Origin of the sequence: Shimia fortis, from assembly GCF_040225985.1 — a bacterium.
Lineage (GTDB): Bacteria > Pseudomonadota > Alphaproteobacteria > Rhodobacterales > Rhodobacteraceae > Shimia.
Map to the genome: position 1 here is coordinate 111,606 of NZ_JBBPEU010000004.1, position 56,481 is coordinate 168,086.

At 60.6% G+C, this 56,481-nt stretch carries 57 protein-coding genes (2 of these 57 running past the window's edge); 29 read left to right on the forward strand and 28 right to left on the reverse strand.

Going from position 1 to position 56,481, the window contains the following annotated elements; genetic code table 11:
• Together lysA and WNE31_RS08500 are read left to right on the forward strand one after the other, a co-directional pair.
• Positions 1-689: the 3' portion of a diaminopimelate decarboxylase gene (gene lysA, locus WNE31_RS08495; protein ID WP_349979305.1), read on the forward strand. 577 nt of this gene lie to the left of the window's left edge; only the last 689 of its 1,266 coding nucleotides appear in the window; its start codon lies off the left edge, out of view; the stop codon is at positions 687-689.
• Between the two features lie 33 nt (positions 690-722).
• Positions 723-3,293 (forward strand): TIGR02302 family protein, encoded by a 2,571-nt coding sequence (locus WNE31_RS08500; protein ID WP_349979306.1) that lies wholly within the window; start codon positions 723-725, stop codon positions 3,291-3,293.
• Between the two features lie 19 nt (positions 3,294-3,312).
• Here WNE31_RS08500 and WNE31_RS08505 read toward each other — a convergent pair whose 3' ends face one another.
• Entirely contained in the window at positions 3,313-4,584 is a 1,272-nt protein-coding gene (locus WNE31_RS08505; protein WP_349979307.1) for a zinc-ribbon domain-containing protein, read from the reverse strand.
• A 150-nt stretch (positions 4,585-4,734) separates the two neighbouring features.
• On the opposite strand from WNE31_RS08505, the gene WNE31_RS08510 reads away from it, so the two are divergent.
• Genes WNE31_RS08510 through WNE31_RS08525 form a run of 4 tightly spaced genes read left to right on the forward strand, consistent with a single transcriptional unit; the run spans position 4,735 to position 7,646 of the window.
• Positions 4,735-5,412, forward strand: coding sequence for a cell division ATP-binding protein FtsE (locus WNE31_RS08510; protein WP_349979308.1), 678 nt, complete (start codon positions 4,735-4,737; stop codon positions 5,410-5,412).
• Positions 5,409-6,314: a cell division protein FtsX gene (locus WNE31_RS08515; protein WP_349979309.1), complete on the forward strand. Its 906-nt coding sequence runs from the start codon at positions 5,409-5,411 to the stop codon at positions 6,312-6,314. Before WNE31_RS08510 ends, WNE31_RS08515 begins: the two co-directional genes overlap by 4 nt.
• Positions 6,314-7,054 (forward strand): lysophospholipid acyltransferase family protein, encoded by a 741-nt coding sequence (locus WNE31_RS08520; RefSeq protein ID WP_349979310.1) that lies wholly within the window; start codon positions 6,314-6,316, stop codon positions 7,052-7,054. The genes WNE31_RS08515 and WNE31_RS08520 overlap by 1 nt, the downstream gene beginning before the upstream one ends.
• Positions 7,041-7,646, forward strand: a complete 606-nt coding sequence (locus WNE31_RS08525; protein WP_349979311.1) for a pyridoxamine 5'-phosphate oxidase family protein — start codon at positions 7,041-7,043, stop codon at positions 7,644-7,646. Before WNE31_RS08520 ends, WNE31_RS08525 begins: the two co-directional genes overlap by 14 nt.
• A gap of 75 nt (positions 7,647-7,721) precedes the next feature.
• Here the strand turns inward: WNE31_RS08525 and lpdA are convergent, their stop codons facing one another.
• The 8 genes from lpdA to mdh form a co-directional block, all read right to left on the reverse strand.
• Positions 7,722-9,116, reverse strand: coding sequence for a dihydrolipoyl dehydrogenase (gene lpdA / locus WNE31_RS08530; RefSeq protein WP_349979312.1), 1,395 nt, complete (start codon positions 9,114-9,116; stop codon positions 7,722-7,724).
• Positions 9,117-9,185: 69 nt separating this feature from the next.
• Positions 9,186-9,455: a hypothetical protein gene (locus WNE31_RS08535; protein WP_349979313.1), complete on the reverse strand. Its 270-nt coding sequence runs from the start codon at positions 9,453-9,455 to the stop codon at positions 9,186-9,188.
• 181 nt (positions 9,456-9,636) lie between these two features.
• Complete coding sequence (gene odhB / locus WNE31_RS08540; RefSeq protein ID WP_349979314.1) at positions 9,637-11,130, reverse strand: 2-oxoglutarate dehydrogenase complex dihydrolipoyllysine-residue succinyltransferase; 1,494 nt, start codon at positions 11,128-11,130, stop codon at positions 9,637-9,639.
• Between the two features lie 3 nt (positions 11,131-11,133).
• Complete coding sequence (locus WNE31_RS08545; protein WP_349979315.1) at positions 11,134-14,094, reverse strand: 2-oxoglutarate dehydrogenase E1 component; 2,961 nt, start codon at positions 14,092-14,094, stop codon at positions 11,134-11,136.
• Positions 14,091-14,801, reverse strand: a complete 711-nt coding sequence (locus WNE31_RS08550) for a sulfotransferase family 2 domain-containing protein (protein ID WP_349979316.1) — start codon at positions 14,799-14,801, stop codon at positions 14,091-14,093. Before WNE31_RS08550 ends, WNE31_RS08545 begins: the two co-directional genes overlap by 4 nt.
• A gap of 178 nt (positions 14,802-14,979) precedes the next feature.
• Positions 14,980-15,861, reverse strand: a complete 882-nt coding sequence (gene sucD, locus WNE31_RS08555) for a succinate--CoA ligase subunit alpha (RefSeq protein WP_349979317.1) — start codon at positions 15,859-15,861, stop codon at positions 14,980-14,982.
• Between the two features lie 4 nt (positions 15,862-15,865).
• Positions 15,866-17,059, reverse strand: coding sequence for an ADP-forming succinate--CoA ligase subunit beta (gene sucC, locus WNE31_RS08560; protein ID WP_349979318.1), 1,194 nt, complete (start codon positions 17,057-17,059; stop codon positions 15,866-15,868).
• 312 nt (positions 17,060-17,371) lie between these two features.
• Positions 17,372-18,334, reverse strand: a complete 963-nt coding sequence (mdh, locus tag WNE31_RS08565) for a malate dehydrogenase (RefSeq protein WP_349979319.1) — start codon at positions 18,332-18,334, stop codon at positions 17,372-17,374.
• 207 nt (positions 18,335-18,541) lie between these two features.
• Between mdh and WNE31_RS08570 the strand changes: the two genes are divergently transcribed.
• Positions 18,542-18,751: a hypothetical protein gene (locus WNE31_RS08570; protein WP_349979320.1), complete on the forward strand. Its 210-nt coding sequence runs from the start codon at positions 18,542-18,544 to the stop codon at positions 18,749-18,751.
• A gap of 45 nt (positions 18,752-18,796) precedes the next feature.
• The gene (locus tag WNE31_RS08575) at positions 18,797-19,537 is read left to right on the forward strand and encodes a sulfite exporter TauE/SafE family protein (protein WP_349979321.1); all 741 of its coding nucleotides are present in this window, start codon (positions 18,797-18,799) and stop codon (positions 19,535-19,537) included.
• 8 nt (positions 19,538-19,545) lie between these two features.
• Here WNE31_RS08575 and WNE31_RS08580 read toward each other — a convergent pair whose 3' ends face one another.
• The gene (locus WNE31_RS08580) at positions 19,546-19,857 is read right to left on the reverse strand and encodes a hypothetical protein (RefSeq protein WP_349979322.1); all 312 of its coding nucleotides are present in this window, start codon (positions 19,855-19,857) and stop codon (positions 19,546-19,548) included.
• A 183-nt stretch (positions 19,858-20,040) separates the two neighbouring features.
• Here WNE31_RS08580 and WNE31_RS08585 point away from each other — a divergent pair, with 183 nt between their 5' ends.
• From WNE31_RS08585 to WNE31_RS08650, 14 genes are all read left to right on the forward strand, one after another.
• Positions 20,041-20,895, forward strand: a complete 855-nt coding sequence (locus WNE31_RS08585; RefSeq protein ID WP_349979323.1) for an HpcH/HpaI aldolase/citrate lyase family protein — start codon at positions 20,041-20,043, stop codon at positions 20,893-20,895.
• 33 nt (positions 20,896-20,928) lie between these two features.
• Positions 20,929-21,477, forward strand: coding sequence for an NnrU family protein (locus WNE31_RS08590; RefSeq protein ID WP_349979324.1), 549 nt, complete (start codon positions 20,929-20,931; stop codon positions 21,475-21,477).
• A gap of 4 nt (positions 21,478-21,481) precedes the next feature.
• Positions 21,482-21,685 (forward strand): DUF1737 domain-containing protein, encoded by a 204-nt coding sequence (locus WNE31_RS08595; RefSeq protein ID WP_349979325.1) that lies wholly within the window; start codon positions 21,482-21,484, stop codon positions 21,683-21,685.
• A complete protein-coding gene (locus WNE31_RS08600; protein ID WP_349979326.1) occupies positions 21,685-22,716 on the forward strand; it encodes a MaoC family dehydratase in 1,032 nt (343 codons plus the stop codon). Before WNE31_RS08595 ends, WNE31_RS08600 begins: the two co-directional genes overlap by 1 nt.
• A 351-nt stretch (positions 22,717-23,067) precedes the next feature.
• Positions 23,068-23,451 carry a succinate dehydrogenase, cytochrome b556 subunit gene (sdhC, locus tag WNE31_RS08605; RefSeq protein WP_349979327.1) on the forward strand — a complete coding sequence of 128 codons (384 nt, stop codon included), beginning with the start codon at positions 23,068-23,070 and terminating at the stop codon, positions 23,449-23,451.
• A gap of 14 nt (positions 23,452-23,465) precedes the next feature.
• On the forward strand, positions 23,466-23,837 hold the full coding sequence (gene sdhD, locus WNE31_RS08610; RefSeq protein ID WP_349979328.1) for a succinate dehydrogenase, hydrophobic membrane anchor protein: 372 nt from the start codon (positions 23,466-23,468) through the stop codon (positions 23,835-23,837).
• Positions 23,838-23,852: 15 nt separating this feature from the next.
• The gene (sdhA, locus tag WNE31_RS08615; protein ID WP_349979329.1) at positions 23,853-25,658 is read left to right on the forward strand and encodes a succinate dehydrogenase flavoprotein subunit; all 1,806 of its coding nucleotides are present in this window, start codon (positions 23,853-23,855) and stop codon (positions 25,656-25,658) included.
• Between the two features lie 46 nt (positions 25,659-25,704).
• The gene (locus tag WNE31_RS08620) at positions 25,705-26,973 is read left to right on the forward strand and encodes a glycosyltransferase 61 family protein (protein ID WP_349979330.1); all 1,269 of its coding nucleotides are present in this window, start codon (positions 25,705-25,707) and stop codon (positions 26,971-26,973) included.
• Positions 26,973-27,200, forward strand: coding sequence for a hypothetical protein (locus WNE31_RS08625; protein WP_349979331.1), 228 nt, complete (start codon positions 26,973-26,975; stop codon positions 27,198-27,200). The genes WNE31_RS08620 and WNE31_RS08625 overlap by 1 nt, the downstream gene beginning before the upstream one ends.
• Before the next feature lie 11 nt (positions 27,201-27,211).
• On the forward strand, positions 27,212-27,991 hold the full coding sequence (locus tag WNE31_RS08630) for a succinate dehydrogenase iron-sulfur subunit (RefSeq protein WP_349979332.1): 780 nt from the start codon (positions 27,212-27,214) through the stop codon (positions 27,989-27,991).
• A gap of 29 nt (positions 27,992-28,020) precedes the next feature.
• Positions 28,021-29,826 (forward strand): calcium-binding protein, encoded by a 1,806-nt coding sequence (locus tag WNE31_RS08635; RefSeq protein WP_349979333.1) that lies wholly within the window; start codon positions 28,021-28,023, stop codon positions 29,824-29,826.
• Positions 29,827-29,979: 153 nt separating this feature from the next.
• On the forward strand, positions 29,980-30,135 hold the full coding sequence (locus WNE31_RS08640; protein ID WP_349979334.1) for a hypothetical protein: 156 nt from the start codon (positions 29,980-29,982) through the stop codon (positions 30,133-30,135).
• 116 nt (positions 30,136-30,251) lie between these two features.
• Entirely contained in the window at positions 30,252-30,686 is a 435-nt protein-coding gene (locus WNE31_RS08645) for a DUF4399 domain-containing protein (protein WP_349979335.1), read from the forward strand.
• Between the two features lie 39 nt (positions 30,687-30,725).
• On the forward strand, positions 30,726-31,580 hold the full coding sequence (locus WNE31_RS08650) for an urea carboxylase-associated family protein (RefSeq protein ID WP_349979336.1): 855 nt from the start codon (positions 30,726-30,728) through the stop codon (positions 31,578-31,580).
• Between the two features lie 88 nt (positions 31,581-31,668).
• Here the strand turns inward: WNE31_RS08650 and WNE31_RS08655 are convergent, their stop codons facing one another.
• Positions 31,669-32,991, reverse strand: coding sequence for a serine hydroxymethyltransferase (locus tag WNE31_RS08655; RefSeq protein ID WP_349979337.1), 1,323 nt, complete (start codon positions 32,989-32,991; stop codon positions 31,669-31,671).
• A 99-nt stretch (positions 32,992-33,090) separates the two neighbouring features.
• Here WNE31_RS08655 and WNE31_RS08660 point away from each other — a divergent pair, with 99 nt between their 5' ends.
• On the forward strand, positions 33,091-33,960 hold the full coding sequence (locus WNE31_RS08660) for a LysR substrate-binding domain-containing protein (RefSeq protein ID WP_349979338.1): 870 nt from the start codon (positions 33,091-33,093) through the stop codon (positions 33,958-33,960).
• Here the strand turns inward: WNE31_RS08660 and deoD are convergent.
• The 3 genes from deoD to WNE31_RS08675 all read right to left on the reverse strand — a co-directional run bounded on the left by deoD (position 33,940) and on the right by WNE31_RS08675 (position 37,467).
• Positions 33,940-34,644, reverse strand: coding sequence for a purine-nucleoside phosphorylase (gene deoD / locus WNE31_RS08665; protein WP_349979339.1), 705 nt, complete (start codon positions 34,642-34,644; stop codon positions 33,940-33,942). The genes WNE31_RS08660 and deoD overlap by 21 nt on opposite strands.
• 146 nt (positions 34,645-34,790) lie before the next feature.
• The gene (locus tag WNE31_RS08670; protein WP_349979340.1) at positions 34,791-36,758 is read right to left on the reverse strand and encodes a protein meaA; all 1,968 of its coding nucleotides are present in this window, start codon (positions 36,756-36,758) and stop codon (positions 34,791-34,793) included.
• Between the two features lie 94 nt (positions 36,759-36,852).
• Positions 36,853-37,467 (reverse strand): GNAT family N-acetyltransferase, encoded by a 615-nt coding sequence (locus WNE31_RS08675; RefSeq protein ID WP_349979341.1) that lies wholly within the window; start codon positions 37,465-37,467, stop codon positions 36,853-36,855.
• A 45-nt stretch (positions 37,468-37,512) separates the two neighbouring features.
• On the opposite strand from WNE31_RS08675, the gene WNE31_RS08680 reads away from it, so the two are divergent.
• The 6 genes from WNE31_RS08680 to WNE31_RS08705 all read left to right on the forward strand — a co-directional run bounded on the left by WNE31_RS08680 (position 37,513) and on the right by WNE31_RS08705 (position 44,483).
• A complete protein-coding gene (locus tag WNE31_RS08680) occupies positions 37,513-38,871 on the forward strand; it encodes a 1-acyl-sn-glycerol-3-phosphate acyltransferase (protein WP_349979342.1) in 1,359 nt (452 codons plus the stop codon).
• 167 nt (positions 38,872-39,038) lie between these two features.
• Positions 39,039-40,328: a crotonyl-CoA carboxylase/reductase gene (gene ccrA, locus WNE31_RS08685; RefSeq protein WP_349979343.1), complete on the forward strand. Its 1,290-nt coding sequence runs from the start codon at positions 39,039-39,041 to the stop codon at positions 40,326-40,328.
• Between the two features lie 393 nt (positions 40,329-40,721).
• The gene (locus tag WNE31_RS08690; protein WP_463407426.1) at positions 40,722-41,441 is read left to right on the forward strand and encodes a helix-turn-helix transcriptional regulator; all 720 of its coding nucleotides are present in this window, start codon (positions 40,722-40,724) and stop codon (positions 41,439-41,441) included.
• Between the two features lie 91 nt (positions 41,442-41,532).
• Entirely contained in the window at positions 41,533-42,171 is a 639-nt protein-coding gene (locus WNE31_RS08695) for an acyl-homoserine-lactone synthase (protein WP_349979344.1), read from the forward strand.
• A 54-nt stretch (positions 42,172-42,225) separates the two neighbouring features.
• Positions 42,226-43,752 carry an ATP-dependent DNA helicase gene (locus WNE31_RS08700; RefSeq protein ID WP_349979345.1) on the forward strand — a complete coding sequence of 509 codons (1,527 nt, stop codon included), beginning with the start codon at positions 42,226-42,228 and terminating at the stop codon, positions 43,750-43,752.
• Positions 43,749-44,483, forward strand: a complete 735-nt coding sequence (locus WNE31_RS08705; protein WP_349979346.1) for an SDR family oxidoreductase — start codon at positions 43,749-43,751, stop codon at positions 44,481-44,483. Before WNE31_RS08700 ends, WNE31_RS08705 begins: the two co-directional genes overlap by 4 nt.
• A gap of 12 nt (positions 44,484-44,495) precedes the next feature.
• On the opposite strand, the gene WNE31_RS08710 is transcribed toward WNE31_RS08705, so the two are convergent.
• From WNE31_RS08710 to trpS, 14 genes are all read right to left on the reverse strand, one after another.
• Positions 44,496-45,263 (reverse strand): TIGR02186 family protein, encoded by a 768-nt coding sequence (locus tag WNE31_RS08710; protein ID WP_349979347.1) that lies wholly within the window; start codon positions 45,261-45,263, stop codon positions 44,496-44,498.
• Positions 45,263-46,180, reverse strand: a complete 918-nt coding sequence (locus WNE31_RS08715; RefSeq protein ID WP_349979348.1) for a sulfite exporter TauE/SafE family protein — start codon at positions 46,178-46,180, stop codon at positions 45,263-45,265. Before WNE31_RS08715 ends, WNE31_RS08710 begins: the two co-directional genes overlap by 1 nt.
• A gap of 177 nt (positions 46,181-46,357) precedes the next feature.
• On the reverse strand, positions 46,358-47,323 hold the full coding sequence (locus tag WNE31_RS08720; RefSeq protein WP_349979349.1) for an ABC transporter permease: 966 nt from the start codon (positions 47,321-47,323) through the stop codon (positions 46,358-46,360).
• Positions 47,323-48,417: an ABC transporter permease gene (locus tag WNE31_RS08725; RefSeq protein WP_349979350.1), complete on the reverse strand. Its 1,095-nt coding sequence runs from the start codon at positions 48,415-48,417 to the stop codon at positions 47,323-47,325. The genes WNE31_RS08720 and WNE31_RS08725 overlap by 1 nt, the downstream gene beginning before the upstream one ends.
• Positions 48,410-50,011, reverse strand: a complete 1,602-nt coding sequence (locus WNE31_RS08730; protein WP_349979351.1) for an ABC transporter ATP-binding protein — start codon at positions 50,009-50,011, stop codon at positions 48,410-48,412. The genes WNE31_RS08725 and WNE31_RS08730 overlap by 8 nt, the downstream gene beginning before the upstream one ends.
• Positions 50,012-50,142: 131 nt before the next feature.
• Positions 50,143-51,132, reverse strand: coding sequence for a BMP family lipoprotein (locus WNE31_RS08735; protein ID WP_349979352.1), 990 nt, complete (start codon positions 51,130-51,132; stop codon positions 50,143-50,145).
• 166 nt (positions 51,133-51,298) lie between these two features.
• Positions 51,299-51,712, reverse strand: coding sequence for a GNAT family N-acetyltransferase (locus WNE31_RS08740; RefSeq protein WP_349979353.1), 414 nt, complete (start codon positions 51,710-51,712; stop codon positions 51,299-51,301).
• Positions 51,709-52,281 carry a tRNA (adenosine(37)-N6)-threonylcarbamoyltransferase complex dimerization subunit type 1 TsaB gene (gene tsaB, locus WNE31_RS08745; RefSeq protein WP_349979354.1) on the reverse strand — a complete coding sequence of 191 codons (573 nt, stop codon included), beginning with the start codon at positions 52,279-52,281 and terminating at the stop codon, positions 51,709-51,711. Before tsaB ends, WNE31_RS08740 begins: the two co-directional genes overlap by 4 nt.
• The gene (locus WNE31_RS08750) at positions 52,278-52,736 is read right to left on the reverse strand and encodes a GFA family protein (protein WP_349979355.1); all 459 of its coding nucleotides are present in this window, start codon (positions 52,734-52,736) and stop codon (positions 52,278-52,280) included. Before WNE31_RS08750 ends, tsaB begins: the two co-directional genes overlap by 4 nt.
• Complete coding sequence (locus WNE31_RS08755) at positions 52,726-53,289, reverse strand: NifU family protein (protein ID WP_349979463.1); 564 nt, start codon at positions 53,287-53,289, stop codon at positions 52,726-52,728. Before WNE31_RS08755 ends, WNE31_RS08750 begins: the two co-directional genes overlap by 11 nt.
• Before the next feature lie 73 nt (positions 53,290-53,362).
• A complete protein-coding gene (locus tag WNE31_RS08760; RefSeq protein ID WP_349979356.1) occupies positions 53,363-53,959 on the reverse strand; it encodes a 2-hydroxychromene-2-carboxylate isomerase in 597 nt (198 codons plus the stop codon).
• Between the two features lie 3 nt (positions 53,960-53,962).
• On the reverse strand, positions 53,963-54,418 hold the full coding sequence (locus WNE31_RS08765) for a universal stress protein (RefSeq protein WP_349979357.1): 456 nt from the start codon (positions 54,416-54,418) through the stop codon (positions 53,963-53,965).
• Positions 54,419-54,487: 69 nt separating this feature from the next.
• The gene (locus WNE31_RS08770) at positions 54,488-55,354 is read right to left on the reverse strand and encodes a branched-chain amino acid aminotransferase (RefSeq protein WP_349979358.1); all 867 of its coding nucleotides are present in this window, start codon (positions 55,352-55,354) and stop codon (positions 54,488-54,490) included.
• Positions 55,355-55,593: 239 nt separating this feature from the next.
• Positions 55,594-56,481, reverse strand: the 3' portion of a protein-coding gene (trpS, locus tag WNE31_RS08775; protein ID WP_349979359.1) for a tryptophan--tRNA ligase. The gene runs 150 nt beyond the window's last position; only the last 888 of its 1,038 coding nucleotides appear in the window; its start codon lies beyond the right edge, outside the window; its stop codon occupies positions 55,594-55,596.

Here is a 56,481-nt window from a genome sequence, read left to right on the forward strand (position 1 = left end):
TGATCGGGATAGACGTGCATATCGGCAGCCAGTTGACTGAGCTTGAACCGTTCCGTCTGGCCTATGAAAAGGTCGCTGCCCTGACCGAAGAGTTGCGCGCCGACGGGCACGAGATTTCGCGGCTTGATCTGGGGGGCGGTCTTGGCATCCCCTACACGCGCTCGAACGAGGCCCCGCCGTTGCCGATGGAATATGGCCAATTGATCAAGGACACGCTGGGTCATCTGGGCTGCGAGATCGAGATCGAACCCGGTCGCCTGATCGCCGGGAATGCGGGTATCATGGTCAGCAAGGTGATCTATGTGAAACAGGGCGAAGACCGCGAATTCATGATCGTGGACGGTGCGATGAATGACCTGATCCGTCCCGCCATGTACGAGGCGCATCACGACATTGTCGCGGTAGTCGAACCCGAGGCCGGTGTCGAAAAAGCCCGCTATGATATCGTAGGACCAGTCTGTGAAACCGGTGACACATTTGCCAAATCCCGCGATATGGAACCCGTGAAAGCGGGCGATTTGATCGCATTCCGCAGTGCCGGGGCCTATGGCGCGGTGATGGCCAGCGAATACAATTCGCGCCCTCTGATCCCAGAGGTTCTGGTGAAAGGGGATCAATTCGCGGTTATCCGCCGACGTCCGACCTTGGACGAAATGATAAACCGAGATACCATTCCTGAATGGCTGTAGGGCAATCCCGCCCTGCGCCCTTGGGATATGGGCATGGGTACACCGACGACCGATCCTGATCGCGTGCTGAAACGTCTGGCCCTCGTGCTGGCCCTGACGCGGCTTGGTATGGTGGCCGAGTCGCTGGGTCGGAGCTTCTGGCCCCTGTGGTCGCTGGCTTTTTCCGTGCTGGCCGCGGTGATGCTGGGCGTTCACGAAACGCTGGGGCTCGAGGTGATCTGGACCCTCGCCGTGGTGTTGGGGGCGGGCGCGCTGGCGCTTCTGGTGCGTGGAATCCGGCGATTCCACATGCCGACCGCGCAAGAGGCGTTTGACCGGCTCGATACAACCCTGCCCGGGCGGCCCTTGCACGCGCTGCGCGACCAATCGGTCGTGGGGGCGACGGATGCGGGTACTCAGGCCCTGTGGCAAGCCCATCAGGCGCGTATGGCCGAAACCGCAGGCACAGCACGCCCCGTTCAGCCGGATTTGCGGCTGCAACGGCTGGATCCTTTCGGCCTGCGCCACATTGCGCTGCTGGCCTTGGCGGTTAGCCTTTTGTTCGGATCTGCCGCGCGTGTGGCCAGCCTTGGAGAATTACAAACCAGCGGGGCAGGCGCGGTCGCTGGTCCGAGCTGGGAAGGCTGGATCGAACCGCCCGCCTATACCGGAAAACCCGCGCTTTATCTTGCCGACCAGCCGGAAGGACCGTTGATGCTGCCGCAAGGAAGCCGTGTTCTGGTCCGTCTTTACGGAGAGGTCGGCGCGCTGACCCTGTCGGAAACGGTCTCTGGCCGAACCGAGGATGTGCCAAGTGCCGCCGCGCCCGAACAGGATTTTTCTGTCACGCAGTCGGGTGCCTTGTCGATTGAGGGACCGAACGGGCGTAGTTGGGATGTGGCGATGATTCCCGACAAGGCCCCGCAGGTGATCCTGACCGGCGTGCCCGAAGTGTCGGGGCGGGGAGAGATGTCTTTGCCGTTTTCGGCGTCAGATGATTACGAAGTCGTCCAGGGCAGCGCGACCATCTCGCTGGACCTTGACGCGTTGCCACGCCGCTATGGCCTGAAACTGGCGCCCGAGATGACCGACCCGCTGACCGTGGCCCTGCCGATGCCGATCACCGGAGATCGCGACAGTTTCGAAGAGGTTCTCATCGAAGATTTCTCGGACCATGTCTGGGCGCATCTGCCGGTGCGGATTGCGCTGAATGTCGAGGATGCCAAGGGCCTGTCGGGGCAATCGGCGGTGCTTGAAACCGCGCTGCCGGCCCGTCGGTTTTTCGATCCGCTGGCCGCCGCCGTGATCGAGATGCGGCGCGACCTGTTGTGGAATCGCGACAATGCAGGGCGGGTGGCCCAGTTGATGCGGGCGGTATCGCACCGCCCGGAAGAAGGTATTTTTGACAGCGAAACCAGTTATCTACGGTTCCGCATGATCCTGCGGCGGCTGGAAAACATGGCGCCTTACGGGCTGACCGATGTGCAACGGGACGAATTGGCCGAGGCTCTCTGGGATCTGGCGATGATGCTGGAAGAGGGCGACCTGGGCGATGCACTGGAGCGGATGGAGCGGGCGCGGGACCGGCTGGCCGAGGCGATGAAAAATGGGGCCAGCGACGAGGAAATCGCTCGTCTTATGCAGGAGTTGCGCGAGGCCACCCAAGATTACCTGCGCGAACTGGCGCGGCGCAACATGGAAGACGGTGATCCCTCGGAAGGTCAGCAGCAGCTGTCCGACAACATGATGCAGATGAACCAGGACGATCTGCAGCGCATGATGGACCGGATTCAGGAGTTAATGGAACAGGGCCGCATGGCGGAGGCGATGCAGGCCTTGGAAGAATTCCAACGGATGATGGAAAACATGCGCGTCACGCAGGGCGGCGGCGGAGAGGGCGAACAGTCGCCCGGCCAGCAGGCGATGGAAGGTCTGGCCGAAACGCTGCGCGATCAGCAGGGTCTGTCGGACGAGGCGTTCCGCGAATTGCAGGAACAGTTTAACCCGGATGCGAATACCGGCCAGTCGCAGGGAAATCAGGGCTATAGCGGTGGCGACGGGCGCGGTCAGGCCCATGACGGCACCGGTCAGGGCTCGGGGCAAGAGGGTCAGGATGGCCAGAGCGGCCAGACCCCCGGTGAAGGCACGCTGGCGGACCGGCAACAGGCGCTGCGCCAACAGCTTGAGAACCTGCAGGGCCAGATGCCCGGGCGCGGCACCCCCGAAGGTGACGCAGCTGCCGAGGCGTTGGGGGATGCCGGCGAGGCGATGGACCGCGCCGAGGACGCCCTGCGCGGGAACGATCTGCCGGGGGCGATTGACGAACAGGCACAGGCGATGGAAGCCCTTCGCGAAGGGATGCGCAATCTGGGCGAGGCCATGGCCGAGCAACAGCAGGGTCAGGGCCAGCAGGGCAATGAACAGGCGCGTGGCAATTCTGCCGATCCCCTGGGCCGGTCGCGCGGATCACGCGGACCTGCGGGCACGGAAGAGGGGCTGTTGCAGGGCGAGGATGTCTATCGCGAGGCGCGCGAACTTCTGGACGAAATACGCCGCCGCGCCGGAGAGGCGGACCGCCCCGAGCTTGAACGCAACTATCTGAAAAGGTTGCTGGACCGGTTCTAGACCCAGTTGCGGCAGAGGCTTAGTTGCCGTCTGGTGAACTGTTGCTTTGCAGGGCCAGCATCATTTCGGTGATCCGCGTATCCAGCCAGACACGGGCGTCGTTCACGCCGTCCATGTAGGATTCGACATAGGGCGCCGCCTGCGGGACGCTGGCGGTGATCTGCTGGTTATAAAGATAGACAAGGATCCCTGCCACCGCGAGCAACAGCATCAGGCTGAACCCCAACCGGAAGCCGCTGCGGCGTTTGCGTTCGGCATAGGCGCCGGGTTCTTCGCTATCGCGATAATCATGCCTGTCCGAGGCGCGCAAGGACGAGTTTATTTCTTCGATATCAGGCAACAGGTCACGCCGTGACGTGTGCAGGTCGACGGTAGGGTCGGGGGCGGGTTCAACGGGATCCGGGTTTTCTTCGGCCGACAACCCACGAATGCGGCGCATCCGTGCGCGGGCTTCCTGCGCGCGCCGTGCATTGTCATCCATGGGTGGCGCGGTGTCGGGCGCATTCAGGCCAAGATCAGGCTGGGTTTCGATCCCCTGTTCGCGCTCCCGTGCACGTACCTGTGCTTCGTGTTCGGCCTCTTGGCGCAGGATTTCCGTGACCGCCGGATCAAGCGTCTTGCGGCGCGGCTCGGGAATGTCCTCTTCCGGTATATCCAGATCATCGTCGACGAGACCGGGTTCGGGCGCGACATCTACGTCTTCTTGATCGGCCGCCTCCGTCTCGTCCAAGTCGCGATCTTCGTCTTGGTCGTCCGCCGTTTCCGGAGCCGTGTCTGTAGGCGTATCCTCTTCAGACATGGCGATGGCCTGACCAATCGCCGCGTCCAGTTCCAGATCGTCGGGGATGTTCTCGTCGTCTTCCTCCTCGAACCGTTCGAGGGTTTCAGGTGCGCCATCCTCGGGGTCGGGCAGGGCGTCCTGATCGGTCCATGCCGTGTCGATCGTGTCGTCCTCGGGGGCGGCGCGGTCCTCTTCCGCGTCTTCTGAGATGTCGGTGACAGAGCCCGAGAAACCAATAGAGGGTGGCTGAACCTCCTCTTCGTCATCCGACCCGGGCACTTCCGGCGCGATTTCGGTGTCGGGGTGATCCGCCTCGTCGGGGTCCTCGGGGCTCCAGCCCTCGTCCGGGAGCGCGCCGCCAAGGTCTTCGGTCAGGGCGGTGTCGACTTCGGGGGGCGGTTGAAACCAGGTGTGGCCGCAATTGGAACACTGCACGTCCCGCCCGGCCTGCGGAATGACGTCGTCCGGCACCTCGTATTGCGCGCCGCAATTTGGGCAACTTAGCCGCATGTTTTCCCCTCGGTGTCCCTGACCCTGCTTATTTCAGGTTAGCATATGGTGTAACATTCGACCTTGAAAGTGCAAAGCCTTGCCACAGCGGATTGAATCCCGCCCGATGCTCGGGCACAACAGGGCAAACCGGCAGAGAGGGCACAGGTTTTGATCGAATTGGACAATACGGCCTATAGCTATGGCGGTGGCGAATTGCTGAGCAATATCTCGTTGAAGCTCGCCCCGGGATCGTTCCATTTCCTGACCGGCCCGTCCGGATCGGGCAAGACCACCTTTCTGAAATTGTGCTATGGCGCGCTTGTGCCAACCTCGGGTCATGTGCGGCTGTTCGATCAGGACGTGCGCGAGATGGATCGCGATGATCACGCCATGGCCCGTCGCCGGATCGGGGTGGTGCATCAGGATTGCCAGTTTCTGGACCATCTGCCGATTGCCGACAACGTGGCGCTGCCCCTGATGGTGTCGGGGCGCGAGACCCTGGAAAACCATTCCAACCTCAAAGAACTGATGCATTGGGTGGGGTTGGGCAACCGCGCCAGCGCCCTGCCGCCAGAATTGTCCGGTGGGGAACGCCAGCGAGCGGCCCTCGCGCGGGCGGTCATCATGTCGCCGGACGTGGTGCTGGCCGATGAACCCACGGGCAATGTCGACTGGGAAATGTCGCAGCGTCTTTTGCAGTTGCTGATCGAGTTGAACAAGATGGGCAAGACGATCATGATCGCGACCCATGATCTGAACCTGATCCGGGCGGCCAAGTCCAAGGTGCAGGCGCGCGTGCTGCGGATCGCCAACCGCAAGCTTCAATTGGCGGGGGCGGACCTATGAGAGTGATCCCGCGTTTCCTGAATGACCTGATCGTGGGCGATGTTCAGGCCGACCGCGTGGTTCCGCCCTCGGGATTTACCGCGCGGCTGACCACCTTTGCGGCGGGGGCGATGGCGTTTCTCGCGGTGTTTGCGCTGGCGCTGTCGCTGGCCTCGGGGCGTCTGGCGACACGCTGGGGCGATGAGCTGGCACACAGTTCGACCCTGCGGATTTCTGCGCCCGAAGGTCAGATGGCAGACCAGACTGCCGCGGCGCTGCGGCTCTTGCTGACCACACCGGGTATCGAGGCCGCGCGCGCCCTCAGTGACGAAGAACAGCGCGCGTTGCTGGAACCGTGGTTCGGGCCGGACCTGCCGGTCGAGGATCTGCCGGTTCCGCAGTTGATCGAAATTCAGGAAACCCAAGAAGGCTATGATGCCGCCGGGTTGCGTCTGCGGCTACAAGCCGAGGTGCCGGGCGCAGTTCTGGATGATCACAACCGCTGGCGGCGTCCGCTGGAGCAGGCGGCGGGGCGATTGCGGCTGCTGGGCTGGGTGTCGATCCTGCTGATTGCCGCGACCACTGCGACGATTATCACGCTTGCGGCGAACGCGGCGCTGGCGGCCAATGCGCAGGTGATCGCGGTACTGCGCCTTGTCGGCGCACGCGACAGCTATATCGCGCAGGCCTTCGTGCGCCGTTTTACCCTGCGGGCGCTGCTTGGGGCGGCCGTGGGCGTGGTTGTGGGGTTGGGGGCGGTGCTGCTCTTGCCCGCAGCGCAGGCCGAGGGCGGCTTTCTGACGGGTCTCGGATTTCAGGGGGGCGGCTGGCTGTGGCCGGTGCTGATCCCGCCGCTTGCCGGACTTGTCGCCTATTTCGCCACCGGCCATGCCGCGCGGCGCACTTTGTCGGAGCTTGACTGATGCGAAACGTGATTCAGTGGATCCTGTCGATCATTTACGTCGTGCAGAATGCCGTGATGATGCTGGCGATGGGAATTCTGTTCTTTCCCTGGGCGTTGGTGTCGCCCAAAGGGGCGATGACCGCCTGCAACACCTATGCAACCTGGGCGATCTGGACCGCGCGCTGGATCGTCGGTATCCGGTCCGAAGTGCGTGGTACAGTGCCCTCGGGCGCGGTTCTGGTGCCGGCCAAGCACCAGTCTTTCCTGGATATCATGATGATCTTCAAGGCGGTGCCGCAGCCCCGTTTCATCATGAAATACGAATTGCTGTTTACCCCGATCATCGGTGTCTATGCATGGCGTCTGGGCTGTGTGCCGGTGCGCCGGGGCAAACGCGGTGCCGCGATCAAGTCGATGCTGGCCGATGTCGAAAGCGGGCGCGTCCCGCCGGGACAGCTGGTTATCTATCCGCAGGGCACCCGGGTGCCGGTGGGCGACTACCGCCCCTACAAGGTGGGTCCCTACGTGCTTTACAAGGAAACGGGCCAGAAAGCGGTGCCCGTTGCCACCAATGCCGGCATGTTCTGGCCCAAGGGCACCATGTTGCGCACGCCGGGTCTGGCCGTGGTCGAGTTTCTGGATCCAATCGAGCAGGGCGCCGATCAGAAGACCTTTATGGCGGAACTTGAACGCGTGATCGAGGACCGTTCGAATGCCTTGATGCGCGAAGCGGGGTTTGATCCGGATGCAGTGGGTTGAGGATATTGCCGAGCTCGAGTCGCTTTATGGCGCCCCGGGTTCGCCTTCATTGCGCAAGGTGGCGCAGAAGCTGACGCCGCTTTATCGCGCGTGGATCATGCGGTCGCGATTCTGCATCGTGTCGACGGTGGGGCCCGAAGGTACCGATGGCAGCCCGCGCGGGGATGATGGCCCCGTGGTTGTTGAGCTGGACGATCAGACGCTGGCCATGCCGGACTGGCGCGGCAACAACCGGATGGACACGCTGCGCAATATCGTGGCGGACGGTCGGATTTCCCTGCTGTTCATGGTGCCGGGATCAAACACGGTGGTGCGTGTGAATGGATTTGCGCGCGTGACGGTGGATGATGACATGCGTCAGCGTTTCGAGGTGCTGGGCAAACACCCGCGATCTGTCATCGTGATCCGGATTGGCGAGATTTACACCCAATGCGCCCGCGCACCGATGCGGGCAGGGCTTTGGACGTCCGGTGATCAAAGCGCAGGCTTGCCCACGGCGGGTGAGGTTCTGGCCGAGCAGACACAGGGTGAAGAAGGCGGCCAACCTTATGATGATGCGTGGCTTGCGCGTGCGCGGCAGACGATGTGGTGAGGAAAATCCTCTGGATGACTTGGCACAAAAAAGGGCGGCTCCGGGGCCGCCCTCTTGTTTTGTCATGTCGGGCGATCAGGCGTGGATCGGGCCGTCGCCGCAGGCCAGAGCCGCCTCGCGCACTGCTTCCGAATAGGTCGGGTGGGCGTGGCAGGTCAGGGCGATATCCTGCGCCGAGGCGCCGAATTCCATCGCAACACAAATCTCGTGGATCATGTCACCCGCCGATGGGCCGATGATCGCGGCACCCAGCACGCGGTCGGTTTCGGCGTCCACGATGATCTTGGCAAAGCCATCGGCCTGATGCACGGCCTTGGCGCGGGCGTTGCCCATGAACGAGAACTTGCCGACCTTGAATTTGCGGCCTTCGGCCTTGAGCGCGGCCTCGGTGGCGCCGACGGTGGCGACTTCGGGGGCGGTGTAGACTACGCCCGGGATCACACCATAGTTCACGTGGCCATGGTTGCCTGCCAGCACGTCTGCGACCGCCATACCTTCGTCTTCGGCCTTGTGCGCCAGCATCGGGCCTTCGATCACGTCGCCAATGGCGTAGATGCCGGGCACGTTGGTGGCCCAGTGCGCATCGACCGCAACCTGACCGCGTTCGGTCATTTTCACGCCCAGCTTGTCAAGGCCCAGACCCTCGGCATAGGGCTTGCGGCCCGTGGCCACCAGAACGACATCTGCGTCGATGGTTGCGTCGTCGCCGCCTTTCTTGGGTTGATAGGTGACCTTGGCTTTGGTCTTGGACGCTTCGACACCCTGAACGGCGGCGCCCATGATGAATTTCAGACCCTGCTTTTCAAGGATTTTCTTGAAGGTCCGCTGCACGTCGGCATCCATGCCGGGGCAGACCGCATCCATGTATTCCACCACGGTGACCTCGGTGCCAAGACGCGCATAGACCGAGCCCAGTTCGAGGCCGATCACGCCTGCACCGATGACGACCATCTTCTTCGGCACCTTCGGCAGTTCCAGCGCACCGGTCGAGTCCACGACGATGCCCTTGCCATTGTCGACTTCGACACCGGGCAGCGACGACGGGACCGAGCCCGACGCGATCACGATGTTCTTGGTGTCATAGGTGGTGTCGCCCACCTTGACCTTGCCCGCGGCCTCGATCGAGCCATAGCCCTTGAGCCAGTCGATCTTGTTCTTCTTGAACAGGAATTCGATGCCGCCGGTGTTCTGGCCGATAACGTCATCCTTGTAGGATTTCATCTGTTTCCAGTCGACCGAAGGCGATTTGCCCTTGAGGCCCATCGAGGCAAAGTTGTGCTCGGCCTCGTGCAGGAGATGCGAAGCGTGCAACAGTGCCTTGGAGGGGATACAGCCCACGTTCAGACAGGTGCCACCCAAGGTTTCGCGGCCCTCGACCACGGCGGTTTTGAGGCCCAGCTGGGCGCAGCGGATGGCGGAGACATAGCCGCCGGGGCCTGCACCGATGATGATGACGTCATATTGAGACATGGGGTGTTTCCTCCTTCGGCCCCATGGAACGGTCACGGGGCTGTGGTCCTTTGATTTGTGGGTCTGCCGTCAGGCAGGGGTCAGCATTTTGACCGTGACATGGGTGATCCCGTCGCGCTCCATATGCATGGCCAGTTCCTCGGACCCGAAAAAGGCGCGTGCCTTTTCAAGATCGGCCACGGCGAACAGGGCGACAGCATGGTTTTCCTTGTCCGGATCGCTCCAGACATTCAGATCGACGATGCCGGATGCCTTGCGGTTCTTGGCGTCTGCTTTAAATACGCTCAGCCATACGTCAAAATCCGCAACGTCGGCCTGCCAGAGAATGTGGGTTGCCATTTTTTCAGCTTCCTAAGTTTCAAGTGAGACGAGACTGCGCCGTTTTGCAACAAAGCGCCTTGATCCCTCTCAAGTCTGGCAATCGGAACAAGAAAATTCGCGAGGGGTGGTGTGGAGATGCACGGCAGAATACCCGCCGTGCAAGGTTTTCGTCGGCTGGGGCAGTGACGCCCCGCCGGAATTACAGGTCCATCAGCAGGCGACGGGGATCTTCCAGCGCCTCTTTCACGCGGACGAGGAAGGTCACGGCGCCTTTGCCGTCTACGATGCGGTGGTCATAGGACAGGGCCAGGTACATCATCGGGCGGATCTTGATTTCGCCGTTGATGACCATCGGGCGGTCCTGGATCTTGTGCATGCCGAGGATGCCCGACTGCGGGGGGTTCAGGATCGGCGAGGACATCAGCGAACCGTAGACACCACCGTTCGAGATGGTGAAAGTGCCGCCCTGCATTTCTGCCATGGACAGTTTGCCATCACGGGCGCGGCGGCCTTTTTCAGCAATCGCGCCTTCGATTTCCGCGAACGACATCTTGTCGGCGTCACGGATGACCGGCACAACCAGACCCTGCGGGGTGCCGGCGGCGATGCCCATGTGGACATAGTTCTTGTACACGATGTCGGTGCCGTCGATTTCCGCGTTCACTTCGGGCACTTCTTTCAGGGCATGACAGCACGCCTTGGTGAAGAAGGACATAAAGCCCAGACGGACGCCGTGTTTCTTTTCGAACTGGTCCTTGTAGGTTTTGCGCAGCGCCATGCACTCGGTCATGTCCACCTCGTTATAGGTGGTCAAGATCGCGGCGGTGTTTTGCGCGTCTTTCAGGCGCTTGGCGATGGTCTGGCGCAGGCGGGTCATTTTCACGCGCTCTTCGCGCACGGCGTCTTCGGCGACCGATGGGGTGCGCGGTGCGGCGGCCGGGGCCGGAGCAGGCGTGGCAGCGGGGGCCAGAGCGGCCTTGAGCACGTCTTCCTTCATGATGCGACCATCGCGGCCCGAGCCCTGCACATTGGCCGCGTCGATGCCTTTTTCCGCCATCAGTTTGTTGGCCGACGGGGCGTTTTCAACGTCTTTGCCACCAGCGGCAGGCGCGGCAGCCGGGGCTGCGGCGGGCGCTGCGGCAACCGCACCCGAGGACGAGATCACGGCCAGCTTGGCGGTGGCGTCCACTGTGTCGCCTTCATTGGCGACGATTTCGGCCAGAACACCAGCGGCGGGCGCGGGCACTTCGACCGAAACCTTGTCGGTTTCCAGTTCGCAGAGCATTTCGTCCTGCGCAACGGTATCACCCACGGCTTTGAACCAGGTCGAAACCGTGGCTTCCGAGACCGATTCACCCAGGCTGGGCACCATCACGTCGATGCTGTCACCGCCTTCTGCGGGGGCTGCAGCAGGTGCGGCTTCGGCGGCAGGGGCTGCCGGGGCAGCCTCGGCACCGTCACCGGCCACGATGGTGGCCAGCAGGGCATCTACACCCACGGTGTCGCCTTCTGCGGCGACGATTTCGCCCATGACGCCAGCGGCCGGGGCCGGTACTTCGACGGTCACCTTGTCGGTTTCCAGCTCGCACAGCATTTCGTCTGCGGCAACGGCATCGCCGGGTTTCTTGAACCAGGTCGCTACGGTGGCTTCGGTGACGCTCTCACCAAGGGTCGGGACGCGAACTTCGGTCATGGCTTAGTTTCCTTCCATGGTCAGCGCGGCATTCACCAGCGCCTCTTGTTGTGCTTTGTGTTGGCTTGCCAGACCGGTTGCAGGCGAGGCCGAAGCGGGGCGGCCTGCGTAAACCGGACGGGTGTGTTTGGCTTTGATGCGGGTCAGGGCCCACTCGATATTGGGTTCGATGAACGACCATGCGCCCTGGTTCTTGGGCTCTTCCTGGCACCAGACCATCTCGGCCCCTTTGAAGCGATCCAGCTCTTTGATGAGCGAATGCGCCGGGAACGGATAGTATTGCTCGACGCGCAGAAGATAGATGTCGTCGATCCCGCGCTTGTCGCGTTCTTCCAGCAGGTCGAAATAGACCTTGCCGGAACACATGACGACGCGCTTGATGTCCTTGTCCGCCTTCAGCTTGGTGTCGGAATGGCCCTTCTCGGCGTCATCCCACAGCACGCGGTGGAACGAAGACCCGTTGGTAAAGTCCTCGGCATCCGAAATGCAGAGCTTGTGACGCAGCAGCGATTTCGGCGTCATCAGGATCAGCGGCTTACGGAAGCTGCGATGGATCTGGCGGCGCAGGATGTGGAAATAGTTCGCCGGGGTCGAGCAGTTCGCCACGATCCAGTTGTCCCCACCGCACATCTGCAAGAAGCGTTCCAGGCGGGCCGACGAGTGTTCGGGGCCCTGGCCCTCGAAACCGTGCGGCAGCAGAACCACGAGGCCCGACATCCGCAGCCATTTCGATTCACCTGAGCTGATGAACTGGTCGAACATGATCTGCGCGCCGTTGGCAAAATCGCCGAACTGGGCTTCCCACAGGGTCAGCGCGTTCGGTTCGGCCAGCGAGTAGCCATATTCAAAGCCCAGTACCGCGTATTCCGACAGGGCCGAGTCGATGACTTCGTACTGGGCCTGACCGGCGCGGATGTTGTTCAGCGGGTAATAGCGTTCTTCGGTGTTCTGGTTCACGATGCCAGAATGACGCTGCGAGAAGGTGCCGCGCGTGGCGTCCTGACCGGCAAGACGGACCGGATAGCCTTCGCTTAGCAGCGATCCAAAGGCCAGCGCCTCGGCGGTGGCCCAGTCAAAGCCCTTACCGCTTTCGAACATCTTGGTCTTGGCATCCAGAAGGCGCCCCACGGTTTTGTGGATCGGGAACCCTTCGGGCACGGTGCAAAGCGATTTGCCGACTTCTTTCAGGGTCTCGTCCTTGATCGAGGTCTGGCCACGCTGATAGTCGCCGTCTTCACGATCCAGACCCGACCAGCGCCCGTCCAGCCAGTCGGCCTTGTTGGGTTTGTATTCCTTGCCAGCTTCGAACTCGTCGTTCAGTTGGGCCTGGAACGCGGCCTTCATGTCTTCGATTTCGCCTTCGGGGATCAGGCCGTCCTTGACCAGACGCTCGGTATAAAGCGACAGCGTGGTCTTGTGTCCTTTGATCTTCTTGTACATCACCGGGTTGGTGAACATCGGCTCGTCGCCTTCGTTGTGACCGAAGCGGCGATAGCAGAAGATATCCAGAACCACGTCCTTGTGGAACTTCTGGCGGAACTCAGTGGCCACCTTGGCGGCGTGCACCACGGCCTCGGGGTCGTCCCCGTTCACGTGGAAGATCGGCGCCTCGACGACCAGCGCGTTGTCCGTCGGATAGGGGGACGAGCGCGAGAAATGCGGCGCGGTGGTAAAGCCGATCTGGTTGTTCACGACGATATGCATGGTGCCGCCGGTTTTGTGACCGCGCAGACCCGACAGGGCGAAACACTCGGCCACGACACCCTGACCGGCAAAGGCCGCGTCGCCGTGCAGCAGCACTGGCAGAACCTGATGGCGGTCATGGTCGTTCAGCTGATCCTGCTTGGCGCGGACCTTGCCCAGAACAACCGGGTTCACAGCCTCGAGGTGCGAGGGGTTCGCGGTCAGCGACAGGTGCACGGTGTTGCCGTCAAATTCGCGGTCCGACGACGCGCCGAGGTGATATTTCACGTCGCCCGATCCGTCCACGTCCTCGGGCTTGAACGAGCCGCCCTGGAATTCGTTGAAGATCGCGCGATAGGGCTTCTGCATCACGTTGGCCAGAACCGACAGGCGGCCACGGTGGGGCATGCCGATAACGATTTCCTTAAGGCCAAGGTTGCCGCCGCGCTTGATGATCTGCTCCATCGCAGGGATGAGGCTTTCGCCGCCGTCCAGACCAAACCGCTTGGTGCCCATGTATTTGACGTGCAGGAACTTTTCGAAACCTTCGGCCTCGACCAGCTTGTTCAGGATTGCCTTGCGGCCTTCGCGGGTGAACTGGATTTCCTTGCCAAAGCCCTCGATCCGCTCTTTCAGCCAGCTGGCTTCTTCGGGGTTCGAGATGTGCATGTATTGCAGCGCGAAGGTGCCGCAATAGGTGCGCTTTACGATATCGACGATCTGGCGCATGGTGGCGATGTCGAGGCCCAGAACCTTGTCGATGAAAATCGGACGGTCCATGTCGGCATCGGTAAAGCCATAGGATTTCGGGTCCAGCTCGGGGTGCGGAGTTTGGTCACGCATCCCCAGCGGATCAAGATCGGCCACCAGGTGCCCACGAATACGATAGGCCCGGATCAGCATCAGCGCGCGGATCGAGTCCAGCACGGCCTGGCGGACCTGCGCGTCGGTGACTTCCACACCTTTTTCTGCGGCTTTCGCCTTGATCTTGTCGCCTGCGGCCTTGGCTTCAACGGGTTCGGCCCATTCGCCGGTCAGCGCGCCGGTCAGGTCGTCATTGGGTTGCGGCGGCCAGTCGGCGCGCAGCCACGAGGGGCCTTGTGCTTCGGCTTTGACATCCAGTTCGGCATCGCCCAGCTGGCGGAAGAAATCCTGCCACGCTTCGTCAACCGCATTGGGGTCGGATGCATAGCGGGCGTACATCTGTTCGAGATATTCCGCATTGTGCCCCTGCATGAAGGACGAGGCGTGGAAAATGTCGTTCGGAGATTGGTCGTTCATTGGACAGACTCTTCGGTTGGAAGCGGGGCTGAGGTTGCAGCGCCAGAGCCATCTGCACCGGAAGACCGGAGCGGATAGCCGAAACGTGTGTAATCCTCGGCATAGGTTTCCTCGATCAGCGCGAGGAATTCGGGAGACAGGCCATCGGCGGGGTCACGGCGTTTGCCAGTGCTGCCTTTGGCCCGTGCGTTGTGTGTCTTGACCGTGCGGGGGCCGTTCGGGGCGCCTTCGATCGCGTCAAGATAGTCGACGACACCGTCCAGACCGTCCTCAAGCCGGAACACGCGGGCGTCGGGCGGGACAATATGTGTCTGGGGAACCAGGTGGTTGTCGTCGAAAAAGGCGTTCTGCTTGATCCCGGCAAGGCGCAGTTTGAACCAGTCTTCAAAGGTTCGGTCCTCGGGGATGCTTTTCAGGGCCTCTTTCTGGAAATGATAGGCGCTTTTCAGGCGGGCGAGGGGGTCGCGGACGACCGCAAAGGAACTCTCGATCCAGTCGCGCGGGAAAAGCTGATAGAGATTGCGCCAGCGGATGTGCTGGGGCGAGGTGCGGGTCCAGCGCTGGTTTTCGGGCACGGCGGTGAACTGGCCGTTGAAAAACGCGAGGGGACCAAAGCGGGCCACGAGGTAGTGGTCGACAGACGAACCACCGGCCTTTGGCACGTGTGCGTAATAGTGAATCCTGTCGTTGACCCTAAACAGCGGCATGTCGCGATCCTTTCACGGATTGCCCGTGACATGCAGGGCCGGCGCCGGTCTGGCGCAGAACAGGGGGGTGGTCCACCGAACGCAGAGCGCGGGCATGTGCCGCGCACACGGGAGAGCAAGACGCCCCCGTATGCGCAGGCGCTGCCGACCATGCATATGCCCGGTGAACCATCATATCTTAGCCGATTGCCTTAAGCACGGCTTCGCCCAGACCTGCGGGGCTGTCGGCGACAACGATACCGGCCTCTTTCATGGCTTCGATCTTGTCTTCCGCGCCGCCTTTACCACCGGCAACGATGGCACCGGCGTGACCCATGCGACGGCCCGGAGGCGCCGTACGGCCCGCGATGAAGCCAGCGGTCGGCTTCCAGCGGCCTTTCTTGCGTTCGTTGGCCAGGAATTCAGCGGCTTCTTCTTCCGCCGAGCCGCCGATCTCACCGATCATGATGATCGACTGGGTTTCGTCGTCCGACAGGAACATGTCCAGCACGTCGATATGCTCGGTGCCCTTGATGGGGTCACCACCAATACCAACAGCAGTCGATTGGCCAAGGCCGATGTCAGCAGTCTGTTTCACGGCTTCATAGGTAAGCGTACCCGAGCGCGATACAACACCCACCGAGCCACGCTTGTGAATGTGGCCGGGCATGATGCCGATCTTGCAGGCGTCAGGGGTGATGACACCGGGGCAGTTCGGGCCGATCAGACGCGAGGAAGAGTTTTCCAGCGCGCGCTGTACTTTCATCATGTCGAGGACCGGGATGCCTTCGGTGATGCAGACGATCAGCTCCATTTCCGCGTCGATCGCTTCGAGGATCGAGTCGGCCGCGAAGGGCGGGGGAACATAGATAACGCTGGCGTTGGCTTCGGTTTTCGCCTTGGCGTCGTGGACCGAGTCAAATACCGGCAGGCCAAGATGTTCCATGCCACCTTTGCCGGGGGTCACGCCGCCGACCATTTTGGTGCCATAAGCGATGGCCTGTTCCGAGTGGAAAGTACCCTGCGAGCCGGTGAAGCCTTGGCAGATTACTTTGGTGTTTTCATCAACGAGAATTGCCATGGTCTTAACCTTTCACCGCTTTCACGATTTTTTCTGCGCCGTCCGACAGGTTGTCGGCTGCGATCACGTCCAAACCAGAGTTGTTGATGATCTCTTTACCGGCTTCCACGTTGGTACCTTCGAGACGGACAACCAGCGGAACCTGCAGGCCGACTTCTTTCACGGCTGCCACAACGCCTTCTGCGATGACGTCACAGCGCATGATGCCGCCGAAGATATTGACCAGGATGCCTTTGACGTTGGGGTCAGAGGTGATGATCTTGAACGCTTCGGTCACTTTCTCTTTGGTCGCACCACCGCCCACGTCGAGGAAGTTGGCAGGTTCTGCACCGTAGAGTTTGATGATGTCCATGGTGGCCATCGCGAGACCCGCACCGTTCACCATACAGCCGATTTCACCGTCCAGAGCGATGTAGTTCAGGTCGTATTTCGACGCTTCCAGCTCTTTGGGGTCTTCTTCGGTGGTGTCGCGCAGTTCGGCGATATCCGGGTGACGGTAAACCGCGTTGCCGTCAAAGCCGACTTTGGCGTCCAGCAGTTTCAGGTTGCCATCGGGCATGACGATCAGCGGGTTGATTTCCAGCATCTCCATATCCTTCTCGATGAAGGCTTTGTAGAGATTGGCCAGCAGGGCAACGCACTGTTTAACTTGTGCGCCTTCCAGACCCAGCGAGAACGCAACGCGGCGGCCGTGGTAGGGCATGTAACCGGTGGCCGGGTCGATCGAGAAGGACAGGATTTTTTCCGGGGTCGAGGCAGCGACTTCTTCGATGTCCATGCCGCCTTCGGTCGAGGCCACGATCGACACGCGCGAGGTCTGACGGTCGACGAGGAACGCGAGATACAGTTCGCGTTCGATGTCCGAGCCCGCTTCGATGTAGATGCGGTTGACCTGTTTGCCCACGGGGCCGGTCTGGTGCGTCACAAGGGTGCGGCCCAGCATTTTCTTGGCTTCTTCGGCGGCTTCTTCCACCGACTTGGCCAGGCGGACACCGCCCTTTTCGCCAGCGTCCGCTTCAACGAAGGAACCCTTGCCGCGACCACCTGCGTGGATCTGTGCCTTGACGACCCAGAGGGGTCCGTCCAGTTCACCGGCTGCAGTTTTGGCATCCTCGGCCTTCAGGACAACACGTCCGTCCGAAACCGGGGCACCGTAGGAGCGAAGCAATGCCTTCGCCTGATATTCATGGATGTTCATGGAACTGTCCCATCTTGCTACGATTGCAGGACGTATTGGCACAGGTTTCGTAGGCCGCTAAGCACTTTTTTCCATACTGCGGCGTTTTGGACCGATTTTTCAAGGTTTGTGATCACACCCTGAAAATTAGTGATCACAAATGCGGGCGGAATACACATTCGAAGGAATCAATCCGAGTTTCCGCTTTGTTTTTAGGGATATTGCGCAAGCCGCGTAAAAGGCAAAGGTCGCGCGTGGGATTTGTCGCGGTTTCCCAAAAAAGAAGGGCCGGAGCCTGCGCTCCAGCCCTTCACAATCTCTGTCTTGCCGGATTTAGGCCAGCGAGCCGTCGATGCCTTTGCAGGCGTCAACCAGACCCTGAACCGCCTTGACCGACACGTCGAACATCTCTTGCTCTTCCTTGTTGAGCTTGATGTTGACGATCTTTTCAACGCCACCAGCGCCGATCACGGTGGGCACGCCGACATACATGTCTTTCACGCCCAGATCGCCGTCACAGTAGGCCGCGCAAGGCAGAACGCGTTTCTGGTCTTTGAGATAGGCTTCTGCCATTTCGATGGCCGAGGCTGCCGGAGCGTAGAAGGCCGAACCGGTTTTCAGCAGGCCAACGATTTCCGCGCCACCGTCACGGGTGCGCTGCACCATGGCGTCCAGTTTCTCTTGCGTGGTCCAGCCCATTTCGATCAGGTCGGGCAGCGGGATGCCAGCAACGGTCGAGTAACGCACCGAAGGCACCATCGTGTCGCCGTGACCGCCCAGAACAAAGGCGGTGACGTCGCGCATCGAGACGTTGAATTCTTCGGCGAGGAAGTGACGGAAGCGAGCGGAGTCCAGAACGCCAGCCATGCCGCAGACCTTGTTCGCGGGCAGGCCCGAGAATTTCTGCAGAGCCCAGACCATGGCGTCCAGCGGGTTGGTGATGCAGATCACGAACGCGTCCGGCGCGTGGTCGCGGATGCCTTCGCCAACCGATTTCATGACTTTCAGGTTGATGCCCAGCAGGTCGTCACGGCTCATGCCGGGTTTGCGGGCCACACCGGCGGTCACGATGCAGACGTCTGCGCCGGCGATGTCGGCATAGTCGCTGGTGCCCGACATGGCGGCGTCGATTTTTTCGACGGGGCCGGATTCTGCGATGTCCAGCGCCTTGCCCTGCGGCAGGCCGTCAGCGATGTCGAACAGAACAACGTCGCCGAGTTCTTTGAGGGCTGCGAGGTGGGCAAGCGTGCCGCCGATGTTACCTGCGCCGATAAGGGCAATCTTGGGTCTGGCCATTGGATTTCTCTCCGAGTCCGGTTGAATGATCGCGGGTGGCTTAGGCGCAAATTCCTTTCAAGGCAAGTGTGTGCAGGCGCGGCGAAGCGTTGCACTCGGTGTTTTCAGGCCAATATCCCTTTGGACTCCAATGGGCTAAGTGTCTTGCCGGATATCCGGGCAGCGGCTAGAAAGTTGAAAACACTTCAAGGCAGGAGACCCGACATCATGGAATCAACGGCAAAGATTTTCGCAGCATTGGCAGTGGCGGGCCTTCTGGTCAGCGCATGTGGCAATGGCGGCAACACCACCAACAACGTGACCACGACAACGGTCGGGGAAGAACTGGCCTCGCTTGAAAAGGCCTATGGCGAAGGCCTGTTGACCGAGAAGGAATACGAGGCACAGCGCAAGAAGATCCTTGACCGCAAAAAGTGATAGGCGTGACGTGCGGGGAATTGCGCGCCGCGAGCGGCTGAGGGCATGATCGACAGTTTCGGTCTGTTCGCACTTGCGACGCTTGCCGCCATGTTCGCGGGTATTTCAAAGGGCGGCTTTGGATCTGGGGCCGCCTTTGCCAGTTCGGCCATTCTGGCGCTGGTCCTGCCGCCTGCGCAGGCGCTGGGGTTGATGCTGCCGTTGCTGATGCTGATCGACGTGGTGTCCCTGCCGCATTATTGGGGCCGGTGGAGTGCGCCGGATGCACGCGTCCTGCTGATCGGGGCGCTGCCGGGCGTGGCCCTCGGGGCGGCCCTGTTCCATTATGCAAGTGATGATGCGCTGCGCTTTCTGATCGGCAGTGTGGCGTTGGGATTTGTGGTCTGGCAGCTCTGGCCCCGCAAGACGACCCGCGCGGCCATGCCGGTTTGGGTCGGTGGGATCGCGGGGCTGGTGGCGGGGTTTACCAGCTTTGTCAGCCATGCCGGCGGCCCGCCGGTGGCAGTGTACCTGTTATCGCGCAAGGTTGAAAAGACCACCTATCAGGCCACAACCGTCCTGATTTTCTGGATCATCAATATCGCCAAGGCCGTGCCTTATGCGTTTCTGGGTGCCTTTACATGGGAAGTGTTGAAAGCCGATCTCTGGCTGGCCCCCTTTGCCATTCTGGGAACATGGATCGGTGTCAAAGCGCATCACATGGTGTCCGAGCGCCTGTTCTTCGGGCTGACCTATGTGTTGCTGGCGGTGACGGGCGCCAAGCTGATCTGGGACGCGTTGGTCTGAAGTGACCGTCAGGCGGGATCACCGGGCGCAGGTGCAGTTTGCGCGATGTTTTCAAACGCCTGCCCCGCAGCAAGGATACAGGTCGATCCGTCCGGAAAGGTCATGGTCAGGGTCCAACTGCCTGCCTCGGACGCGAACCATTCGACAAAGCTGTTGTTCGCGCCAAGCCCGATCGCCTGCCGGGTTTCGCCGTACCCGTCTTGCAAGCGGTGCAGCACGATCTCGCGCGGGGCGCAGACCGCCTGTTGCGCGCTGATCTGATCGGCGGCCAGTGCCATCAGGCCGAATCCCATGGTTGCCTTGAGAAAGGAAGTTCTCATCTGAATGCCTCGCATTTGAAGGACCTATACGGGCCGGTTTCACAGCATCAGCCTGCCGCCAGACCGGGCAATTTGCCGTTAACGCAGCGTTCGCAGCAATTTCTTCTGCGTTGCGGCAAATTCATCCTTGAACTTTTCGGCAATTGGTGGGCATTTTCGCGCAACTTTATTTCGGAGAGACTCATGGATCAGCGCGCACGCCCCTATCGTTCGGTACTCTATATCCCCGGTTCCAAGGAACGGGCCCTTGAAAAGGCCAAGACCCTGCCAGTCGATGCCATCATCTTTGACCTCGAAGATGCCGTGGCAGTCGATGAGAAGGAAAACGCCCGCGGCATTCTGAAGGATGCGCTGGCGGCGGGTGGCTATGGTCAGCGGATGCGCATTGTGCGGATCAACGGGCTGGATACCCAGTGGGGCGAGGCAGATGCCAAGGCGGCCGCCCAAATGGATTGCGACGCGGTGCTGCTGCCCAAGGTGGAAAGCACCGCGCAGGTGGATGCCCTTGCCGCTCTGGTCGGGGACAAGCCGATCTGGGCCATGATGGAAACGCCGCGCGGGATGCTGAACGCAGCTGAAATCGCAGCACACCCGCAAATGGCCGGTTTCGTGATGGGAACCAATGACCTTGCCAAGGAATTGCAGTGCCGTTTCCGGGCGGACCGCCTGCCTATGCTGACCTCACTTTCGTTGTGCCTGCTGGCCGCCAAGGCCGAGGGCATCGTGATTGTGGATGGGGTTTATAACGCGTTCAAGGATGCCGAGGGTCTGAAGGCCGAATGTGACCAAGGGCGCGACATGGGCATGGACGGCAAAACGCTGATCCACCCGGCGCAGGTCGAAGTGGCCAATGCGGCTTTTGCCCCGACGGAGGCCGAGATCGACCTGGCCCGCCGCCAGATTGCCGCTTTTGAAGAGACCGAAGCCAAAGGTGAAGGCGTGGCCGTCGTGGACGGCAAGATCGTCGAGAACCTGCATGTGGTGACTGCCAAGGAAATTCTCGCGAAAGCGGATGCAATCGCCGCGCTGGAAGGCTAAGACAGGCCCCAAGACCAACAGGGGAGAGATAACATGTTTCTACTGGTTCTTGGGGTGTTGCTTTGGGCCGGAGCCCATTTTTTCAAACGCCTGATGCCGGATGCTCGGGCGAAAACGGGCGACGCCGGCAAAGGCGCTGTGGCACTAGCGATCGTGGCCAGCATCGTGCTGATGGTGATCGGCTATCGCGGTGCCGAGGTGGTCGACCTTTGGTATCCGCCGCTGTGGATGACCCATGTGAACAACTTCCTGGTGCTTGTGGCGATTTTCATGATGAGCCCCGCGCCAAGGAAAGGACGGATCCTGAACGGGATGCGCCATCCCATGCTGGCCGGGTTCAAGGCCTGGGCGATTGCTCACCTTCTGGTAAATGGCGATCTGGCCTCGGTGATCCTGTTTGGCGGGCTGTTCGCCTGGGCGCTGGCCGAGATGATCGTGATCAACAAAGCCGAGCCGAACTGGACCCCCACCGAACGCGGCACCTATGCCAAGGACGGGATGTTCCTGATCGCCTCGCTGATCCTGATGTCGATTATCGGCTATGTCCACTATTGGGTCGGTCCATGGCCTTATCCGGTGTAAGCACATGAAACTTTATAGATTTCTAAGCGAAGAAGACACGTCGGCATTCTGTCACAAGGTGACGGATGCCCTGAACAAGGGGTGGGAGTTGTACGGCTCACCCACCCAGACATTCTGTCATGTCACCGGCGTCATGCGCTGCGGGCAGGCGGTCGTTAAAGAGGTCGAGGGCACCTATACCCCCGACACGAAATTAGGAGAGCACTAATGGCCAAGACCAATCCGGGTCGGTTTTTCGAAGATTACACGCTGGGGCAGGTGATTGAACACGCGGTACCGCGTACGGTATCGGGCGGCGAGCGGGCGCTGTACCACGCGCTTTACCCGGCGCGTCATGCACTCTATTCGTCGGACGCCTTTGCGCAGAACTGCGGCCTGCCCAAGTCGCCGATTGACGATCTGGCAGCGTTCCACGTGGTTTTTGGCAAAACCGTACCGGACGTGTCTTTGAATGCCGTGGCCAACCTTGGCTATGCCGAGGGACGCTGGCTCAAGCCGGTATATGAGGGCGACACGCTGCGCTCGACCTCCGAGGTGATTGGCCTCAAGCAGAATTCGAATGGCAAGACGGGCGTGGTTTACGTGCGCACCCGAGGCATGAACCAGAACGACGAGGTCGTGATGGAATACGTGCGCTGGGTGATGGTGCGCAAACGCGACATCGATGCGCCCGCGCCGGACACGGTTGTACCGGAGCTGTCCAAGGTTATCGACGCCAAGGATCTGGTCATCCCTGAGGGGCTGGATTTCTCGAATTACGACTTCACGCTGGCGGGCGAAGCGCATCGCTGGGGTGACTATGAGATCGGCGAAACCATCGACCATGTCGACGGGGTGACGCTGGAAGAAGCAGAACACATGATGGCGACGCGGCTTTGGCAGAACACTGCCAAGGTGCACTTTGACGCCACCTTCCGCCCGGACGGGCAGCGCCTGATCTATGGCGGCCACATCATTTCGCTCGCGCGGGCGCTGTCTTTCAATGGGCTGGCCAATGCGCAGATGATTGTTGGCCTTAATGGCGGGGCACATGCCAACCCGGCGTTTTCGGGTCTGACCGTCAAGGCATGGTCCGAGGTGCTCGATAAAGCCGAGACCAGCGCGCCGGGCGTCGGGGCAATCCGTTTGCGTCTGGTGGCCACCAAGGGCGGCGCCCCGTTCGAACTGCGCAGCGAAGATGGCAAATACCAGCCCGAGGTTCTGCTGGATCTCGACTATTGGGCGCTGATGCCGATCTAAACTTTTGCCGGAATGATATTCTGAAAAGCGCCCGTTTGTCGGGCGTTTTTTATTCGTCGCCTAGCGTCCGCCACAACTGTCTGAATTTGTGATCACAAATATGGTGAGGTGATTCTGGCGAGAATGGCCGTGGTAAGGTCGCTTGGGTAGGCGATTTGGCCGGTTTAAACGTTTTTTACCTGACAATTTTGCTTTGATTTGAATATGTGATCACTTCTTTTTGCGTGTGATCACAAATGACGAAGAATCTGGGCTGTTGCGCCAAAAAACCGCGCCTTTAGCGCTGTCACAGCCGTGACATGAATCAAAAAATGCGTACTAAGGACGTGAGGGAAACCGAAAGGATTCAAAATGGCTGATGTGAACAGGGGCAACCGCCCACTTTCGCCGCATTTGTCGATTTACCGCCCGCAGCTGACATCTGCGACATCGATTTTTGCACGTATTACCGGCGTCGCCCTTCTTGGGGCTGCCGTTCTTGTCGTCTGGTGGTTCCTGGCCGCCGCGGCCGGGCCCGAGTATTTCGACTTGGTGAACGGGCTGATGACCTCGATCCTCGGGGATCTGGTGATGTTCGCCGCATTGTGGGCGGTTTGCTATCACTTCCTGTCCGGTCTGCGTCACCTTTACTGGGATACAGGCCACGGGCTCGAGATCGAAACCGCCGAGAAACTCGCCAAGGGTGTTGTGGTCGGCTCGTTCGTTCTGACCATCATCATCGCGCTGATCGTCTGAGGGGGGATAGATACATGGCATTCCTGACCGACCGCAAACGCGCCGAATACCGCGGGTCTTCGCGCCACGGCACCGAACATTTCTGGGGGCAGACCATCAGCGCCGTGGGCCTGGCAGTTTTGATCCCGCTGTTCATCTTCACCTTCGGCTCTATCCTTGGCAGCACGTATGAAGAGGTGATTGCCTATTACCAGCGTCCGTTCCCGGCCATCATTGCAGCGATGACCTTCATCGTGTCGATGATCCACTTCCGCCACGGAATCCAGGTGGTGATCGAGGACTATACCCGCGATCTTCAGAAGAAGTTCCTGATCATCCTCTTCACCTGCATCGCATACGCCATTGCGGCTGTCGGGCTGTTCGCCCTGGCCCGCATCGCATTTTAAGACCGGAGCCCGAACATGGCTGCTTACGAATACGAAACACACGAATATGACGTGGTCGTGGTTGGCGCTGGTGGCGCCGGTCTGCGCGCCACGCTGGGTATGGCCGAACAGGGCCTGCGCACCGCTTGCGTAACCAAGGTTTTCCCGACCCGTTCGCACACCGTTGCCGCACAGGGTGGCATCGCTGCGTCGCTGGCCAACATGGGTCCCGACAACTGGCAGTGGCACATGTACGACACCGTCAAGGGGTCGGACTGGCTGGGCGATACCGACGCGATGGAATACCTAGCCCGCGAAGCCCCCAAGGCGGTATACGAGCTGGAGCACTACGGTGTGCCCTTCTCGCGGACCGAAGAAGGCAAGATCTACCAGCGTCCGTTTGGTGGTCACACCACGGAATTCGGTGAAGGCCCCGCTGTACAGCGCACCTGTGCCGCAGCTGACCGGACTGGCCACGCGATCCTGCACACGCTGTATGGCCAGTCGGTCAAGAACAACGCGGAATTCTACATTGAATATTTCGCCATCGACCTGATCATGTCGGAAGACGGTCAATGTCAGGGTGTTGTCTGCTGGAAGCTGGACGACGGCACCATGCACGTCTTCAACGCCAAGATGGTTGTTCTGGCGACCGGCGGCTATGGCCGTGCCTACTTCTCGGCGACCTCGGCACACACCTGCACCGGCGACGGTGGCGGTATGGTGGCCCGCGCGGGACTGGCCCTGCAGGACATGGAATTCGTTCAGTTCCACCCGACCGGCATCTACGGCTCGGGCTGCCTGATCACAGAAGGCGCACGTGGGGAAGGCGGGTATCTGACCAACTCAGAAGGCGAGCGGTTCATGGAGCGTTACGCGCCACAGTACAAGGACCTCGCGCCGCGTGACTATGTTTCGCGCTCGATGACTATGGAAATCCGTGAAGGCCGCGGCGTCGGTGAGCACGGCGACCACATCCACCTGAACCTTAACCACCTGCCAGCCGAAGCTCTGGCCGAGCGCCTGCCGGGCATCTCGGAAAGCGCCAAGATCTTTGCAGGCGTGGACGTCACAAAAGAGCCGATCCCGGTACTGCCGACCGTGCACTACAACATGGGTGGTATTCCAACCAACTATTGGGGCGAAGTTCTGAACCCGACCGCCGAAGATCCAACCGCCGTTGTGCCGGGCCTGATGGCCGTGGGTGAAGCCGGCTGTGCCTCGGTCCACGGTGCGAACCGTCTGGGTTCCAACTCGCTGATCGACCTCGTGGTGTTCGGCCGCGCCGCCGCCATCCGCGCCGGTAAGGTTGTGGATGCCGACAGCGCCAATCCGGTTCTGAACCAGGCATCTGTTGATGCTGCATTTGATCGTTTTGACGCTCTGCGCAACGCCAAGGGCGGCACGCCGACGGCGGAATTGCGCCTGGAAATGCAGCGCACCATGCAAGCCGACGCGGCGGTGTTCCGCACTGACAAGACCCTCAAAGAGGGTGTCGAGAAGATGACCGCCATCGCGGCCAAACTTGACGATCTGCGGGTGACCGATACTTCGCTGGTGTGGAACTCGGATCTGATGGAAACGCTGGAACTGACCAACCTGATGCCCAACGCACTGGCCACCATTCATGGGGCCGAGGCACGCAAGGAATCTCGCGGCGCACATGCCCACGAGGATTACTCCGAGCGTGACGACAAGAACTGGCGCGTGCACACCGTCAGCCGTGTCGACGGCAACAAGGTTGATCTGAGCTATCGTCCGGTTGTGGTGGATCCGCTGACCACCGAAGACGAGGGCGGCATCAACCTCAAAAAGATCGCTCCGAAGGCGCGGACTTTCTGATCATGGCACTTGGTCGACAGCACATTCTGGATAAGGCAGGTTCCTGATGCGGGCCCTGCTGTCCAAACTGCGCGCGGACTCCGAACGGGTACAGCCTGTTCAGGAGAACGCGCCAGTGCTGTCGTCTTCGCCCGACAGTGTCTTTGTCTATGCAAGAAACGCGCTGCCGCCGATGCATCGCTTTGACGAAATTTCGGTGGTGCCGGTGACGGCAGACAATGGCATGGTGCTGACCGGCGGGCCGATCTGGCCCGAATGGCCAGCCGCCGGTCCCTATCGTCATAACCGGTCCGGGGTTCCCGTGGACCGCAGGCCGCCAGACCCGCAAGGGCCTGTGGCAGAGTTTGACGGCGAGGCCACCTGGGGTGGATATGCGGTCGGACATTTCGGACATTTCATGGTCGAGCACGGCACCCGTGTGCTGCAGGCCGCGACCGAGCATCCCGATCTGCCGATGTTGTTTGCACTTCAGCCCGGGGCCGGGCCGAACGATGTGCCGCGCTTCTTCTGGCAGGTGCTAGACTGGTATGGTGCCACCAAAGAGAATGTCCGCTGGGTGACGCGCCCCTACCGTGTGCGCGGTCTCTGGGCCGGGCCCATGGCCGAACAATGGGCCCACGTTCCGACATCCGAGGCCTATCTTGATCTGCTTGACGCCAATGCGGCGCGGCAGGCTCTGCCAGTCACGGGTGGCGAGATTGTATATGTCGCGCGTGACCGGATGGAAGCCACCGGCGAAGGTCACAACGCGGGCGAGCCTTATCTCTGTGCCCTGCTTGAACAGCTGGGTGTGACCGTCATTCGCCCCGAGACTCTGCCACTGCGCGATCAACTCGCCCACTATGCCAGCGCCAAGGTTCTGATCTTTGCAGAAGGGTCTGCCATGCATGGACGCCAGTTGCTGGGTCGTGCGGATCAGACGGCGTTGGTTTTGAACCGTCGTCCTAGTAAGCGGGTTGGCCTTGCGGCCTTGCATCCGCGCGTAACCTCTCTCGGATATGCAGAAGTGACACGGGGCACGGCCTCGGTTCTGTGGCCGAACGGAAACCCTTGGATCGTCAGGGCGATTTCCATCTACCAGGCCGAACGTCTTCTCGAAGCGTTTGACTCGGTCGGTGTACCCCTACGCTCGGTCTGGGATCAGACAGCCTATGAGGCAGCCCGGGATGCCGGAATCCGCAAGTGGATTTCCACGCGCTTTCACGAAAAACAGCCGATTGACCACGCGGCCTCGCTGCGCCGCGTGAGCCAGGAATTCAAAGCCTTGGGCCTTGAGCACCTGCTTAAAGACCTACCGGCAGGGGGGGCAGCCTGATGTCCCTGACCACAACCTTGCTGACCAACAACGCCCCGTCCTTTGTGGCGCAGTCATCTGTATTTGACCGTGCTGCCGAACTTGGGGCGGCCCTACTTGGGCCCAAATCGTGCAGAGATCTGAATTCCTGCACAAAGAAACCCACCGATACGGTCATTTCGACCGTCACGGCACCTGAGACCCTGACCTGCCCGGCAGCCAACGGCCTGCCTGCATTGCTTCGCTAAGGAGATGACCCATGGTTGAATTTGCACTTCCGAAGAACTCGAAGATCACCGTTGGCAAAACGTGGCCGAAACCCGAGGGCGCAACCAACGTGCGCAAATTCCAGATCTATCGCTGGAACCCCGATGACGGCAAGAACCCGTCGGTCGACACCTATTTCCTTGATATGGACAAGTGCGGCCCGATGGTTCTCGACGCGCTGATCAAGATCAAGAACGAGGTCGACCCGACCCTGACCTTCCGCCGCTCCTGCCGTGAAGGTATCTGTGGCTCTTGCGCGATGAACATCGACGGGATCAATACGCTGGCCTGTATCTATGGCCTGGACGAGATCAAAGGCGACGTGAAAATCTATCCGTTGCCGCACATGCCAGTGGTGAAAGACCTGATCCCCGATCTGACCCACTTCTACGCACAGCACGCGTCTATCATGCCGTGGCTGGAAACCAAGACCAATCGCCCAGCCAAAGAGTGGAAGCAGTCGATCGAGGACCGCAAAAAATTGGACGGTCTCTATGAATGCGTGATGTGCGCCAGCTGCTCGACCTCGTGCCCGAGCTATTGGTGGAACGGTGACCGGTATCTCGGCCCGGCCGCGTTGCTGCACGCCTATCGCTGGATCATCGACAGCCGCGACGAAGCCACCGGCGAACGCCTGGATGCACTGGAAGACCCCTTCAAGCTGTATCGCTGCCACACCATCATGAACTGTGCGAAAACCTGCCCCAAGGGTCTGAACCCGGCCAAGGCGATTGCACATATCAAGAAGATGCTGGTCGAACGGAACATCTGATCCGGTTCACGCAAGGGAAAAGGTAACGAGTGTCTCTGTTTGCGACGTTTTCCCGCCCTCTGGGCGTTGCCGGTGGCAACGCCGAGAGATGGGGCATCGATCTCGAAGTCCTGGGCGACGGTCGCGCCGCAGTTGTCTGGACAGAAGACGGAAACGCAGCCTCATGGCTGCGTTTTTTTGATGCGACCGGTACCTTGGTCGGGCCTGACCTTCAGGTGACGGGCCGCAGCAACCGCAGCAGCGTGACCGAACTGGAAGATGGCACCTTGGTCGTGGCCTATCTCGACCTTGACGATGCCTACGGGGATATCGTGGCGCGCCGCTATACCCAAGACGGGGCGCAGTTGGGGGCGGATCACATCATTTTCGCCCAGCAAAACCTGTCTCTCTCACCCGAACTCACGGCTTTGCCGGACGGTGGGTATCTCGCAGTCTTCACCTCGTTTGACTCCAACAGGTACGGGGTCTTTGCCCAACGCATGTCCGCAGTGGGCACACCGCAAGGGGATGTGTTCCGCGTGAACGAGACCCAAGACGGGTTTCAATCCAGCGGGCGTGCAGTTGCCCTGAGCAATGGCGGCTTTGCGGTCACATGGCGCGCGCGCGAGGTGGACGGCAGTCTCTACGCCGTGATGATGCGCGTCTATGCTGCGGACGGGACGCCGCAAAGTTCCGAAATCCGGGTGAATCAATTTGCCCGTGACAGCCAGACGTCGCCGGCGATCACCGCGCTGGCCGGGGGTGGATTTGCAATCGCGTGGCAAAGTGACGGGCAGGATGGCGACGGGTACGGGATATTTACCCGTGTCTATGCTGCAGATGGCGTGGCTGTGGGCGACGAGTTTCAGGTCAACGAGCTGACTTTTGGGGATCAGGCGGACCCAACGATTGCCGCGCGCCCGGATGGTGGATTTTCCGTGGTGTGGTGGCATGCGCCCGGTTCAAGCGCGTCTGTCATTCGCCTGCGCGATTTCGATGCCACCGGAATGCCTCTTGCGGGGGCTTATGAAGGCCCCTCAACAGAGAGCATATATCACTTTGGGCCGGTGCTGGAGATTGGTGAGGACGGCGCTGCCTATCTTGCGGGGGTGGCACAGAACGGTGCAAGCGGTGAGACCGATGTGTTTGTCGCTGTGTCCGGGCAAACCCTTGTCGGGGGCGACGAAGGGGATCGCCTGACGGGCACCCGTGCCGCGGATGTGATCCGGTCAGGAGACGGGAATGACACGATCCGTGCAGGCGATGGGGCGGACACGATTGTGGCCGGGTCTGGTGATGACCATGTGACAGCAGGCGATGGCCCGTCCGACCTGCGTGATCTGGTCTATGCTGGCGACGGGGATGACTATGTGGCCGCGGGGGCCGGTAATGATGAACTGCGCGGCGATGCCGGTGCCGACACCCTGAGTGGCCTGCAAGGGGCCGATACCCTGATCGGGGGGGATGGCGATGACATCCTGTCGGGCGGTGCGTTGGGTGATTTGCTCTTCGGGGGACCGGATGATGATTTCCTGAACGGGGGCTTTGGCTTTGACCGCTTGAACGGCGGCGCAGGCAGGGACCGGTTCTATCATCAGGGGGTGGCGGGCCACGGATCGGATTGGGTGCAGGATTTCTCCGACGAGGATGTGCTGGTCTATGGCGGCGCGGTCCAAGCCGACCAGTTTCAGGTGAACTTTGCGCGCACGCCCGGAGCCGGTCTGGAGGGCACGGAGGAAGCTTTTGTCATTTTCCGTCCCACGGAGCAGGTCTTGTGGGCCTTGGTGGATGGCGGTGCGCGCGACACTCTTTCGCTGTCTCTGGCCGGTGGGGAAACCTTTGACCTGTTGGCGTAAACCCGGGCAGGGCGATGCGGGTGGCGTTTTACCGTAAGGTCAAGAATGCATGGCGTGCATAGCCAGTTTGCAACAATGTCTGATGAAAGCGGTGCTTTAATTCCCTACATAGCGAGGCAAGGGAGGCGTTCTGATACCTACGGAGTGACCAAGATGACCTCGAACCACAAACCCGAAGACTTTGCCGAACGCGCTTTGGAGCTTTTGGAACAAGCCTATGCCTACTACCAGCCGCCGCTGCAAATGGTGGCCAAGGGGCAGGCCCGGAAAGACTCGGCTGACTATTTCGAATACGTCAAAGCCGCCTGATCAAAAGCGTCCCGATCACGGGACGCTTTTCCTCTTCGTGCCGCATGGCCGATGCTGATTTTGTCGAAATGCCTACGCCTGCTATCCTTGTGTCTACGCAAATAGGAGATATGGATATGCGCAAATTGGTTTTGATCGCCGCCATGGCCTGTGCCGGCTGGGCTCATGCGGGCGAAACACCTGCCCCGGACGGGGCGTCTGTTTACTTCATCAACCTTGAGAATGGTGCGACTGTCTCTGGCCCCGTGACGGTGCAGTTTGGTCTTACCGGGATGGGGGTGGCCCCCGCCGGGGTCGAAAAGGACAATACAGGCCATCATCATCTGTTCCTGAATCGCCCACCACTTGGCCAAGGCCCCGACGATGCAGAAATCCTGGAAAATGGTATCCCGACCGACGACAATCACAAACATTTCGGAGGTGGCCAGACCGAGGTGCAGCTTGACCTGCCTGCAGGACAGCACAGTTTGCAGCTGGTGCTGGGGGACCAGTATCATGTGCCCCACAATCCGCCGGTCGTCTCCGAAGTCATCGTGATCACGGTCGAATAAGGGATTGCCACTCCGGATGTCTGCGGGCAGGGTCACGCCATGACCGATGATGCTCTCCCTCCCGCCGACGCTGATGCCCGCCGCGCGATTGCGCCGGTGATCTGCTATCCGAATGAAACGCTGCCGGTGCCGCCCTTGTCGCTGTATCAGACAGCACGCCAGACGGCGCACAAGGTAGACGAGGTTCTGGTGCCGGCGCGGGATGCGCGATGTTTTCATGCACCCAAGGGACATTTCTTTCGAATCTCATCGGTGGACGGACCCCAGGTTGGCGATTTGAACCTGTGGAATGCCCATGATCTGAGAGAAAGGTTCTACTCGGGCAAAACCCGTGCGTTGCATGGCACCCATCTGACCACGGGTGAACGCATGTGGTCGAGCTTTCCGCATCTGCGCCCCATGGCAACCATCACCCATGACACGCTGTCCTGGTACGGGATCGACCCATATGGCGGCTCGGTCCATGACGTGATCGGCACGCGGTGTGATCCTTATACCGGCAACCTTCTGAGTGGCACACAGTATCACCATTGCTGCCATTCCAACCTCACCCGTGCGCTTGCTGCGGAAACGGGGCTGGGGCTGCTTGAGGCAGAACCGCATGTGCATGATGTGCTGAACGTGTTCATGTGTACCGGGTTCACGCGGGATACGGGCCAGTATTTCATGAAAGCCAGCCCCGTGCGGCCGGGGGACTATCTTGAGTTCTTTGCCGAGATTGACCTCTTGGGCGCTCTGAGCGCCTGTCCCGGCGGGGATTGTTCGAGTGAGCACAGTTCGGACACGGCCATGTGCCATCCGCTTTTGGTCGAGGTGTTTGCCCCGGCGGATGGCGTGCTGGACGGGTGGCAGCCCTCGGTGCCAAACGGGTATGATCGCAGCCACGGGGTGTAAAGTAGGAGGGGCGTTGCCCCTCTTGCGCCGGACGATGTCCAGCGCAATTCACCCCAAGGTATTTGTGCAAAGAAAAAGCCGGGACAGGTCAAACGTGCACGTGGTGCAGCCTGTCAAAGGTTTTCCGCCACTCTGACACTTCTGGGGCGATGGCCGCAGGATCGTTACTGCGCAGGGCCCTTGCGATGAGGGCGGCCAATCGCGGCGCATCTTCGGCCGTCATGCCCCAGCGCGCCAGTTCCGGCGTTCCGATCCGCAACCCGTTCAGATCGCCTTCGACCTCTGCAATCGGCAGCCCGATTCCACAGGCCAGAAGATTGGCGTTTCGCAGGGTTTTCGAGGCCGCTTGACCGCCTCCGAATGGCGCGGCTTCAACGGCAAACTGGTGAGAGAGGGTTGGTCCATGGCGCGTTTGAAACACTGGCAGGCCTTCGTCACGCAAGGCATGGGCCAGCGCCTGCGCCAGATCGATCATCGTGCGCCCATAGTCAGCACCAAAGTCGCGCCAGTCCAGAAGCGTCATCGCCAGTGCGGCGGATTTGGCCACATCGAAATTGGCGGTCATGCCCGGAAAGGCGATCCGGTCAAGGGTTTCGGCAATCCCCGCGTCATTGGTGACGATCAAGCCGGAGGCAGGCCCTCCGAGGCTTTTATAGGTGCTCATTGTCATTAGGTGCGCGCCAGCGTCCAGTGGGTTGGTCCAGGCCCCGCTGGCAATCAACCCGCATTGGTGCGCTGCGTCAAAAAGCACATACGCCCCGACCTCGTCAGCGATGGCGCGAATCTGGGCCACAGGGTGTTCGACGAGGTTGAGCGAACCACCGATGGTGATCAGACGTGGCCGGATCTCATGGGCAAGCGCGCGCAACCCGTCGAGATCGACAGAATAGCCATCCGTATCAATCGGGGCGGCATGACTGTGCACCCCATAAAGCCCCGCACATCCTGCGGCATGGTGGGTCACGTGCCCCCCCACGGCGGCGGGGGGCGTGATGATGGCATCGCCCGGTTTGGTTAACGCCATATAGCCGTAAAGATTGGCAATCGCGCCTGAAGGCACCCGGATCTCGGCATAGCGGGCGCGAAAGACCTCGGCGGCGAGTTCTGCCGCGATGACCTCGATTTCCTCGATCGCCTCAAGGCCCATCTCGTATTTGTCACCGGGATATCCAAGCGAGGGACGGCTGCCGAGACCGCTGGACAAAAGCGCTTCGGCGCGGGGCGACATGACATTGGTGGCCGGGTTCAGATTGAAACAGGCCTGTTCGTGAATGTGGCGATTGTCAGCGGCGAGACGATCAAGCCGGTCAGCGATGTGGCCGCTCTGAGAGTCGGCGGTCTGGGTGGCGATGTTCTGAACAAGGGTTTCGCAAGCAGTGGGCACCCATGGGCGCGGCGTGAGGTGAGGCATGGGATCTCCTTTGGGTTTCTGGGGTAGTCAAGACGATGCGGGGGCTTGACGCAAACCAGATTATGTAAATTCTAGGGCTAGAAAATCTTGGGGTAATGTATGGCGGTCAATCCTCCCCGGCCCAAGGGGCCACCGCTGAACGCGTTGCGCGCGTTCGAGGCTGCGGCGCGGCTTGAGAGCTTTACCGCCGCTGCGGATGAGCTTTGCGTGACACAAGGGGCGGTGGCGCAGCAGATCAAAACGTTGGAAGCCTGGGCAGGGGCCGCTCTGTTCGAACGAAAACCGCAAGGTGTGACGCTGTCAGCGGTGGGGCGGCAGGTATGCCCGGCAATGGTGGACGCATTTGACGCACTGGGGCGGGCAACCGTCGCGCTGCAACAGGTGGCCAGCCCCCATCGCGTACATATCGCGGCTCTGCCTGCCATTGCTCAGCTTTGGGTGTCGCCGCGCCTGCCAGGATTGCGCGCGGCGTTGCCCGGTCTGGAAATTTCCGTGACGGCCATGGAACACCCCCCGAACCTGGCACGTGAGCCGTTTGATCTGGCGATCTTCTTCGAGGCTGAAAGCGCTCAGACTCTTGCGCAGGATGCGATTTTTCCGGTTTGCACACCGGACCTTGCGCGGCGTTTGTCCTCACCCGAGGACCTGATGCAGGTGCCATGTCTGTGTGATGCAGTGTGGGAACAGGACTGGGCCACTTGGTTGTCGGAGCAGGGGCTCAAACTGCCGTTGCGGGGGCCTGTTTATTCGCTTTATGCGCTGGCTGTCGAAGAAGCCCTGAACGGCGCAGGGGTTCTGATGGGGCATGCGCCTCTGGTGCGCAGGTATCTGGAACAGGGCAGATTGGTTGCCCCGTTCCGCCATCAGGTCTTCACGGGAAAAGCGCTTGGTCTGCGCCACAGGGGCGGACGACCGCGCGCCGAACTGGCGGCACTGATCGGGCTACTATCAGGCGAAAGCTGCTTCTAGCGCGATTTCCACCATGTCGCCAAAGCTGCGTTCGCGGTCCTCTGATGGCAGGGCTTCGCCGGTGAGAAGGTGATCGCTGACCGTCAGAACGGCCAGGGCGCGGCGGCCATGGCGGGCGGCCAGATTGTAAAGCTCTGCCGCTTCCATCTCGACCCCGAGAATGCCGTGCCGGGTCATCTGTTCGTTGAGGTCGGGCCGTTCGTCATAGAACACATCTGCGGAATAGATGCCGCCGACATGGGTCTGTGTGCCCTTGGCCGCTGCTGCCTCGGCCGCCGCTTTCAGCAGGCTCCAGTCAGCGCAGGGGGCAAAGTTCAGCTCTTTAAAGATGCCCGAGGAAGGGGTCGACAGGCTTGATGCGGTCATGGCGATGATGACGTCACGCAGGCCAACTTTGCGCTGCATGCCGCCGCAGGATCCGATCCGGATCAGGGTTTGCGCGCCATAGTCCCGGATAAGCTCGTTCACGTAGATCGAGAGGGAGGGCATGCCCATGCCGGACCCGTGAATGGTGACCCGGTTGCCTTTCCATGTGCCGGTATAGCCCAGCATGCCGCGCACTTCATTCACGCAGACAGCATCGTCGAGAAAGGTCTCAGCTGCCCATTTGGCGCGGTACGGGTCGCCCGGCATGAGGACGGTTTCGGCGATTTCACCGGGTTTGGCTCCGATATGAATGGTCATGGCACGCTCCTGTTGTTCCTGGGCAGGATACCACCCGCAGCAAAGGCCACAACGCCCCATCCTTCACCTTTGCAAAAATACTCTCGCCGAAGGCAAAAGCCCCGGAGTTTCCTCCGGGGCTTTTTCAATGGGCGCGGGGCCGGGTGTTACTCTGCTGCGACCGCCTGGGGATCCACCAGCGTGACCACGTCTTTCATGATCGTGTTCAGCTCAAAGTCTTTGGGCGTATAGACACGGGCCACACCCATGGCGCGCAGACGCTCGGCGTCGTCGTCGGGGATGATCCCGCCGACAATGACCGGAACGTCGCCAAGCCCAGCTTCGCGCATGCGGTTCATCATGTCTTCGACAAGCGGGATATGGCTGCCTGACAGGATCGACAGCCCCACGACATGCGCCTTGGTTTCAAGAGCCGAGTTCACAATTTCTTCGGGCGTCAGTCGAATGCCGTCGTACTCGATATCCATGCCGCAATCGCGGGCACGGAAGGCGATCTGTTCGGAGCCGTTCGAGTGGCCGTCAAGCCCGGGCTTGCCGATTACGAATTTCAGGCGGCGGCCCAGCCGATCCGAGACCGCGTCCACGGCTTCGCGGATATCATCAAGGCCTTCGGTCTTGTTCGAGGGCGACGCGGAAACACCCGTCGGGCCCCGATATTCGCCATGCACGGCGCGCATTTGTGCGGCCCATTCCCCAGTGGTGACACCGGCCTTGGCGGCGGCGATCGAGGCCGGCATGACGTTGTCGCCGTTGCGGGCGGCCTTGCGCAGGTCGGCCAGTGCCTTTTCAACGGCACCGCTGTCGCGCGCGGCACGCCATTCGTCAAGACGGCTGATCTGTTCTTGCTCGACCGCAGGATCCACAACCATGATGCCGCCATCACCGGTCATCAAGGGCGAGGGTTCGCCTTGCTGCCATTTGTTCACACCGACCACGACGGTTTCCCCGGCTTCGATGCGGTTCAGGCGGTCGGCATTCGACTCCACAAGGCGCGATTTCATATAGTCGATGGCGCCGATCGCGCCGCCCATGCTGTCGAGGTTGGCCAACTCGTGGCGCGCGCCCTCTTTCAACTCGGCAACCTTCTTGTCTACGGCGGGGTTGCCGTCAAACAGGTCTTCGTATTCCAGCAGGTCGGTTTCATAGGCCATGATCTGCTGCATGCGCATCGACCATTGCTGGTCCCACGGGCGGGGCAGGCCTAGGGCTTCGTTCCACGCCGGAAGCTGCACGGCGCGGGCGCGGGCCTTTTTCGAAAGCGTCACGGCCAGCATTTCGATCAGGATGCGGTAAACGTTGTTTTCCGGTTGCTGCTCGGTCAGGCCAAGCGAGTTGACCTGTACGCCGTAACGGAAGCGGCGGTATTTCGGGTTCTCGACACCATAGCGGGTTTCGAGGATTTCATCCCAGAGGTCCACAAAGGCGCGCATCTTGCACATCTCGGTCACGAAACGGATGCCGGCGTTGACGAAGAACGAGATGCGACCACACAGCGCCGGGAAATCTTCCTCGGGCACGCGCGGTTTCAGCGCATCCAGAACCGCAATGCCGGTGGCCAGCGCAAAGGCCAGTTCCTGTTCCGGCGTGGCGCCAGCCTCTTGCAGGTGATAGGAACACACGTTCATCGGGTTCCATTTCGGAACGTTGGTATAACAATACTCGGCCACGTCCGCGATCATCTTGAGCGACGGTTTGGGCGGGCAGATATAGGTGCCGCGCGACAGGTATTCCTTGATCAGGTCGTTCTGCACGGTGCCCTGAAGCTTGGACACGTCCGCGCCCTGTTCTTCGGCCACGGCGATGTAGAGTGACAGGAGCCACGGTGCGGTGGCGTTGATCGTCATCGAGGTGTTCATCTGCTCGAGCGGGATCTGGTCGAACAGGGTGCGCATATCGCCAAGGTGACAGACGGGCACGCCTACTTTGCCCACCTCGCCACGCGACAGCACGTGGTCACTGTCATAGCCGGTTTGGGTGGGCAGGTCGAAGGCAACCGAAAGGCCTGTCTGGCCCTTGGCAAGGTTCGAGCGATACAGCTCGTTCGAGGCCTTCGCGGTGGAGTGGCCCGCGTAGGTGCGGATCAGCCAGGGGCGGTCTTTCTGCGTCTGCGACATGGATCGTCCTCATGAATCGGTAGGGCAACTTTGTTGCGTCAGAGCGTAGATATGCGAAATATCATGTGCAAGTCAATTCGCTGCGTCGCGGCAATTACGCTGCGACCACACATATCATCTTTGTGGCGCTGCGAAAGCCGAACAGATGTCGCAATACGCCCAGATGTTCGATGCCGGTGGCGACAAAGCCTTCCCTTTCGTACAGTGCGCGGGCGCGGGGATTGGTGTCGATCACGTCCAGACGCACCGCGTGCAAGCCGCGTAACAGGGCTTCGCGCTTGATCGCGCGCAACAAGGCCGTACCCACCCCCATACCGCGGGCATTCTGCGCGACGAAAATGCCATCCATCAAAAGGACGTCCTCGTTCAGGTCGCGTTCAAGAAGTCCAAGCAGGCCACCGCGCCAGATAGCGCCCAACGCCCCATAAACCTTTGCCAAATCCTGCAATCCACCGCCGACCAGCGCGCCGGATGCGGTTTTGAAGCCTGCAACGCCTAACAACGCGCCGTGCTTGTTGCGTGCGGCAAGAGCGAAGGCTGGGTTCAGCGCGGCTTCGATGAAGGTTTGGGCTTTGGCCTCGGGCCGCATGATGGGCCAAAGTTTACTCTGAAAGGCGTTCCAGAAGAGGCCAGCCACACAACTGTGTTCATCCGGGTGAAAGCCTTGCGTAATGATGATCTCTTCATCGGCGTTTTGATTGTCCATCATGCATTTTGATATTTACCTTGGTGCTCTGCATTGCAAGAGTTGCGCATGGGATCGACTGTCGAACTTCCGCTGTGGCTTTTCCTGCTGATCCTGCTGTTCGCGGCAGTGACGGCGGCAAGTCACCTCTTGTTCCCCTCGGTGCGCTGGTTCTTTCGCCGCCGCATGGAAAAGGCCGTGGAGCGGTTGAACCAGAGGCTTGAGCGTCCCATCGAACCGTTCAAGCTCGCCCGACGGCATGATATGATCCAGCGTCTGATCTATTCGCCGGACGTGACCGAGGCGATTGTCGAACACGCCCGCAAGAACGGGGTGCCTGAAAACGTCGCTTTTGCCGAAGCCAAAAGGTACGCGCGCGAGATCGTGCCGTCGTTCAGCGCATCGGCCTATTTCGGAGTGGCGATCCGGCTTGCGCGCTTTCTGAGTCAGGCCCTTTACCGCGTCCGGTTGGCCTATCTTGATGAGGACGGGCTGCAGAATATTCCGAAAGAGTCGACTGTTGTTTTCGTCATGAACCACCGGTCCAACATGGATTACGTTTTGGTAACCTATCTCGCTGCGGAACGCTCGGCCCTTGCCTATGCCGTGGGTGAATGGGCGCGGGTCTGGCCCCTGTCGCGGCTGATCAAGGCGATGGGAGCTTATTTCATCCGGCGCAAGTCGCGCAATGCGCTTTATCGCAAGGTCTTGGCGCGTTATGTCCGGCTGGCCACGGATGGCGGGGTCACGCAGGCCATGTTCCCCGAAGGCGGGCTGAGCCTTGATGGGGCGCCGCAGGCCCCTAAGCATGGATTGCTGAAATACATTGTCAACGGGTTCGAACCTGGCGGGCGTGATGTGGTCTTTGTCCCGGTTGCGCTGAACTATGATCGGGTGCTTGAGGACCGTATTCTTCTTGAGGCGCTGGAAGGTGGCGGGCGGCGGTTCAATGCCCGGATCAGCGTCGTGTCAGGCTTTTTCCTGAAACAGATGTGGCTGCGACTGCGCGGGCGCTATCACAAATTCGGATATGCGGCGGTCAGTTTCGGCCAGCCGTTGTCCCTGTCCGAGTTCCAAAAATCGCGCACGGGCGAGCTGTCCGAGGCGCTGGCCTATGCGTTGATGGACCGGATCGAATCTGTGGTTCCGGTTTTGCCGGTCCCGCTGGTAGCGTCGGTGATTCAGGATGCCGACGCGCCCCTGTCGCGTGCGGCGGTCGAAAATGCCTGCGCAGACCGGATCAAAGCCCTGGGCAAGGCGCATGTGCACCTGCCGCGGGATGATCTGACCTATGCGATCGAGGTCGGGTTGCGTACGCTGAGCGAGCGCAGGATGATCGAAAAAGAGGCCGGATGTTTCCATGCGAATCCCGATCAGGCCGCGGCTTTGGCGTTTTACGCGAACTCGATCAGGCATCTTTTGGGCTGATTCTGGGACATTTTGCGAGTGCAGCAGGAATTTCTGCGTTCGCTCGGTCATAAAATTACAAAATAGCACCAAATGAGGTTGCATTATTTCAAGTCCGTCGATACTCATCCTTCAGACGTCGCGATTCTGCGTCGCGGCAAAACGAGTTCAACTTGCAGGAGGCTGACATGGCTCTGGACACCGAAACCGGCATTGCGCCGTATGATGCGCCCGAAAAAGATCTTTACGAAATCGGCGAAATGCCGCCTCTGGGCTATGTACCCAAGAAAATGTACGCATGGGCGATCCGCCGTGACCGCCATGGCGAACCCGAACAGTCGTTCCAGAAAGAGGTTGTCGATACCTGGGAGCTGGGCAGCCACGACGTTCTGGTTCTCGTGATGGCCGCTGGTGTGAACTACAACGGTGTCTGGGCAGGTCTTGGTCAGCCGATTTCGCCGTTCGACGTACATGGCCAGGGTTTCCACATCGCCGGGTCGGATGCCTCGGGCATCGTTTGGGCCGTGGGCTCTTCGGTCAAGAACTGGAAGGTGGGTGACGAGGTCGTGATCCACTGTAACCAGGACGACGGTGACGACGAAGAATGTAACGGTGGTGATCCGATGTATTCGCCGACCCAACGTATCTGGGGCTATGAAACCGGTGACGGGTCGTTTGCCCAGTTCACCCGCGTTCAGGCGCAACAGCTGATGCCGCGTCCCAAGCACCTGACCTGGGAAGAGGCTGCTTGCTACACGCTGACGCTGGCCACCGCATATCGCATGCTGTTCGGCCACCACCCGCATGAATTGCGTCCGGGCCAGAACGTTCTGGTTTGGGGTGCTTCGGGCGGTCTGGGGTCCTATGCGATCCAGCTGGCCAACACCGCAGGCGCCAACGCCATCGGCGTGATCTCGGACGAAAGCAAGCGCCAGTTCGTGATGGATCAGGGCGCCAAGGGCGTGATCAACCGCAAGGACTTCAATTGCTGGGGCCAACTGCCCACGGTGAACAGCCCCGAGTATAACGAGTGGCTGAAAGAAGCCCGCAAGTTCGGCAAGGCGATCTGGGACATCACCGGCAAAGGCGTGAACGTCGACATGGTGTTCGAACACCCCGGCGAGGCCACCTTCCCGGTCTCGACCCTGGTTGTGAAAAAAGGCGGTATCGTCGTGATCTGCGCCGGCACCTCGGGCTTCAACTGTACCTTTGACGTGCGTTACATGTGGATGCACCAGAAGCGTCTGCAGGGCTCGCACTTTGCGAACCTGAAACAGGCTGCTTCGGCCAACCGCCTGATGTGTGAGCGTCGCCTTGACCCGTGCATGTCGGAAGTCTTTGCATGGGACGAAATCCCGCAAGCGCACACCAAAATGATGCGCAACGAGCACAAGCCGGGCAACATGGCGGTTCTGGTCCAGTCGCCCAAGACCGGCCTGCGCACCGTCGAGGACGTTCTGGAAGCCGGTAAAAAGTAAATTGCCGCGGACGGACGGGTTAATGCAGCCCGTCCAAATACCGAAAAATTAACGCCCGCGAATCACGTCGAATTCGCGGGCGTTTTACGTTTCTGAAAGAGAAATGCGTTTATTCAGCATCTTAGCCAATCCTGGCCCCGCCATTTTTGGGGAGTAAGAATACGTGAATTTCTGAGCCAAAATGATTCATGCTATGATTGTGTTAACGTTTCCTTAACCACCAAAAACGAGAGTTGAAGATGAAGTATAACTGGATACTCGACGTTCTCGCGGATTTGCGGACTTTCGCACAGGCCAATGACCTGCAGGCGCTTGCCGCCCAGCTGGAGGAGACCAGCAAAGTTGCTGCCGCCGAGATCGTCCTGGACGTGGAGGGTGCGGGTGCAACGACTCATGGGCATGACGCATCGGCGGGAGTCGATTCTCGAAGATCTCGGGAGCGCGCACGGGCTTGAGGCCCTACAAGGTGCGATCGAGAAACTGCGTGACCATTTCGGTGTCGATCACCTCGTCTATCACTGGGTCAACACGGACGGAGATCAATACGGATGCGGCACCTATAGCGATGCCTGGGTCGATCGCTATGTTGCACGGGATTACCTGCGTATAGATCCCGTCATCATCGGATGTTTCCAACGTTTTCATCCGGTTGACTGGAAATGCCTTGACTGGTCCACCAAAGCGGCCCGGCAGTTTCAGGTCGACGCAATCGCGCATGGTGTCGGCAATCAGGGGTTGTCCGTGCCCATTCGCGGCCCTAACGGACAATTCGCCCTGTTCTCAGCCAGCCATCAGTGCAGCGACCGGACATGGGAAGAATTCATCGGCAGAAATAGGCGTGACCTGATCCTGATTGCCCACGAGTTCAACGAAAAGGCCCTGGAATTTGAACCGGGACGCCAACCCGCCCAGACGCGCGCACTATCGCCGCGCGAAGTTGACGCGATGACCCTTTTGGCGTCGGGCCACAGTCGCGCGCAGGTGGCCGAGGCGCTGTCGATCTCGGAGCACACATTGCGGGTCTATATCGAGTCGGCAAGGTCCAAGCTGGGGGCCCTCAATACAACCCATGCGGTTGCGCGGGCACTCAGCTGGGGGCTGATAGTCGTTTAAAAAGGGTTAACGCAACGTGCGCCTTGTTAGGGAACGGTTAATCTTGATGTTCTACTTCTGTTCTCATTCAACAATGGGAAGGGATGCCAGAATGCTCCGTTATATCTATGCCAATGATCTCGACAAGTTCCCCAAGCTGAAGCGTTCCATGTTCCGTGACCGCGCCGACCAGTTCAAAACCCGACTGGGATGGGAGGTTCAGGTGGACGAAAGCGGGGAAGAACGGGATGAATACGACGCCCTCAATCCGCTTTACGTGATCTGGGAGAAACCGGACGGGTCGCACGGGGGATCCATGCGTCTGTTGCCGACCACCGGCCCTTGCATGGTGAATGACCATTTTCTCGACCTCACCGATGGCGTGAAAATCCGCAGTCCGTTCATCTGGGAATGCACCCGTTTCTGTCTGTCGCGTGATGCAGAGCCCCGCACGGCTGGCGCGCTGATGCTGGGCGGCGGAGAAGTAATGCATGGGTTCGGAATCGAACACTATGTGGGCGTTTTCGATGCGCGCATGGTGCGGATCTACCGGATGATCGGATCCTCGCCCGAGGTGGTCGGCGCCAAGGGCGAAGGGCGCGACCGGATCAGTGTCGGCCTCTGGGATTTCTCGGAAGAGGCGCGGCAATTGGTGGCCGAACGCGCCGGGATTTCTCCCGAACAATCACGCGCCTGGTTCAACCGTGCGTTCGGTGGCGAGTTCACCCCTCAGCTTGCACGGATTGCGTGACAAAAGCCCCATCTCGCGCTGGCGCTTGTTCGGGGGCGCCTGTAGGGTCTGCGCATGACACAGGCGCTGACCCTTTCACATGACCAGGCCGAGGCCTTTGACCGGATCACCGAGATGCTGCGCAGCGTCGGTGTGGATCTGGACGAAGGGCTTTTGACGCCGCCACGAGACGGCAAACAATCGGTGGCGGCCGTGATGGGCAAGGCCGGATCGGGCAAGACACTGCTGCTGGCGGAACTGGTCAAGGCCCTGGATGCGGCTGGTGTTGATATCGTGTCGGGGGATTACGAAGGAAAGCCGCGCAAGGATCGCCGAACCCTTGCGATTCTGGCTCCCACCAACAAGGCGGCGAGCGTTCTGCGGATGCGGGGCGTGCCAGCCACGACCATTCACCGCATCATCTATACGCCCGTTTATGATCCCGAATACGAAAAGATCGCCGAATGGTTGGCGGGCGAAGGTGAAAGGCCCGAAATCGAGGGCCTGACCGACGAGGCGCTGGATCGGGCTCATGCGTTTTATCAACTGCACAAATCCATTCCCGGTGCGTTGGCGGCAGCCGGCCTGCGGGGATCGGACTTTATCACCGGCTGGAAACGGCGCGACGAACCGCTAGACATCGGCCTGATCGACGAGGCCTCGATGCTGGATGACCGCCAGTACGAGGACTTGCGCGAAATTTTTCCGACGCTTCTTCTGTTTGGGGATCCGGCGCAACTGGCGCCGGTCAATCAATCAGGTGCGATGGTGTTCGACAGCTTGCCTGAACCGGCCAAGATGGAACTGCACCGCGTGCATCGGCAAGACGCCGATAACCCGATTCTGGATTTGGCACATGCCCTTGCGGACCCGGCGCTGGAGTATCATGACTTTGAACGTCTGGTGGAAGAAAAGGCGCGGCAGGATGACCGCGTGGTGCTGGGTCAACGGGTCGAGGTTGACCTCATGGCGCGCTCTCCGGTGCTGGTGTGGCGCAATGCAACGCGGATCCGGCTTATCAATGCGTTTCGCCGTGTCTACGAGGCTCCCGATGACATGTTGCTGGAGGGCGAACCTCTGATTTGTGACGGGATCGAACTGCCTGCCAAACATCGCAAGAAACGGCTGGATCTTGAAGCGCGGGGACTGATCAAGGGGGCGCAGGTGATCTATCTCGGGCCGGGGCGCAAGCCGGGCTTCTCGCGCCTGCACGTGATCGGGGCCGAGGATCCGCGCGTGTCGGCCGCGTCTATTGTGAAGATCGAGATGCCGGACGAGGAAGAACCCTTTATCCCGTATGCCGCGCGGATGGGGGCGACCTTTTTGCATGGGGCGGCCGTGACCATTCACAAAGCGCAGGGGTCGCAATGGGAACAGGTTCAGGTGTTTGCGCCGGACCTTTACGTGGCGGCCAAGATGGGGCGGGTCGAGGCGGGACAGCCGCTTTGGAAACGTCTGGCCTATGTCGCCATCACCCGTGCCCAGGAACGTCTGTATTGGGTTGTGCGCAACCGGTTGTCGCGACCGCAGGGGCCGCTGCGCACAGATGACCTGGTGACGGCGCCCGTGCCGTTGACGCTTGAACAGGAGGAAAGCGCATGAAATCGGTTCTGGTAACAGGGGCAAGTTCGGGCATCGGGCGGGCTGCCGCAGAAGAGTTTTTGCAAGACGGCTGGCGTGTGGGCGTTGTGGCCCGGCGCGCCGACCGTCTGGCCGAACTGGCGTCCGCGCATGACAATGTGGTGGTCCTGCCGGCGGACGTGACCGACCCCGCTGCAATGAAAGCCGCCTTTTCCGAGTTCGTGAGCGAGGCCGGGCGTCTGGACGTGTTGTTCAACAATGCCGGGATGTTCGGCCCCAGCGCCCCGATTGACGAGATTGGGCTGGACGACTTCGAGGCCGTGATGAACGTCAATGTGCGCGGCATGTTCATCTGTGCGCAGCTGGCGTTTCAGCAGATGCGCAAGCAGGCGCCGCAAGGTGGGCGGATCATCAACAACGGGTCGCTTTCGGCCCATAACCCGCGTCCGGGGTCGGTTTGCTATACCACCAGCAAACACGCCATCACCGGTATGACCCGCAGCCTGTCTTTGGACGGGCGGCCTTTTGATATTGCGTGCGGGCAGATTGACATCGGCAATGCCAGAACCGAGATGGTGGCCGATCTGACGGCTCGTGCCGCGCGCGAGAATCCCGATCAGCCCCCGATACCTTCGATGGATGTGAGCGACGCGGCACGGTCGGTTTTGCATATGGCGAAGATGCCGCTTGAGGCGAATGTGCAGTTCATGACCGTGATGGCCACCAAGATGCCCTATATCGGTCGGGGGTAGCCCATTCCGGCGTTAGCCGCCCTGACGTACAAACCGGAAGGCCGCCGAGGCACCCCAGCCTGCGGCAATTGCAATGGCAAGGGACAAGAGGCCATAGATCAGCGGCTGCTGTCGCGACAAGTTATAGAGCCAGCGTTCCAGACCCACCTTGCGCACGTCGATCGAGGTCTCGTAGGACGACACCACCTGGCCGCCACGGGTCAGTAGCACGCGCGTGATATAGTCGCCTTCGGTCAGGTTCGCCGGCATGGCGATTGAGGTGCGGAACAGGGTGTGTTCCTCAACCTCGACTGCGTTCTCAAGCGTCTGGTATAGGCCGTTTTCGGTGCGAATACGGATCACGGCCTCGGTAAAGCCCTGTGCGTTTTCAACATTCATTGGCGCGCCAACCGACCGGATCGCGCGCGGGATCGACACCTTGTGACGTAGGTCTTCAACTTCGCTTAGCACTTCGTTGAAAGGGGCGCTTGTGGCCACGGCATAGAAACTGGGGGCGGCATCCACTTCGACTCTGTCGGTATTGACCCAGATACCCAGCCTCTTTTCCTTGCGCCGCACCATGACCGGCTGCAAAGGCCCCGAAATGGCGACGACCACTTCCAGGGGTGGTTCTTCCTGAATTTCACTCTCGCGTTTTACAGCGCCGAAAATCAACACTTCGGACCCATCAAAATTCGCGGTGATGGCAACACGGTTCTGGCTGAGGCCAAGAACGACCTCTTCCCGCGCCAGAACGGGAGCGGCGACGAAGGCAAGAAGAAGGGCAAGGGCGCGCAGCATCAGTGGCCTCCTGCCGGGCCAAGGGAGTAAATCTCGGACGGCATCAGCAGCAGATCAAGGGCCAGATTGCCACACACGGCCAAAACCATGATGGCCAGAAGAATGCGCAGTTGTTCGGCCTTGAGGCGGGTGCCGATGCGGGTGCCGATCTGCGCCCCCACAACGCCCCCGATCAACAGCAGGACCGCAAGGGCCATGTCCACGGTATAGTTTGTCGTGGCATGCAGCAGCGTGGTAAAGGCGGTCACGAAAATGATCTGGAACAGCGAGGTGCCGACGACGACCTTGGTCGGCATGCCCAGAAGATAGATCATGGCGGGCACCATGATGAAACCGCCACCCACCCCCATGATTGCGGCCAGCACACCAACTGACAACCCGACAAGAAGGGGCGGGATTACCGAGATATAGAGGCCGGACACTCGAAAGCGCATCTTGAAGGGCAGGCCGTGAATCCAGTTGTGTTTCTTGCGTTTGACAGGGGTAGCGCTCTTTTTCGAGCGCCGGATCGCGTTCAGGCTTTCGATGAACATCAAGCCGCCAATCACACCCAGAAAGACAACATAACAAAGCTTGACCAGCAGATCGACCTGTCCCAGCGCCTTGAGATAGTTGAACAGCATCACCCCGAGGCCGGCCCCGATCAGACCCCCGATCAGTAGAACGGTGCCCATCCTGAGATCGACCGAGCGCCTTTTTAGATGGGCCAACACACCGGAAAAAGACGAGGCGACGATCTGGTTGGCCTCGGTCGCCACGGCCACGGCGGGGGGAATGCCGATAAAGAACAAAAGCGGCGTCATCAGGAAGCCGCCCCCGACCCCGAACATGCCTGACAGGATGCCCACGATCCCGCCCAGTCCCAAAAGCAGGAACGCGTTCACGGACACTTCGGCAATGGGCAGGTAGATTTGCATAAAACCAGTAAGCGGCAGGTGGTGTGATTTTGCAACCTGTCTGCTGTGCAAAACGCTGATAGGCTTGATGAAACTTTGACAACTGGACTTATCCGAGGCGGATTTCGCCCGCCTGAGGACGGATGCCAGCGCAGACCCGCCGTCTTGTGCAGGCGGGTCTGCGGGTGTTGGGCGCGATTAGCGTTCCTTTACGTAGGGCTCGCCGCCAGCCCGTGGCGGAATGGCCTTGCCCACAAATCCGGCAAGGATCACCACGGTCAGGATATAGGGCAGGGCGTCCATGACCTGCACCGGAATGACAATGCCGCCAAGGTCGATGTTCTGATAGCGCAAGGCAATCGCCTGCAAGAGGCCAAACAACAGGCAGGCATAAAGCGCGTGCCAGGGGCGCCACTTGGCAAAGATCAGGGCGGCGAGCGCGATAAATCCCCGTCCGGCGGTCATGTCCTTGACAAAACCGGCCTGCAGGGCGGTCGCGAGGTAAGCCCCGGCAATGCCGCACAGCACGCCACAGATCGCAACCGCCGCATAGCGCAGGCCCACCACTGACACCCCGGCCGTATCCACGGCTGCGGGGTTTTCGCCCACGGCGCGCAGACGCAGGCCAAAGCGCGTGCGGAACAGAACCCACCATGTGAGGGGCACCATGGCAAAGGCGACATAAACAAGGATCGAATGCCCCGAGATCAGTTCGTAGTAAAGCGGCCCGATGAGGGGCACATCGCGCAGCGTCTCGGCAAAGGGCAGGGTGATCGGCTCGAACCGGGCCCCGCCGATCAGGGACGGCGTGCGCCCGCCTTGCTTGAACCAGTCCTGCGCGACAAGCACGGTCATGCCAGCGGCCAGAAAGTTGATCGCCACACCCGAAATAAGCTGGTTGCCGCGAAACGTGATCGAGGCCACGCCATGCAGCGCCGAGAGCAGCAGCGACGAGACCACGCCCGCCAGAAGGCCCAACCAGACAGATCCAGTGGCATAGGCAAAGGCCGCCGAGAAAAAGGCCGCGGCCAGCATTTTGCCCTCAAGACCGATGTCAAAGATACCTGCGCGCTCTGAATAAAGACCCGCTAAACAGGCCAGCAGCAGGGGCGTGGCAAGACGCACAGTTGAATCCAGCAATTGGAGAAGCGTTAAATAATCCATCAGGCGTCTCCTTTGCGCAGGGCGAGGAAAAGCTTTTCAAGCGGCATCCGCACCATGTTGTCCAAGGCGCCTGTGAACAGGATTACCAGGGCCTGAATGACCACGATCAGTTCGCGGGGAATGGTGGTCCAGAGCGCCAGTTCTGCGCCCCCCTGATAGAGAAAGCCGAACAGTAGCGCGGCCAGCAGCACGCCAAACGGGTGACTTCGACCCATCAGTGCAACGGCAATGCCGATGAAGCCCGCACCTTCGGTAGAATTCAGGATCAGGCGTTCGCTTTCGCCCATCGTGGTGTTCACGCTCATCATGCCCGCCAGTGCGCCCGAAATCAGCATCGCGATGACGGTGATCTTGACCGGTGAAATGCCTGCGTATTTCGCGGCACTTTCCGAATGGCCGAAGGCACGGATTTCATAGCCCAGCCGCGTGCGCCAGATCAGCAGCCACACCACCAAACAGGCGATCAGCGCGAGGAAAAAGGTCACGTTGGCCGGGGCGCCGCGGAACATGATCGTATCGGCGGTCGAGAACATGTCGCGGAAGGTGGGCAGGTGGGTCGCCTCTGGAAACTTGGCGGTGGCCGGGTCCATGGCGCCCACAGGGCGCAGCAGGTTGACCAGCACATAGTTGAGCAACGCCGCCGCGATAAAGTTGAACATGATCGTGGTGATCACGATATGGCTGCCGCGTTTGGCCTGAAGATAGGCCGGGATCAAGGCCCAGAGCGCGCCGAAGAGGGCCGCGCCCACGCTGGCCCCGAGAAGCGCAAGAGACCAATGCGGCCACGGGATATAGAGACAGACCAACGCAACCCCCAGCCCGCCAAGCATGGCCTGCCCTTCGCCGCCGATATTGAACAGGCGGGCATGAAAAGCGACGGCCACAGCAAGCCCCGTAAAGATGAAATTCGTGGCGTAATAGAGCGTATACCCCCACCCGGCCGAGCGCATCAGCGCCCCGTCCACCATCAATTTGAACGCGGCCCAGGGGTTTTCCCCGATGGCAAGGATGACCAGTGCCGACAGGATGGCCGCCAGCAACAGCGAAATGAGGGGGATCAGGACGACATCCGCCCATTGAGGCATCTTATCCATTCTGCTCGCTCTCCCGTTCTTCTTGCTGCAGTGCGAATTGTTGCTCGACCACCTTGGCGATGTCGCTTTCGGGTTCCTGCGTGATCCCTGCCATCAACAGGCCCAGTTCTTTTTCGTCGGTCTGGTCAGGGCTGCGTTCGCCCATGATGTGGCCGTCAAACATCACGGCAATCCGGTCCGACAGAGACATGATCTCGTCCAGTTCAACACTAACCAGCAGGATCGCCTTGCCCTGATCGCGCAGGCCCACGATCTGTTTGTGGATAAATTCGATGGCCCCGATATCGACCCCACGGGTGGGTTGCCCGATCAACAGAAGGTCAGGGTTGCGCTCGATTTCGCGGGCCACGACGATCTTTTGCTGGTTGCCGCCGGAAAAGTTCTTGGCAGCCAGCTTGGGGTGGGGCGGGCGCACGTCGAACCTGTCCATTTGGTCCTGTGCGTTGGTCTGGATGCCTGCATTGTCCATCAGCAGGCCCTTTTGATAGACCGGGTCGCGGTGATAGCCAAAGACCGAGTTCTCCCACGCGGCGTAATCCATGATCAGACCTTCGCGCTGTCGGTCCTCGGGCACATGGGCAATACCCGCATCGCGGCGGGCCTGTCCGTCAGACCCCTTCCCTGAAAGCGGCAGGGCCGTACCGTTCATCCGAATGGTGCCGGTGCCTTCGGTAAAGCCGCCTAACACTTCGAGCAATTCCGACTGGCCATTGCCAGCAACGCCTGCAATCCCAAGGATTTCGCCCGCGCGCACATTCAGGTCAATGCCCTTCAGACGCTCGACACCCTTGTCGTCGATCACGCGCAGGTTTTCGATCTCCAGAACGGTGTCGCCCGGCGTCGCGGGCTTCTTGTCGACCCGCAGCAGCACCTTGCGCCCGACCATCAACTCGGCCAGATGTTCGGGGTTGGTCTCGGCGGTCTTGACCGTGGCGGTCATCTCGCCCCGGCGCATGACGCTGACCGTGTTGGTGATTTCCATGATCTCGCGCAGCTTATGCGTGATCAGGATAATGGTTTTCCCTTCCTCGCGCAGCCGGTCGAGGATGCGGAACAGCTGATCTGCCTCGGCAGGGGTCAGCACGCCCGTGGGTTCGTCGAGAATAAGAATGTCGGCCTGACGGTATAGTGCCTTGAGGATTTCGACCCGTTGCTGGTGCCCGACCGACAGGTTTTCGATCCGGGCATCGGGATCGACGTTCAACTCGTACTCTTCGGCCAGATGCGCCAGTTCCTTGCGGGCCTTGGCCAGCGAGGGCCGCAAGAGGCCGCCATCTTCGGCGCCCAGAATGATGTTTTCGAGGACGGTAAAGTTCTCGACCAGTTTGAAATGCTGGAACACCATGCCGATGCCCGCCGCAATGGCCGCCTGTGAATCCGGGATCGAGGTCTTTTGACCCTTGATCCAGATCTCGCCTTTGTCGGCCTTGTAGAACCCGTAAAGGATCGACATCAGCGTGGATTTGCCCGCGCCGTTTTCGCCGATGATCCCGTGGATCGTGCCGGGCATGACCGAGATCGAAATGTCCTTGTTCGCCTGAACGGGACCAAAGGCCTTGGAAATGCCTTTCAACTCAATGGCGGGGGCGGTCATTCTGTGCCTCCTGATGCGGGGGCAGTCAGGGTGTTTGCGGGCATGGGCATCCTTTCAAACAACTTGGGGCCGCGCCGCCATGGCACGGCCCCTTGGTTTCGTCAAAGCCACGCGGGCTTTGGTGCGCGGTCTTATTCGACCGGGCAGGTGTTGTCGCTCATGTAATCGTGCACGACAAGGGTGCCAGCCGCGATAGCGTCTTTGGCTTTGTTCACGTCATGCTTCATGTCGATGGTAACCAACGCTTCGTTGTGTTGGTCAAGGGCATAGTCGATGCCGCCATTGGCCACGCCCATTACGTAGATGCCCATGTCGAGATCATCGCCCGCCTTCATTGCGTCGTAAACGGCGTTGTCGACACGTTTCATCATCGAGGTCAGAACCTTGCCCGGGTGAAGGTAGTTCTGGTTGCTGTCCACGCCGATCGACAGGATGCCTTCGTCAGCGGCGGTTTGCAGAACGCCTACGCCGGTGCCGCCAGCCGCGGCATAAACCACGTCAGCCCCTTGGCTGATCTGTGCCTTGGTCAGCTCCGACCCCTTGACCGGGTCATTCCACGCTGCCGGGGTGGTGCCGGTCATGTTCTGAATGACGGTTGCGTCGGGGTTCACGGCCTTGACGCCCTGCACATAACCACAGGCGAACTTGCGGATCAGCGGGATATCCATGCCACCGATAAAGCCGACAGTGCCGGTTTTCGAGGCTTTGGCGGCCATCATGCCGACAAGGTACGACCCTTCATGTTCGTTGAACACGACCGAGCGCACGTTGGGCTGATCCACGACCATGTCGATGATGGCAAATTTCGTATTCGGATAGTCCGGCGCAACTTCGGCCAGAACGTTGCCAAAGGCAAAGCCGGTCATGACGATCGGGTTGGCTCCGGCCTCGGCGAAACGGCGCAGGGCCTGTTCACGCTGGGCTTCGGATTGCAGTTCGATTTCGCGGAAGGACTTGCCAAACTCACCTGCCCAACGGGTCGCCCCGTTAAAGGCGGCTTCGTTGAAGGATTTGTCGAATTTGCCACCAAGGTCGAAAATCAGGGCAGGTTCAGAAAGGGCAGTTCCGGCAGTTAGCGCAAACGCAGTCGCAGCGCCAAAAAATTTGGTCATCAGGCTCATGTGTATCTCCCAAGTAAAAGCGGGGCCGGTCATTTGGCGCCAGCCCCTGGCATGCAGACAGATCCTGTCAGATCATGACCTAGTAAGGCCGCAGTGGGGCAAAGGGGTCAAGCCGGATTCGACCATTTGGCCAAGAATCCGGCGCTTGCCCAAACGGAAAGCGGACTCAGGTCAGGGGACGTGACAGGATGCGGGCATCGACCGGCGGGCCAGCGGGGCGTTTATAATACCCCTTGCGGCGGCTCTGGTCGCGATATCCGGCACTTAGATAGAGATGGATGGCGGCGTGGTTGTCGTCGGCCACTTCCAGAAAGGCCATGTCCGCCCCGCGTGCGCGCGCGATGTCATGAAACGCCGCCAGCCATTTGGCGCCCAGTCCCTGCCCTTGGTGGTCGGGATGCACGGCAATGGTCAGCAACTCGGCCTCTCCGGCAATTTCGCGCCCGAGGGCAAAGCCCGCGTCATCGCCGACCACAAAGCAAAAGGGCGAGTCGAGCAGATCGCGGAACTCACCGGACTGCCAACCGCGCGAGATGGTGAACGCGGCCTGATGGATGCGGGCAAGGGTTTCCGGGGTCACGGCAAAATAACTGGTGCGGGGTCGCGCGGCGGGGCGGCATCGGCGGCTTTGATATACAGGGGGGCCGGCCTTCCGGGGGCCTTGTCCGCGCGCGTCTCGGCAATTCGAGCCATGTTTTCCACCAGTTTCATAGGGGACGGCGGGGCAATCACCGGCAGGTCCGTCGACAGTGTTTCAAACAGGGCTGGCGCCTTGCCGGGCAACACGGCATAGACCTGATCGCGCGGGGCGGCGACGGTCGGCACATGAGGGGCGGGATGGTCAAACGATGTGGCCTCGAACGTCGACACGCCCACGGCAGGCACTCCAAGGGCCAGCGCCAGCCCCCGCGCCGCCGACACCGAAATCCGAATGCCGGTAAAATTCCCGGGGCCAACCCCGACGCCGATCGCAGTCAGGTCGGCCCAATCATACCCCGCACTGCTCAGGACGTCTTGCAAAAGCGGCATCAGGCGTTCGGCCTGTCCGCGCGCCATGTCTTCGGAGAGGCCTCCGATCATGACACCGTCTTTCAGCAAGGCCGCGGCGCAATGGCGGCCGGATGTGTCGAAGGCGAGGGTCAGGTTCACGTGTCTGTCTTTCTGCCAGCGGCGTTCAATGCCAAGCGCCCTGTCTGCGGGTGGCGGGGCAGGTTGTCGTCGATATGCAACCGGGGCAGGGCCGAGGCCGCATGGCAATGCGGTTGCGGTGCAACGGTCGCGGCCTGATCCAGCAGGCCGAGCAGAACATAAACCTGTTCCGGCAGATACTCAAAACAGGCCATCGGGGGCAATCCGCAAGCCGCGCGGGTGCGGCGCGTGACGCCCGTGCCCTGATACAGGGTCGTGTCAGCCAGCGTAGAAATGTGCAAAGCGCCCTTTGCAAAGGCCGCAAAGGCAGGCGCGGGCGCCCCTGTCCAGCGCCGGCAATCTTCGCAATAACAATAGGTCACTGTCAGCGGCGCAGTGCCCAAATGCAAAGAGACGGCGCCACGATAGCACCGTCCCGTAAGGTCTTGGTCGTGATCCGGGGCGTCAGACGGCAACCGGACGCACCTCGGTCACTTCCGGAATGTAGTGACGCAGCAAGTTCTCGATGCCCATCTTCAGGGTCAAGGTCGAGGATGGGCAACCCGCACAGGCGCCTTGCATGTGCAGGTAGACAACGCCGCGATCGAACCCGTGGAATGTAATGTCGCCGCCATCCTGCGCCACGGCAGGACGGACGCGGGTGTCTAGAAGTTCCTTGATCTGGCCGACGATCTCTCCGTCGGGGCCGTCATGTTCGGCATGGCCCGCAGGCGCAGTGGCTTCGCCCGACATGACTGGCTGACCCGACTGGAAATGCTCCATGATCGCGCCAAGGATTGCGGGTTTGATGTGATCCCATTCGGCGTTTTCGGCCTTGGTGACAGTGACAAAATCATTGCCAAAGAACACCCCGGCAACCCCGCTCACGGCAAAGATGCGGGTGGCCAGCGGCGATGCGCCCGCGCCCTCTGACGAAGGGAAGTCCGCGGTGCCGGTTTCCAGAACAGTCTGGCCGGGCAGGAATTTCAGCGTCGCAGGGTTCGGGGTCGACTCGGTCTGGATAAACATTGCGGATACACCTTTTTCAGCTTTACCGAGGATATGCGCCTCGGGGCGGTCTGTGTCAAGGTTTAGAATCATTCTAAGGTGCCGTGCGGGCCCAGTACAGCGCCTGTTTCAGCCTGTCATCCCCCCAGAACAATTCGCCCGCAACGGTAAAGCTTGGCGCGCCAAATATCCCCAGCGAGACGGCCTGTTCCGTCTGGTTACGCAGCGCAGCCTTGATCTCAGGGGATTGGGCGGTATCTAACAACGTTTCGGACAGACCGGCGCGCGCAAGGCAAGCGATGAGAACACTCAAGTCGGATATATCCTCCCCTTCGGCGAACTGTGCGCTATAGACCGCTTTGCAAAACTCCGGCATGGCGTCCCCCGCGGCCACTGCGATCCGCGCGGCGCGTAGACCATTCTGAGGGAACAGGGCGGGCCTGCGAAAGGGCAGGCCCCGTGCCCTGCACAGCCGCGCCATGTCTCGCCACATGTATTGCCCCTTGGCGGGATAAAGGTTGAACGGAGAGCTGGTCCAACCCTGCGCCCCAAAGATCGGCCCCAAAAGAAAGGGGCGCCACCGCACGGCCACGCCTCGTTCCCGCGCCAAGTCCTCGATGCGCATCACGCTGAGATAGGAATAGGTCGAGGCGAATTCGAACCAGAAATCTACAGTGGGCGCACGGGACATGGATCAGGTGATCGCTTCCAGCCGTTCCTTGGACAGATCGCCCGGCACCACCGTGATCGGGATCGGAAGGCTGCCCGAGTTGCGCGAGAGCTGCGTCACAAGCGGGCCCGGACCTTTCTTGTCTGTGCCTGCGCCCAACACCAGAACGCCAATGTCTTTATCCTCGGAAATCTGCGCAAGGATTTCACGCACGGCCTCGCCCTCGCGAATGACCAGTTCTGGGTCCACGCCCTGTCGGTCCCGCATCCATTTGGCGAAGACTTCGAAATGGGCGTGAATGCGCTCGCGCGCTTCTTCCCGCATGATATCACCCACCCCGATCCAGTGATTGAATTCATCCGGCGGGATGATCGACAGAATCTGTACACCGCCCTGCGTGTGCGCCGCGCGCATCGCGGCAAAGCGCATGGCATTCAGGCATTCGCGGCTATCATCCAGAACAACAAGGAACTTACGCATTTGATGTCTCCCTCGCGGCGATCATGGCTCAAGCCCCCTGTGGTGGCAACGAAAGAAATCGGCCGCGCCTCAGGCCGAATGCGCCCAGTCCCAGTACATCTCGCGGACCCGCCGTGTCACAGGACCAACCTGATACTGCCGGTCGTCAAAGGCGGTGACAGGGGTGATTTTGGACATGTTGCCCGACAAAAAAACCTCGTCCGCATCTTCGAAATCCTCGAAACGCAGCACAGTTTCATGCACGGCCATGCCATCGGCGCGCATATTGCCAAGGTGGCGGGCGCGGGTGATCCCTGCGAGGAAAGTTCCGTTGGCAATCGGGGTAAAAACTTCACCATCCTTGACCATGAACACATTGGCCGTCGCGGTTTCGGCGACATTGCCCATGGCATCCGCCACAAGCGCGTTGGCAAACCCTTTGGATCGCGCCTCGATCAGCATGCGCGCATTGTTGGGATAAAGACATCCGGCCTTGGCATTGACCACCGCGTCCTCAAGCACGGGGCGTCGGAACCGTGTGCGGGTCAGGGTGGTGCTGGCCTCGGGCGTGGCCATTGGCACGGTTTCAAGACAGATCGCGAAGCCGGTGCTGTTTTCCTGCGGGGCGATGGCGCTGGCGGTCATGTCCGCCTCGATCCCCCAGTACATCGGACGAATATAGACGGCTTCGTCCTTGCCAAAGGCCTTGAGACCCTCGCGGGTGATCTCCAGCATGTCCGCGACACTGTGGGTCGGGGTCAGCATCAGCGCCTCGGCCGAGCGATTCACACGCGCCAGATGCGGTTCGAGATCGGGCGAAATGCCCTCGAAATACCGGGCCCCGTCAAACACGGTGGTGCCCAGCCAACTACCATGGTCGGCGGCGTTCATGATCGGCACATTGCCGTCATGCCATGTCCCGTTGAAATAGGTTCGGATGGTTTTGCCGATGGCCATGGTATCTCTCCCTCGCTGTGCTCGGGCCGGATGCTAGTCCCGACCCGAAGCAAGGTCCATCCCCCAGATGATACGGGGGCACATGCCCCGTCTTCACCTTGGCCGAAATACTCCGGGGGAGGCGTTTCAAAGGCCGCGCCTTTGAAACGTTGGGGGCTGGCCCCCGCCGCGCCCCGCGCGGCCCGGCCCAACGTCTGGCAGTGGCCGCAAGGCCCCGAAGACGACGGGAGTGCGCCGCCTCAGGCCCCGACCATCCCGACGATCTCGTAGGTCTTTTTAAGAATCGGCGCCGCAAGGGCGCGGGCCTGTTCCGCGCCGTGGCTAAGAATGCGGTCGATCTCGTCCTGCTCCTGCATCAGGCGGGCCATCTCGGTGCTGATTGGGGACAGCTTTTCCACCGCCAGTTCCGACAGGATCGGCTTGAATTCAGAGAACTGCTTGCCGCCTACATCGCGCAACACGTCTTCGACCGATTGTTCGGCAAGGGCGGCGTAAATGTTGACAAGGTTGCGCGCCTCGGGGCGATCCTCAAGCCCGTCTGACTCGGACGGCAACGCATCGGGATCGGTCTTGGCCTTGCGGATTTTCTTGGCGATGGTGTCGGCGTCATCAGTCATGTTGATGCGGCTGGCGTCGGAAGGGTCGGATTTCGACATTTTCTTCGAGCCGTCACGCAGCGACATAACGCGGGTCGCCGCGCCCTCAATCACCGGTTCGGTGATGGGGAAGAAATCGACACCGTAGTCGTGGTTGAACTTGATCGCCACGTCGCGGGTCAGCTCGAGGTGTTGTTTCTGGTCTTCGCCCACCGGGACATGGGTCGCGTGGTAGATCAGGATGTCTGCCGCCATCAGCGCCGGATAAGCGAGCAGGCCCAGCGAGGCGTTCTGCTGGTTCTTGCCGGCCTTGTCCTTCCACTGGGTCATGCGCTGCATCCAGCCCATGCGGGCAACGCAGTTGAAGATCCATGCCAGTTGCGCGTGTTCTGCCACTTGCGACTGGTTGAACAGGATGGATTTGTTCGGATCGATCCCGGCGGCGATGAAGCCGGCGCAGAGTTCGCGGGTGGCGCGGCGCAGCTTGTCAGGGTCTTGCCAGACGGTGATCGCGTGCAGGTCGACCATGCA

Coding starts and splice junctions, on each gene's coding strand:
- WNE31_RS08730 (WP_349979351.1), bottom strand. CDS start 50,011: ATGACCGCCCCCGCCATTGAGTTGAAAGGCATTTCCAAGGCCTTTGGT.
- WNE31_RS08590 (WP_349979324.1), top strand. CDS start 20,929: ATGTTTCTACTGGTTCTTGGGGTGTTGCTTTGGGCCGGAGCCCATTTT.
- WNE31_RS08675 (WP_349979341.1), bottom strand. CDS start 37,467: ATGATGGACAATCAAAACGCCGATGAAGAGATCATCATTACGCAAGGC.
- WNE31_RS08725 (WP_349979350.1), bottom strand. CDS start 48,417: ATGGATAAGATGCCTCAATGGGCGGATGTCGTCCTGATCCCCCTCATT.
- WNE31_RS08550 (WP_349979316.1), bottom strand. CDS start 14,801: ATGCCGCTGTTTAGGGTCAACGACAGGATTCACTATTACGCACACGTG.
- sucC (WP_349979318.1), bottom strand. CDS start 17,059: ATGAACATCCATGAATATCAGGCGAAGGCATTGCTTCGCTCCTACGGT.
- lpdA (WP_349979312.1), bottom strand. CDS start 9,116: ATGTCTCAATATGACGTCATCATCATCGGTGCAGGCCCCGGCGGCTAT.
- WNE31_RS08575 (WP_349979321.1), top strand. CDS start 18,797: ATGATCGACAGTTTCGGTCTGTTCGCACTTGCGACGCTTGCCGCCATG.
- WNE31_RS08515 (WP_349979309.1), top strand. CDS start 5,409: ATGAGAGTGATCCCGCGTTTCCTGAATGACCTGATCGTGGGCGATGTT.
- WNE31_RS08630 (WP_349979332.1), top strand. CDS start 27,212: ATGGTTGAATTTGCACTTCCGAAGAACTCGAAGATCACCGTTGGCAAA.
- WNE31_RS08545 (WP_349979315.1), bottom strand. CDS start 14,094: ATGAACGACCAATCTCCGAACGACATTTTCCACGCCTCGTCCTTCATG.
- WNE31_RS08500 (WP_349979306.1), top strand. CDS start 723: ATGGGTACACCGACGACCGATCCTGATCGCGTGCTGAAACGTCTGGCC.
- WNE31_RS08535 (WP_349979313.1), bottom strand. CDS start 9,455: ATGGCAACCCACATTCTCTGGCAGGCCGACGTTGCGGATTTTGACGTA.
- WNE31_RS08640 (WP_349979334.1), top strand. CDS start 29,980: ATGACCTCGAACCACAAACCCGAAGACTTTGCCGAACGCGCTTTGGAG.
- sdhA (WP_349979329.1), top strand. CDS start 23,853: ATGGCTGCTTACGAATACGAAACACACGAATATGACGTGGTCGTGGTT.
- WNE31_RS08670 (WP_349979340.1), bottom strand. CDS start 36,758: ATGTCGCAGACGCAGAAAGACCGCCCCTGGCTGATCCGCACCTACGCG.
- WNE31_RS08520 (WP_349979310.1), top strand. CDS start 6,314: ATGCGAAACGTGATTCAGTGGATCCTGTCGATCATTTACGTCGTGCAG.
- sdhD (WP_349979328.1), top strand. CDS start 23,466: ATGGCATTCCTGACCGACCGCAAACGCGCCGAATACCGCGGGTCTTCG.
- ccrA (WP_349979343.1), top strand. CDS start 39,039: ATGGCTCTGGACACCGAAACCGGCATTGCGCCGTATGATGCGCCCGAA.
- WNE31_RS08705 (WP_349979346.1), top strand. CDS start 43,749: ATGAAATCGGTTCTGGTAACAGGGGCAAGTTCGGGCATCGGGCGGGCT.
- WNE31_RS08570 (WP_349979320.1), top strand. CDS start 18,542: ATGGAATCAACGGCAAAGATTTTCGCAGCATTGGCAGTGGCGGGCCTT.
- WNE31_RS08525 (WP_349979311.1), top strand. CDS start 7,041: ATGCAGTGGGTTGAGGATATTGCCGAGCTCGAGTCGCTTTATGGCGCC.
- WNE31_RS08625 (WP_349979331.1), top strand. CDS start 26,973: ATGTCCCTGACCACAACCTTGCTGACCAACAACGCCCCGTCCTTTGTG.
- odhB (WP_349979314.1), bottom strand. CDS start 11,130: ATGACCGAAGTTCGCGTCCCGACCCTTGGTGAGAGCGTCACCGAAGCC.
- WNE31_RS08585 (WP_349979323.1), top strand. CDS start 20,041: ATGGATCAGCGCGCACGCCCCTATCGTTCGGTACTCTATATCCCCGGT.
- WNE31_RS08700 (WP_349979345.1), top strand. CDS start 42,226: ATGACACAGGCGCTGACCCTTTCACATGACCAGGCCGAGGCCTTTGAC.
- WNE31_RS08770 (WP_349979358.1), bottom strand. CDS start 55,354: ATGGCCATCGGCAAAACCATCCGAACCTATTTCAACGGGACATGGCAT.
- mdh (WP_349979319.1), bottom strand. CDS start 18,334: ATGGCCAGACCCAAGATTGCCCTTATCGGCGCAGGTAACATCGGCGGC.
- WNE31_RS08580 (WP_349979322.1), bottom strand. CDS start 19,857: ATGAGAACTTCCTTTCTCAAGGCAACCATGGGATTCGGCCTGATGGCA.
- WNE31_RS08660 (WP_349979338.1), top strand. CDS start 33,091: ATGGCGGTCAATCCTCCCCGGCCCAAGGGGCCACCGCTGAACGCGTTG.
- WNE31_RS08650 (WP_349979336.1), top strand. CDS start 30,726: ATGACCGATGATGCTCTCCCTCCCGCCGACGCTGATGCCCGCCGCGCG.
- WNE31_RS08655 (WP_349979337.1), bottom strand. CDS start 32,991: ATGCCTCACCTCACGCCGCGCCCATGGGTGCCCACTGCTTGCGAAACC.
- deoD (WP_349979339.1), bottom strand. CDS start 34,644: ATGACCATTCATATCGGAGCCAAACCCGGTGAAATCGCCGAAACCGTC.
- WNE31_RS08720 (WP_349979349.1), bottom strand. CDS start 47,323: ATGGATTATTTAACGCTTCTCCAATTGCTGGATTCAACTGTGCGTCTT.
- WNE31_RS08710 (WP_349979347.1), bottom strand. CDS start 45,263: ATGCTGCGCGCCCTTGCCCTTCTTCTTGCCTTCGTCGCCGCTCCCGTT.
- WNE31_RS08505 (WP_349979307.1), bottom strand. CDS start 4,584: ATGCGGCTAAGTTGCCCAAATTGCGGCGCGCAATACGAGGTGCCGGAC.
- WNE31_RS08680 (WP_349979342.1), top strand. CDS start 37,513: ATGGGATCGACTGTCGAACTTCCGCTGTGGCTTTTCCTGCTGATCCTG.
- WNE31_RS08645 (WP_349979335.1), top strand. CDS start 30,252: ATGCGCAAATTGGTTTTGATCGCCGCCATGGCCTGTGCCGGCTGGGCT.
- WNE31_RS08715 (WP_349979348.1), bottom strand. CDS start 46,180: ATGCAAATCTACCTGCCCATTGCCGAAGTGTCCGTGAACGCGTTCCTG.
- sucD (WP_349979317.1), bottom strand. CDS start 15,861: ATGGCAATTCTCGTTGATGAAAACACCAAAGTAATCTGCCAAGGCTTC.
- WNE31_RS08735 (WP_349979352.1), bottom strand. CDS start 51,132: ATGAGCCTGATGACCAAATTTTTTGGCGCTGCGACTGCGTTTGCGCTA.
- sdhC (WP_349979327.1), top strand. CDS start 23,068: ATGGCTGATGTGAACAGGGGCAACCGCCCACTTTCGCCGCATTTGTCG.
- WNE31_RS08760 (WP_349979356.1), bottom strand. CDS start 53,959: ATGTCCCGTGCGCCCACTGTAGATTTCTGGTTCGAATTCGCCTCGACC.
- WNE31_RS08595 (WP_349979325.1), top strand. CDS start 21,482: ATGAAACTTTATAGATTTCTAAGCGAAGAAGACACGTCGGCATTCTGT.
- WNE31_RS08620 (WP_349979330.1), top strand. CDS start 25,705: ATGCGGGCCCTGCTGTCCAAACTGCGCGCGGACTCCGAACGGGTACAG.
- WNE31_RS08755 (WP_349979463.1), bottom strand. CDS start 53,289: ATGTTTATCCAGACCGAGTCGACCCCGAACCCTGCGACGCTGAAATTC.
- WNE31_RS08695 (WP_349979344.1), top strand. CDS start 41,533: ATGCTCCGTTATATCTATGCCAATGATCTCGACAAGTTCCCCAAGCTG.
- WNE31_RS08690 (WP_463407426.1), top strand. CDS start 40,722: ATGGGCATGACGCATCGGCGGGAGTCGATTCTCGAAGATCTCGGGAGC.
- WNE31_RS08765 (WP_349979357.1), bottom strand. CDS start 54,418: ATGCGTAAGTTCCTTGTTGTTCTGGATGATAGCCGCGAATGCCTGAAT.
- WNE31_RS08600 (WP_349979326.1), top strand. CDS start 21,685: ATGGCCAAGACCAATCCGGGTCGGTTTTTCGAAGATTACACGCTGGGG.